Raw genomic sequence first — 57671 nt, forward strand, 5'->3', positions numbered from 1 at the left:
TAGGCCAGCTATTGACGCGTAAGTTCGCCTTGTTTTCACTGAAAATCTCTGGCTAGAGAAAAATAAATTTAAATATCATTATGATTCAATATATTAGTAAATATCTTAACCAGAGTTCAGGTTAAATAACCAGACGAAAATAACATAGGGCTGTTTCGGCAATTACTTTCTGCATCCTTACAGTCGATTACTAGGGCCTATATGGACTCTCCGTAAATGTCAAAAAGAAAAAGTTAAAATAAATTTAGATGCTAGCTTATATATGGGGTCTATTTAACGTTAAGAAGATTACGCTAGAACGAGGCAAAATTTTTGTATCTAGTGTTCTAAATAAAAAATTTTTAAGGACGTTATAGTGCAATTTAACTCGTTAAATTGCTCAAAGATTTATGCAGGTTGGTGTAAGTAACCTGAACGCTGGATAATAAATCTATCTCAAGTAGCTATTTTCAGCGCTAACTACGTTGAATTTAAATATCACCATTATTCAATACGTTCGTAAATCTCTTAACCAGAGTTCAGGTTAAGTAAGGTCACTCAAGGTTTAAGCACAAAAAAAGGAGCCATAGGCTCCTTTTTGATACTTATATGAAAAAGCTTAAGCCGCTAGGCCTTCTTTTGCTTTTTCTACAAGCGCTGCGAATGCAACTTGGTCATAAACAGCGATATCTGCAAGGATCTTACGATCGATTTCTACAGAAGTCTTTTTAAGACCGTTGATAAAACGGCTGTAAGACAGACCATTTTGACGTGAAGCAGCATTGATACGTGCAATCCATAATTGACGGAATGTACGTTTCTTCGCACGACGGTCACGGTAAGCGTATTGACCCGCTTTAGTAACAGCCTGGAAAGCTACGCGGTAAACACGTGAACGTGCTCCGTAGTAACCTTTTGCTTGTTTTAAAACTTTTTTGTGACGTGCACGTGCGACAACGCCGCGTTTAACTCTTGCCATTTCTAAAAACCCCTATTAAGCGAACGGTAACATACGTGAAACTAGACCATGGTCATTTTTATGAACCATCATCTTAGGACGTAGGTGTAACTTACGCTTAGAAGTTTTCTTAGTCAGAATATGACGAAGATGCGCTTGTTTACGCTTGAAACCGCCAGAAGCAGTCTTTTTGAAACGCTTAGCAGCGCCACTGTGACTTTTTAGCTTATAAGCCATTGCAATAACTCCAATTGTATTGCTTTTAAATTAATAAGCAGGCGTGAGATATATTTCTATAGCTCCACTTTTAGGCCTAACTTACTGCCATGTTCCGGTGAAGACCCAACATAAATGCTGCAATCTTGCTTTTAGACCGGTTAACCTAGGTGAATATTTGCATATTAACTTGCAGACCTAGGTTAATTTCGGTGCGTATTATCGCTTAAAAATTATTTTTTAGCAACAGGCGCCATCATCATAACCATTTGGCGGCCTTCAACACGATTTGGGAAAGACTCTACAACTGCAAGCTCTTCTAAATCGGTTTTGATACGGTTTAATAATTCTATACCAATTTCTTGGTGAGCCATTTCACGACCACGGAAGCGGATGGTTATTTTAGCTTTATCGCCACCTTCTAAGAACTTACGTAAGTTGCGAAGCTTAACCTGATAATCACCTTCATCCGTACCAGGACGGAATTTGATTTCTTTTATCTGGATCTGCTTTTGCTTCTTCTTCTGCTCTTTCAGTTCTTTACTTTTTTCAAAGATGAACTTACCGTAGTCCATGATTCTACAAACAGGCGGCTCAGCATTTGGGCTAATCTCAACAAGATCAACACCCGCTGCGTCAGCCATAGTTTGTGCGTCTTTTAATGACTGAATTCCAGCTTGTTCGCCTTCAAGGTCAATTAAACGAACTTCTTGAGCTGTAATTTCTTCGTTAATACGATTTTTTTGGGCTGTTTGTTGCCCTTTCTTGCCGCCTCTAATAGTACGTTCCTCCAAGAATATTAATAATATAAGCGTGTAATTGGCTGTTTGTTATGCCTTACACGCTCTGTTTTTACTGTCGACTTTTAATTTCTTCGCTAATTTTAGCTACAAAATCGTCAACATTAAATTTGCCAAGGTCTTCACCTGTGCGCGTACGCACTGCTACTTCTTGCTGCTCAACTTCTTTATCGCCAACAACAAGTAAGTATGGAATACGCTTAAGTGTATGTTCACGGATTTTAAAGCCAATCTTCTCATTTCTCAAGTCAGCAGCGGCTCTAATACCTAATTTATTTAATTTTTGCACAACTTCTTTAACATAAGGCGCTTGTTTATCGGTAATATTCATAATTACCACTTGCTTTGGTGCAAGCCACGTTGGGAATAAACCGGCATACTCTTCTGTTAAAATACCAATAAAGCGTTCTATAGAACCTAAAATGGCACGATGTATCATTACAGGTGTACGACGTTCATTATTTTCTGCTACATAAGTAGCGCCTAAACGACCCGGTAATGCAAAATCTAGTTGCACTGTACCACACTGCCACGCTCTGTCTAAACAATCGTACAAAGTAAATTCAATTTTAGGACCGTAAAACGCGCCTTCACCCGGTAGGTAATCAAATTCAATATCATTTAGCTTAAGTGCATCAGCTAATGCAAGCTCAGCTTTATCCCACATATGATCTTCACCAATGCGTTGTTCTGGGCGAGTTGAAAGCTTAACGACAATCTTCTCAAAACCGAATGTTTCATAGGTATCATAAACCATCTTAATACACGCTGACACTTCGTCCATTATCTGTTCTTCTGTACAGAAAATGTGAGCATCATCTTGTGTAAAGCCACGAACACGCATTAAGCCATGTAGTGCGCCTGATGGCTCGTTACGATGACAACAACCAAACTCAGCCATACGAAGTGGTAAATCACGGTACGACTTTAAACCTTGGTTAAAGATTTGCACGTGACCTGGGCAGTTCATTGGTTTAATTGCGTATTCACGCTTTTCAGACTCAGTGGTAAACATTGCGTCTGAATACTTTTCCCAGTGACCTGATTTTTCCCACAATGAACGGTCCATCATCATTGGACCTTTTACTTCTTCGTACTCATATTCACGTAACTTTTCGCGTACAAACTCTTCAAGCTCGCGGTAAATGCTCCAACCATCGTTGTGCCAAAATACCATGCCTGGCGCTTCTTCTTGCCAATGCCATAAATCAAGCGCTTTGCCAATGCGGCGGTGGTCGCGTTTTTCAGCTTCTTCAAGACGTTTTAAATATGCTTTAAGTTGCTTTTTATCGCCCCACGCTGTGCCGTAAATACGTTGTAGCATTTTGTTTTCTGAATCACCACGCCAATATGCACCTGCCACTTTCATTATTTTGAAGTTTTGGCAAAATTTCATGTTAGGAACGTGAGGTCCACGACACATATCTACATATTCTTCGTGATGATATAAACCTGGACGGTCATCTTTAGCAATGTTCTCATCCAAAATTTCTATTTTGTATGTTTCGCCACGCGCTTCAAAAGTATCGCGTGCTTCTTGCCAGCTTACTGTTTTTTTCACTACATCGTAGTTAGTTTTTGCAAGTTGCAACATACGCTTTTCAATTGCTTCAAGATCATCTTGTGATAATGAATGTTCCATATCGATATCGTAGTAAAAGCCGTTATCGATAGTAGGACCGATTGCCATTTTTGCATCTGGGAAAAGTTGCTTAACTGCATGACCAATTAAATGAGCACACGAGTGACGAATGATTTCCAGCCCGTCATCGTCTTTAGCGGTGATGATTTCAAGTCGAGAATCTTCACTTATTAAATCACATGCATCAACACGGTCGCCATTAACACGACCTGCAATGGTCGCTTTAGCTAAACCTGGGCCTATATCATTTGCTACATCAAGCGTACTTACGGGGTTTTCAAAACTACGTTGACTTCCGTCTGGAAGAGTAATAACTGGCATTATAAATCCTTGCTACAGTGGTGACACCTACAATGTATCACGTGTATTTTTAATTAATTAAATGAGAATGACTCGACAACACTTTTACGAATAAGCATTGACTATTTTTCGCCATATTGGGCTAATGTAGATGCTGAGTCTGCTCAACTACAAAAAGATATTGTCGCGTGCCACACGCTTAATTACAAGTCATACGCGCCGAAAATTCGAGCTGATTTACGATATAAATCAACTTTTGTTAGAAAAGCGACAAAATTAGCTAAAAATATTAGAGTTAACCTAGTGGGTCATGCTAGCACTCGCATTTTAATGAGTGTTGGGTATAATACTGCGTAATTAAGTTATAGTAGAGAATAGTAATGAGAACATGTGGTGTAGAAATTACCGGTAGCGATGTACTACTTTGTATTTTGAGTAAAGATAATGACGTATTTGACATTCGCGATGTGCGCCAAACACGCTTTACCTTAGGTAACGGTAACGACACCGAAGTAATGCGTAAATTTCAATTTGATTTTGCAAAACTAATGCAAGATTACCAAATTGATTCTGTTGCAATTCGTGAGCGCCAGCCAAAGGGTAAATTTGCCGGCAGCGCAAAAGGATTTAAAATGGAAACTGCCATTCAATTAATTGAAAATTTAGATGTGCGTTTATTTACCACAACTGAAATTAAAGAGCAGGTAAAGCGCAATCCTATTCCAATAGATTTTGAAGATACTGGCCTTAAAAAGTATCAAGAAAATGCTTTTGTAAATGCCTACGTTTACATAATGAAAAGAACATACCGCAGCGACGAAATGTAGACTCATTGCTCGTTTAAAAACGCGTACTTACAGTGTAAGACGCGTTTTTTTGTGCCTAAAAAACAGCTTTGGTTTTTATAAAACCACTAATACATTAGTCTAACCGCACTTCTCTTTGTCGACAATATGTGTTTATTTTAACTTTGTAGTTTAATAACTCACGCACATTTTCATGGAGAGAGCAATGCACACACACACTATTGCAGTAAAAGAAGTAGAAAAAATAAATAGTTTACCGTTATCACAAAGCTATTTTAAAGGTATACAAAGCACACCTTTAACAAATTCAACTATCGGCGAGTACTTTGACTTTATTGTCGACAAAAACCCAGAAACATTAGCTGTAGTAGTTCATCATCAGGGTATTCGCTTAACGTATAAAGAATTTCAACAAGAAGTTAATCAACTTGCTATGGGGTTACTGGCGCTTGGCATAAAATCTGGTGAGCGAGTGGGTATTTGGTCTCCTAATAATATTGAGTGGTGCTTAACCCAATTTGCAACGGCTAAAATTGGCGCAATAATGGTGTGTATTAATCCAGCATACCGCCCTAATGAATTACAATATGCGTTAAATAGTGTTGAGTGTTCAACCCTCATTACAGCATCAAACTTCAAAGGCAGTGACTATTTAGAGATGCTTAATAGTTTAGCGCCAGAGCTTGCAAGTAGCGACAAAGAAAAGCTTAATTTAAAAGCACTGCCCTCTCTTAAAAATATAATTCGCATTGGCAATGAAGCATCTCCAGGTATGTATTGTTTTAATGACGTTATTAACTTGCCAACAGCAGCACATGCGCTCGAATTAACAGCAATAGGTACACACTTAAATGCAGAGCAAGACATCAATATTCAATTTACATCAGGCACAACAGGCAGCCCAAAAGGCGCAACGCTTACCCATAAAAATATTTTAAATAACGCGCTATTTGTTGCCGAATCTATGCATTTTACAAGCGACGACAAATTATGTATTCCTGTCCCTTTATATCATTGTTTTGCGATGGTATTAGGCAGCTTATTGTGCGTAACTAAAGGCGCTGCGGCTATTTATCCTAGTGATTCGTTCGATGCAAAAACTACCCTTGATGTAGTGCAACAAGAAGGTTGTACAGCGCTGCACGGTGTACCTACTATGTTTATTAGTGAGCTTGAGCTGAGTAATTTTAATGATTATGATCTAAGTACTTTACGCACGGGTGTAATGGCAGGCTCTACATGCCCAGAGCAAGTAATGCGAAAAGTACAAACACAAATGAACATGCATCAAGTACTTATTGCTTACGGGCAAACAGAGTGCAGCCCCATAAACAACATTACCGAAACAGACTCCTCAATACAGCGCCAAGTAACGACAGTTGGCCGTGCCCTTGCACATACTGAGGTTAAAATTATTGACGAGCTGGGTAATATTCAAAAAATTGGCCAACCAGGCGAAGTATGTAGTAAAGGGGCTGGCATAATGCGCTGCTATTGGAATGACGAAGCTAAAACACAAGCCACTATAGATGAAGGCGGTTGGCTGCACTCTGGTGATTTAGGTGTTATGGATACTGAAGGATTTGTAAGTATCGTTGGCAGGATCAAAGATATGATTATTCGTGGCGGCGAAAACATTTCCCCTCGAGAAATAGAAGAAGTACTTTACACCTACCCGGGCATTCAAGATGCTGCCATATTTGGTATAACAGATGAAAGGTATGGCGAGGAAGTGTGCGCTTGGATCCAACCAAAAGAAGATGTTCTGCTTGATGAGCAGGCAATTCGTGACTTTTTGAAAGACAAACTAGCCTACTTTAAAATGCCACGACATATCCGCTTTGTAGAAAACTACCCAATGACAGTAACAGGTAAACTGCAAAAATTTAAAATGCGCGAGCAAATGCAAGAAGAGCTAAGCGATAAGGCTTTCTCTTAATTTCTCCTCTATGAAAAACCCGTATTGCGAATAATAAATATACCTCAAGCAACTATTAAAAAGCACAGCCAATTGGCTGTGCTTTTTGTGTTTTGAATTTATTATAAATCCAACATTCTCTTTTTTAAACGCTCTAAATCAATCGCACTTGAGCGTACTGTTAATTTAATATGACTGTATTCATATTCTTCTTTAACAACACTCATGCTTGACCGAATTTCGCCCACGATACCTTTGGCGGTATAGGGTATAACAACCTCTTCTTCAATCATGTCCTCTTGAGCTATATCAACAATGTATTTATGCAGTTTACTAATGTCATCAGGGTTACGCGTAGAGGTCATCATTGCATCAGGAAACTCATCCATTAGCGACTGCTGCTGTTCAGTACTTAATTGGTCTGATTTATTCAGTACCAGTAACTTTTTACTGCCTTCCACTCCAACTTCAGCCAAAACGTTATGTACTACTTCAAGCTGTGAGCGAAATGAAGGATCAGATGCATCAACTACATATAACAATAGTGATGCATCATGCGCTTCTGCTAATGTTGAATGAAATGAAGCAACCAAATCATGAGGTAATTTTTTAATAAAACCAACAGTATCTGACACCAATATACGAGGCTGTGTGATCGGGTACAGCGCCCGAACAGTGGTGTCTAGCGTTGCAAAGAGCTTGTTTTCTCCCTCTACATCACTGCCGGTAATTGCACGCATCATTGATGACTTGCCCGCATTGGTATAACCAATTAAAGCCACTGAGAATAGCTCTGAGCGCTGCGTACGCCTGTCCATCATTACATCTTGAACACTAACAAGTTCGCGCTTTAGTTCTGCTAATTGATCGCGTACTTTACGACGGTTTAGTTCAAGTGTGGTTTCACCCGCACCTTTACCCATTTGGCGTTCTTTATCACCTGTGGATGTTTCACGAAGCCGTGGCGCTACATAATTAAGGCGCGCAATCTCAACTTGTAATTTTGCAGTTTTAGTACGCGCATGACGGCTGAATATCTCTATGATAATCCCAGTGCGGTCAAATACTTCTACGCCTAACTGGTTCTCAACATTACGTAGTTGAGAAGGCGTTAAATCGCAGTCAAATACCACTACATCGGCACAGGCAAAATCAAGTTCGTCTGATGGAATTTCTGACGGCATGTCAGATAATGGATCGTCATCAAGAACATTTTCATCCTCTTGCTCATCTGCAGCGGAGCCTTTATTACCAGTAAGATGGGCTATTTCTGCTAGTTTACCTGAGCCAAGCACATTAACTTTTTGAGTAGAGCTTTGTTTTTGCGATTGCGTACCTACTACTTTAAACCCTAACGTAGTAACCAAACGCGCAAGCTCTGCAAGCGACTCTGTTGCTTCGTCACCTTTAAACTGTGGTGTACTAATAGAAATAAGTAACGCATTAGGAAGTGATGGTTTTGCAGTTAATTGCATAATTTTTGTGTGTTAATGCACCTGAAGTGCAAACCTATTTTTCATTCGAAAGTAACTTGATCCTACGCTGTTATAGCAAAGCTTTACAGCCTTTATAACTGACTATCAGTCATTATTATCAAAACACATCTTTACTGGCATTATAAATGACGTTATTTAGGTATCAGTAAAGGAGATATTAAGGGTACGTTGAAAATTCAACATACCCTGAGCACTTAACTTAATACCGCTCACTAAACTTGACGATAGTCTTTAAAAAAGCGTTTCATTTTTAGCATCGCATCCGACAAATCATCTTTGTTTGGCAAAAATACTAATCTAAAGTGATCTGGCTCAGGCCAATTAAACGCCCTACCATGTACTAATAATATTTTTTCAGCTTTGAGCAAGTCAAACATCATTTGCTCATCGTCTTTAACATTAAAATACGCTGTATCTACCTTAGCAAACGCATATAGAGCACCTTTTGGTTTTTTACAGCTAATACCTTCAATTGCATTTAAACCACGCCAAGCTATATCACGCTGCTCGTATAAACGACCACCGGGATTAATTAAATTATCAATTGATTGCACGCCACCTAACGCTTGTTGAATAGCATATTGAGCTGGTACGTTTGCACATAAACGCATAGAGGCAAGTATATCTAGGCCTTTGCGTAAGTCGTCCATTACCGAAGTACGGCCACTCAACACCATCCATCCCATTCTAAGCCCTGCAGCACGATATGTTTTTGCCAAACCGTTAAAAGTAATAATTGGCACATCATCGCAAAGCGAACCTATAGACGTGTGCGTTACACCGTCGTATAAAATCTTCTCGTAAATTTCATCGCTCAATAACAGTAATTTGTGGTCTCGTGCTATATCGATTAATTGCATTAACAAGTCGTCGCTATAAACCGCACCGGTTGGATTATTAGGGTTAATTAATACCAATGCTTTTGTTTTTGAAGTGATTTTACTTTTTATGTCAGCAATATCTGGAAACCAATCTTGGTCTTCGTCGCATAAATAATGAACGGGGTTGCCCCCTGATAGCTTAACCGATGCAGTCCAAAGCGGATAATCGGGTGCAGGAATAAGTACTTCATCACCATTATTGAGTAGCGCTTGGGTGACCATTTGGATCAGTTCACTTACACCGTTACCAATATAAATGTTATCAACGTCTAAATTATGTAACTTACGTTGCTGATAATGCTGATAAATAGCCACGCGAGCTGAATAGAGGCCTTTGGAGTCACAGTAACCTTGAGCTGAATATAAATTGCGGATAATATCGCGATGCATATCTTCAGGCATATCAAAGCCAAAAGCGGCTGGGTTGCCTATATTCAATTTCAATACTTTTTGACCTTCGTCTTCCATTTTTTTAGCTTGCGCTAAAACCGGCCCACGGATGTCATAGCATACACCTTCTAACTTATGACTCTTTTTAATATCAGACATTTTTACCTCTTTAGGGCGTATTGACTTTATGGATTAAATTTGTTCAACCTAGGGGCGATTTAATCGCGGCGCGAGATTTGTAACCTAGTGGGCTGAGTAAAAATTGAGTAACAAAGAGAAAATAGCCCCTAGGAAGAACCCTCTGGGCAATGCGTGTTTGGATTTTATATGTTGTTATCGCCTATTTATGTGGAAAAACCACACTGCATAGGCTCTGTCTAACCTAAAAACCAGACACTCGTTACAAATTCAATCCCGAAAGTTCAACACGCCCTAGTGAGTCTTTAGACTAACCTAGTAAAGGCATAAAATACCAGCCTATTTAAGCGCTTAATACTGAAATAAATTCAAGCAACACTTAATATTTAACGAGATGCTAACCATTCATTTAGCTTAGCCTGAGAGCCAGTTACTTGAGCCATTAAACTATTAGATGCGTCGATGGCTTCAGCTAAATTATCTAGGTTTAAATTTTGTTCAATAACACGAGATACTTCTGCGAGGCTTGAAGCACCAAACTGCGCCGCATTAGACTTTAAGCTGTGAGAGTGACGAATAGCCGCTTCTTTGTCCCTACCTATCGTTGCTAACACTTCAGATCCTAAACGCTCGAACTCTGTACAACAAAAATCAAGCGTGTCAGCAAATTGTTCACCCAATAACGATTCCATACTCTCTAATGCCGATGTATCAATATTTATTTCTGTCATATTTTAAGCCCTTAAAACAATCCATGTACATTACCGTTTAATATCACTACTTTATATTGATGCGTAAAAAAAACCAACTTAATTACCTTATAAATGTATAATTATGAAGTTCATACTGGCAACAAAAAGTTTATTTAATGGCACGCACACTTTGCACTCAGTGTAACTTTGCACTAAACACCTGCATTTGCAACGCAATTACAAATATAAACAACAAAGTCACGGTTATTATTCTACAGCACCCTAGCGAAGAAAAAATAGCAAAAAATACCGCTAAGCTACTCAATTTATGCCTAACTGATTGCCAAATAATCAAAGGTGAAAATAATGATGACTTTGCCATACTAAAAACGCTGCCAGTCAGCTCAACTGTTTTACTCTACCCTAACGAAAACGCTATAGATTTAGACGAGAGCGCTGAGCAACCCAGTGCAACAAACATCACCCATTTAATCGTGGTTGATGGCACATGGAAAAAAGCCTATAAAATTTTACAACTCACTCCCTTACTCAATCAGTTCAAAACGGTCAGCTTTAAACAACTACCTAAAAATCGTTATGCTATCCGTAAAGCCCCTCGGGCCGACAGCCTATCCACACTTGAAGCCGTAGCGCATAGTTTGTTTTTAATAGAGCAGCTAAATCCTGCACCACTTTATAATGTGCTTGATGAATTAATACAAAAACAAACCCAACACATGCCCGAGCACGTAAAAGCACGTTACTTAGATTAAATTTGGCGCCATAAACTTTAATGCGTAATTATCCCAACAGATTAAAACGAGGCTTTACTCGCCAAGGCCCCGACTATCGCTTTGACGACCAAGTCGACTTTAGCGATATAAGAGACACCTTTGGCTTTAGATCTATGGTCGTTGGAAAATGGGTAACCAAAGAAGAGCGCTATATTAGCGCCAATTTAATTTACGATGCACTGGCGGATCTTGCGCAAATACTACACTTACCTCCTAAAGCGATTGGCCTGCGAGGCAAGCTTAACTTTGCATTTGGTTATGGTGGTCAAAAAGGTGTACAGGCACATTATAATGCGGCCACTCAAACACTTGCTCTTGCAAAAAATGCAGGCGGTGGCGCATTAGCCCACGAATGGTTTCACGCGTTTGACCATCATATAAGCGAGCACTTATTTGCAGCAAAACCCCGCTTTGGTTTTGCCTCAAAATTATGGCTTTCAAACACGCCTAATTTATCGCACCCACTTAATAATGCTTTAAACAGTTTTTATAAATATGTATTTTTAGATGAGGATGGTGTGGATGCAAATAACTTTGTTCAAACGTGTATAGAGCACGATAAAACCCACAACATGAATTATATGAGCATGCCAGAGGAACTTGCAGCACGCTGTTTTGAAGCCTGTATTGAGCAGCATTCAAATATAAAAAATAGCTTTTTGGTGGGAGGCTTACAAAGTAGTAATTTAATATACCCAAATGTTGAGCATATTAATAAAACAAATGAAGCGCTTAACCAGTATTTTGAATTACTGGGTTATGCGCTTCATAAAATAGACGAGTAATGCCTATATTTGGTGATTATTTATCGTCACTAATGCGACTTGCTACCGCACTGCTTTGATCTTTATATTTAGCGTCTTTACGAATGTTGTATGGGTTTTCACACGGACCCGATAGCATTTCAAAGCTCATAGCACCAATTTTCATCAGTGGGCGAAGCGCCAGTGGTAATTTACCTGAGTTGTAAAACTCTAAAACAATATTACCGCTCCAGCCTGGGTCTATTCGGTGCGCTGTTACATGCACCATTAAACCTAAACGCGCAAGCGATGAGCGTCCATCTAACCAGCCTACTATATCTGCTGGCAGAGTTACTTTTTCATGGGTAATAGCTAGTGCAAGTTCACCTGGGTGTAAAAAGAATGCTTCACCTTCATCAAGCACTATTTCTTCACTCATGATTGATTCCATGGCTTTATTTAACTGATCTTTTGGGCCACTTAAATCGACGTATGCCGCGTTGTGTGCGTTAAATGTTCTAAATTTATTACCCAAGCGCAAATCGGCAGTCACGCCTGAAATCATCTCGCTCGTTGGCGCAGGCTCAATAACAATGCGACCGTCGCTTAGGTATTCATTAATATGTGTGTCTGAAAGTCTCATTATTTACTAATCTTCCGTAATCACAATTTCAATCGCATTGTGATGCTGTTGATAATAGAGCGTGCTGGCTATAAGCCTCGCTGCTGCGCTGTATGTTTTGCTTATTGCCGCCTCGTTATCGTTGGCAATAAGTTTCCCTTGCTCAGAATACTCGCGTATATCTATTGCAAGAGGAATATGGCTAAGTACGGGTACACCGTGCTTGTGTGCAAGCTTTTGTGCACCATCTTTACCAAATACGTGGTTAGCTTCACCACAGTGGCTGCAAATGTAGTGACTCATGTTTTCTATTAAGCCTAACACCGGTACGTTTACTTTATTAAACATAGCAATGCCTTTTTGCGCATCGGCTAGCGCTAAGTCTTGCGGTGTCGTTACAATAACAGTGCCGCTCGCGGGAACTTTTTGGCTCATTGTAAGCTGAATATCACCGGTACCTGGTGGCATATCCACAATTAAGTAATCAAGCTCGCCCCAATCAGTCTCGTTAAGTAACTGGCTAAGTGCGCCTGACGCCATTGGTCCGCGCCATACAGTGGCATCATCGCTTGGTACTAAAAATCCAATAGATTGCGCTTTAATGCCGTTTGCATCAAAAGGCTGTAGCTGTTTGTTATCTTTAGTAACGGGCTCTGCGCCCACCAAACCTAAAAGCATGGGAATAGACGGGCCATAAATATCAGCATCTAAAATACCCACCTTTGCGCCTTCGTTTTTAAGGGCGCCCGCCAAGTTAACGGCAGTAGTCGACTTACCTACTCCGCCTTTGCCTGAGGCAATAAGCACAATATGTTTAATCGCTTTAAACTTAGCTGCTTCTTTAATGATAACCTTAGCGCTAATTGTTACAGGCACATTTAAGCTTTCACTTACGTGTTGCTCAACTAAAGGCATTTCTGATTGCCCAGCAAATGGCAGGGTTAATTTAATGTGTAGTGATTTATCGTCATTTTGAGTAATAGTATCAATAAAGCTTTCGTCTATACCGACGGCAAAAGCCGCACTACGATATGCCGCTAAGGCAGTAATAATCGGTTGTTTTTGCACCGATTTAGAAGAGAATAGTTTCGACAGTCCAAACATAGCAATTAAATAGCGTTTCTTTGATGAAAAGTGCCACGGAATTATGTAACATTCAGGGCATTAACACCAGTCAATTAATAAAAATCCATAAGCTGTGCACACTCTAAGCAGATAGCTTGTAGATAAATTAATGATAATTGCCGTTTGTATAATAAAAACGGCGTTTTATCCTCAATTCGGAATGATTATGACGCAGCGAAAGATCCTGATTACCAGCGCATTACCTTATGCAAATGGCCCTACTCACTTAGGTCATTTATTGGAATATATTCAAACTGATATTTGGTCACGTTTTCAAAAACTACAGGGCCACGAAGCTTATTATGTTTGCGCAGACGATGCCCACGGCACGCCAATTATGCTTAATGCGCAAAAGCAAGGGATCACGCCTGAAGAAATGGTAAAACAAGTGAGCATAGAGCGCCAACGCGACTTTGCTGACTTTAATATCAAATTTGATAACTACCACAGCACGCACAGCCAAGAAAACAAAGAATTTAGCGAGCTTATTTATAACCGCCTAAACGATGCCGGTCATATTAAAAAGCACACTATTTCGCAATTATTCGATCCGGAAAAAGGTATTTTCTTACCCGATCGCTTTGTAACAGGTACTTGCCCAACGTGTAAGTCTGAAAACCAAAACGGCGACAGCTGTGATTCGTGCGGTGCTACATACAGCCCAACCGAACTCATTAATCCGCGCTCTGTCATGTCGGGCGCTGAGCCAGTGCTTAAAGATTCTGAGCATTACTTTTTTGACCTGCCAGCATTTGAAGGCATGTTAAAAGAATGGCTACACTCGGGCACTATTCAGCAAGAAATGGCTAACAAGCTAGACGAATGGTTTACCGATGGCTTGCAACAGTGGGATATTAGCCGTGATGCGCCTTACTTTGGTTTTGAAATTCCAAATGCACCGGGCAAATATTTTTACGTTTGGCTAGATGCACCTATTGGTTACATGGCAAGCTTTAAAAACCTATGTGACAAAAAAGGCATCAACTTTGATGAGTTTTGGGCTGAAGGTTCAAACGCTGAGCTTTATCACTTTATTGGTAAAGACATTATTTACTTCCACAGCTTATTTTGGCCAGCAATGCTAGAAGGCGCTAATTTTAGAAAGCCAACTAACGTATTCGCTCATGGTTTTGTCACTGTAAATGGCGAAAAAATGTCTAAATCGAAGGGTACGTTTATTAAAGCGCGTACTTATTTAGATAACTTAAACCCAGAGTACTTACGTTACTACTACGCCGCAAAATTAAGCAGCGGTATTGTTGATCTTGATTTAAACCTAGAAGACTTTGCACAACGTGTAAATTCAGACCTAGTAGGTAAAGTAGTCAACATAGCGAGCCGTTGTGCTGGCTTTATTACGAAAAAGTTTGATGGCAAATTAAGCAGTACTATTATGCTGCCAGCGCTGTTAGCAGAATTTCAAGCTGCTGCACCTAGCATTACATCACACTACGAGAACCGCGATTACAGCCGCGCAATTCGCGAAATAATGGCGCTTGCCGACAAAGCAAACCAATTTATTGATGGCGCAGCACCTTGGGTATTAATTAAAGACGACACTAAGCAACAAGAAGCACACGAAGTGTGTTCGCTTGGTCTTAACTTGTTCCGCGTTTTAATTACGTACTTAAAACCCGTGTTACCAGAAATGGCTGATAACGTACAAGCGTTTTTAAATGACGACCTTGCATGGGACGGCGTTCAAAATGCGCTAGTAAGCCACCCTATCAATAAATTTAAGCCGTTAATGCAACGTGTTGAAATGGATAAAGTGAACAAGATGGTTGAAGAATCTAAAGAAAGCTTAGCGCAAAAAGTAACGATTGACCCTAACAGCCCACTTGCAAAAGAGCCGATTAGCGACGAAATAGAATTTGATGACTTTGCAAAAGTAGATTTACGCGTAGCTAAAATTGCTAAAGCAGAGCACGTAGAAGGCGCAGATAAACTACTTAAGCTAACACTTGATTTAGGCGGCGAAACTCGCCAGGTGTTTGCGGGTATTAAATCGGCTTATGCACCTGAGGATCTTGAAGGCAAGCTAACCGTTATGGTTGCTAACCTTAAGCCTCGTAAAATGCGCTTTGGTATGTCTGAAGGCATGGTATTAGCAGCAGGCCCTGGCGGAAAAGAAATTTATATTCTTAACCCAGATGATGGCTCAGAGCCTGGTATGCGCGTAATGTAATTATAGTTTAATAAGCCGTTGTAACTTCAGCGGCTTATTGAGTTTCATCACCGCACATATCAAAGTTCGCATAATCATGAATTTGATAATCCTCAATCTATAAAAACCATCCGATCTAAATCAGTTACCTAAATCCGACAATTATAATCAACCCTAAAGTTTAAATCACAATAAAAATACCATCCTTTCAGGCTAGTGTTTTATTATTGCTATTAAAACATACTTGTTTGCTAGTTATGTATAGGTATTCTCTATGGCAGAAGAAAAAAACAACGTGGTAGAAAAAGAAAATTTACCCGATAAAAATAATAAATTTTTTCTAGATCTTTTACCAGGTAAGTTAATTGATATTCAGTTAAATAATCCTATCCAAATGCGCTTTAAACTCCCGCTTATAGGCTATGATATTGGAAAATATTTAGTATTAAAATACCCATCGCAAGCTGGAAAACATAGCTACACTGATGTTTTAAAAGAAGGCAACGGCGCCATTGTTAGGTATGTTGTTGAAGATGAACGAGGAGAATGCATTGCATTTTCTACTACGATTCTTGCAATTTCCTTTCGCCCAGAAAGGTTGATTTTTCTCGACTATCCAAAAAAGATAGAAAGTAGACAATTAAGAGAAACTAGTCGATTAAAAACACACATTCCGGCAAAAATAAGCCTACATGAAGAATATGAGCCTGACAGCAAAGGGTTATTACATGGCTTAATTATTGATATTTCGCCGACTGGGTGTCGATTTACGATTCACGTTAGTTCTGGCTTTTTAGCACTAAAGAGGCGACAGGTTTTTATGCACATCATTTCGCCAATAGATAGTAAACCTGTTGTTATTAGCTCCTACATTAGAAATAACCAAATGAAAGACAGTAATTTACACGTAGGTATAGAATTTGACGCCCAAGAACACGCAAAACTACAAGAATTACTTGAAGCTTTTTCTATTAGTGGTGATTGAATACACTTCAATCACCTCATTACCGGACCAATTGAACTTTATATTAAACATAGCAATAAAGTGATTAGCTTAAATTAACTGTTCAGATAACCCCCCTTTCTAGCCCTTTTTTATTCGAATTTAAAGGAATTACTAGAGCAGTTAACGTACTTAACTGCGCTTATTTTGTGCATTCATTACCATGACTTTAGGAAGGTGAATAACAATTGATTGAGAGATTATATAAAACACCCAATTAATATATCTTATCTGCGGATAAAATCCTTCTCCGCCATTACCATAAATCCAAAAAAGACCTATTAGGGCATCTGCTAATGCGGCAAAAATTAAACCTAAACTCAATATCCACACACTCAGCGGCGCTTTTAAAGCCCCATATGACTTAACTAACAAAATACTAGCTAGACCCACAGCCGTTATTAGAAAGCTATAAGCCCACGTTAATACTAATGTGTAGCTCGCAGCTTCTGGGATATACATAGAGTAAAAAGAGGTCAGAGATACACATAAGGCTGTTAAAAAATAAAGACCTAAAATACGAGTGTTATTGCACGCTTTTGACTTAATCACAAAAAAGCAAGCTAGTAGCAATAGTGTATAACCAGGTGCAAAAAATAAAACTGAGTCAACTAAATAATCATGTTTAATCACATTGCCATGAATATAATATTGCTCTAGTAAATTAAAATTAACGACGTCACCGCATATACATAACAATAATGATCCCGTACAAAGCAACGCAACCCTTTTCACACGCTTACTCTCATTATTTTTATACACACAACGAGTGATACTGATACTGTTAAATAGCAAAAGAGCGAGTGAAGTAACCTCAAAAGTTAATAGTGTATGTTGCTCAGGTGCCCATAATAAACCGGCACTCGCTACAATTAATGCAATAACTGACGCTAAAGCTGATAACTTAATATGTTTATTCATAATATATGACCTGAACTCTGGATAATAAATCTATCTCAGCAGCTATTTTCAATACTAACTGTGTTGAATTTACTTACATGTAGCGCGCTATTGACACATGAAATTGCCTTGTTCTCACTGACAATTCTTAGCCCGAGTAAACCTCTTAACCAGAGTTCACGTTAAATAGTTTTTAGTTAACTCAAAAATTAGGCGTTAATTTAATACTTTTAAAATACGATCTTTTCTTGGTAAATAGTAGTCATCATAATCAAGCGATACAATCACTCGATTAGCTTTACCTAGGAGCTCTTGCCTGGGTATTAGACCAATTACGCGAGAGTCTGCACTATTATCTCGATTATCACCCATTGCAAGGTAGTAACCGTCAGGAATAATTACTTCAGCAAAGCCCGATAAACGCGAAGGACTATGAGCAACACGTATAGAATGTTTATGACCGTTTAAATCTTCAATTTTATCAAACGAGTCTGTATTACTTTGCTGATATGCATAAGTAAGCTTTTTGCCATTAATAATAAGTTCATTATTTTCAAGTGCTACGCTGTCTCCTGGAACGCCAATGACACGCTTAATTAAGCGGTTATCTGCAGCTTGTGAGTCAAATACAATAATATCACCTGTTTTCGGATCGTTTAATTTTAATAATGATATGTGCGTAAACGGAATACGTAAATCGTAGGCCATTTTGTTGGTAAGGATCCGATCACCTTCTTGAATCGTTGGTTTCATCGAGCCTGTAGGTACTTCGTACCAATCTGCAACCGCACTTCTAAAAACACTCATTAATGCAATGAATACGATGAGAGAACGGTTATTTTTCCAAAACTTAAAAAGTGACTTCATGCTTAGTCCTTGCTGTTGGTTGATATTATATGACTCTGTTAAGTAGCAGTCGTTCAATGAGGAGTGTAACAAAATATATTTAATTTAGAGAAAAGCAAATAGATAGGAAAAAACCAAGGCGAATTTACTTACTATCAACCTTGGCTAAACGTTTACTCGTTACTGATTTAGTTTTTCTTTTGCTTCTTTTACCTTTTCAAAATCTAAACCTAGTTCGTCGGTTGCTTCTTTAATTAAGTGTGGCTGTGTCATTACGACTGCCATTAGTTGCTGTAGCTTTTCTGGTGGAATACCAAGCTCTTGAACAAGTGCCATTGCCATCATTGGATTTTGAGTAAACGCTTCAAACAATGCTTTTACTTTTTCGTCGCTTACATTGTGCTCTTTAAGTATTGCTAGTATTGGATTCATTATTAAACCTTAAGTGTTTTTTATAGGACTTAGTATATGGGCTAAACCCTAAAATTAAAGAGTTACTCTACAAGTAAAACCACTTTACCCGCATTTTCGTTACGCTCTAAAATAGCATGAGCTTCGTTTGCATCGCCCCAAGGTAGAGTTTTATATACGTTAAAGTCGTATTTTTTATCGGCTAGTTCGCTGTAAAAACGCGCTACAAAATCATCACGTAAATTACGTTTAAACTCAATGCTACGATTACGAAGTGTTGAGGCATGGAACGAAATACGCTTTTGTAAAAGCGTTGCAAAATCGACTTCTGCAAAGCGTCCATCTAAAAATGCCAACATTACAATTTGACAATCCATCGCTGCAATAGTGGCGTTTTTATTTAAGTAACTCCCCGAAACAGGATCTACAATTGCATTTGCTGTGAGATTATTTGCTTGCATATATTCTACAAAGTCAGTGGTTTTGTAGTTAATTGCATGATCGGCACCGAGCTCTTTTGCGTGTTGACATTTATCATCCGTACCAGCGGTAATGACCACGGTAGCTCCAGCGCTTTTAGCCATTTGAATTGCTGCACCGCCCACACCACTCGCACCTGCATGAATAAGCGCTGTTTGCCCTTTTTGCAATTTACCAAGCTCAAATAACGCCCCAAATGCGGTCAAATATACTTCACTTATTGCAGCGCCCTCAGCCATTGTTACATCATCTGGCAATTCCATCAGTTGCTTTGCATCAACGGCTACATATTCACTGTAAGCACCACCAGCACATAACGTAAATATACGCTTATTTAGCCAAGTTTTTTCTACCTCTTTGCCAAGCTCGATAATTGTACCGGCACACTCAAGTCCTAAAATTAGACTGTCTCCTGCTGGTGCTGGGTATTTACCTTGTCGCTGCATACAGTCTGCACGGTTAACACCAATCGCTGCCACTTTAACTAGCACTTCGTGGCTTTTTAAAACCGGCTTGTTGGTTTGTGCAAATGCAAGATTGCTATCTTCATGAGAAATATATTTCATTGTTGCTCCACATGTAAAAACTGTAATAGCTTATAGATGGGGGTGAACACAGATCCAAACAACCTCAAAAGCGCCAGCTTTGTTTATAAGGATAAACATCAGGTAAATAGCCTTGGTGTATTTGTTGCTGACAGCTTTGCCAAAACCCAGCTGAAAACAGATTATTATGATGGCTATTAAAGTACTTAAATGCGCTGTCGTTTGCACTAAAAAACACCTTGAACTGACTCGGGAAAATATCGTTTTCGTCTATATCAAAATACGAACTAGTGCTTAGCTCTTCAAGGCTATTTTGTGTTTGCGGTACTTCTCTAAAGTTACACTCAGTCAGTGGGCAAATCTCGTCAAAATCATAAAATACAATCCGGCCCCAACGTGTTACACCAAAATTTTTCATTAACATATCGCCTGGGAATATATTAGCGCCGGCTAACTCTTTAATTGCTTTACCGTAATCAATCATTACCTGCTCTAGAGCTTTGTTATCACAGTGATTAACGTATAAATTAAGCGGGGTCATTTTACGTTCAACATACACGTGTTTTAAAATAAGTGCCTTGCCCGATATAATCATGCTGGTACCAATTTGGCTTCTCATCTGCTCAAGCAGTTCATCGCTAAAACGGCTTAAATCAAACGCTAAATACCTAAATTCGTGCGTGTCTACCAAGCGCCCAACGCGGTCAGCTTGCTTTACAAAGTTATATTTTCCTTTTACTTGCGCCTTGGTAGCTGTTTTTGGTGCGCTAAATTTATCTTTAATGACTTTGTAAACATAGTCTGAGCCTGCAATTGTAAAAACCAGCATCACCATACCTGGCGTACCAGGTGCTGTTGTGTATTTAAGGTTTACTGGGCTGTTTTTAGTCGTATCAACTTTATAACGATAAAATTCCGTTTTAGCGTGTTTAATAAAACCGATAGCGTTAAATAACTCAAAGCGTTGTTTGTGCGGCATTAATACACTTAAGTAATCTACGTAGCGGGCGGGCTGGTCGGTATCAACCATAAAATAGGCGCGTGCAAAGCCAAATAATAGACTTAATTGATCGGCGCCCATCATTACAGCATCTATTTTTAATCCGTTATCGGTATTCAAAATAGCGATGGCAAAAGGCATATTATCGCCATTTTTAGCTATGCAACGCCCAATTAAATAACAGGCTTTATTTCTGAAAAATAATGAATTAGCGTATTCAATATAGCCATCATTTAAATTTATAAGTTCGTACACCTGTTTGCATTGCTGCTGCGCGCCTTGCATTAACGCACTGTGTAATGTGGCTACATCACGCTCTAAATGATTAAACGGCACTCTAAATACTTGATTAGTAATAAGCGTTTTAACGGCGCTATTGAACCCTTTTTGTAGTGATACTCTACTCACTAAGCTCTCAAAGGAACGTGGCTCGCTGCGATACTTTGCTTTCAATACAAATAAATGTACGGTGCGAATTTTTTTATCGTCCCAAATTGCACCAAAAGTAGAATTAAAAAAGGTATGTGCAATGGGTTTGTTTTCATGATTTTGCACCATATCACCGTAAATATTTTTAGCTAACTGCCACGTTTGCGAACAAGTAAGTTCAGCGTAAGCAATAACCCGCACCGCTTCACTTACGTTTTTCACTTCGAGCTCGTATACCTGTAAACGCTCACGCATAGCGCTTTGTGCATCGTGATATTTTTGTTGTTCAAAACGGCTTTGTGCACCCAGTGTAATATTTAAAAATTGCGAAAACATCGCTTCAAACCCAGCAAAAACAGACCGAGCAAGCTTACTGGCTATAACGTGTTGTAGCGCATTATTAGATTGATTTGTTAGCCTATTTTGCATAAATACACTACTTATATTGATGCCAGTTATGGCGGTTATTTTTTATTAATTGTTTACACCTTAGCAAGCAGGCTTTAATTTAGATAATTAATAAAGCATATAACTTAAATTGATCATATGAATATAAGAAACGTCGACCTCAACTTGTTAGTATACTTAAATGTACTCATTGATGAAAAAAGTGTTTCGAAAGCGGCTAACAAGCTCGCGCTTACGCAACCTGCTATGAGTAACGCATTAAAGCGTTTACGCGATTTATTTGACGATCCACTACTGGTGCGTGCTGCAGGTTCAATGACACCAACGACAAAAGCACTTGCGTTAAAACCTGAAGTAGAGGCCCTATTAAAAATGGCTGAGGCTATTACTCAACCTAGCGAGCAATTTAACCCTGCAACCGCTAACATTACGTTTAGAATAATGGCAAACGACTATATAGAGTCGACCTTAATAGCCCCTTTTATAACCGCGCAACTTAGTAAAAACCCAGGTATCAATTTTGATGTATTAAGCCCAAGTGACGTAAATCTGCAAGATATGGAAAAAGGCACTATCGATTTAGCCATAAATCGCTTTAATGGGCTGCCTCGCTCGTTTCATCAAGCCAGCGTATGGCGCGATAATTACTGTTGCTTATCCCATCCTAAAAATACCTTTTTACAACAGTCAGGTTTAGACGATTACTTAGAGAAAGAACATATTTGGGTAAACCGTGCAGGTTGGGGGCCTGAAGCCGCTGTTACTAATAAATCGGGAAAACAAAAACTCGGTTGGGTAGACGAAGCTCTTTGGCAACTCGAGCAAACCCGTAAAATACGCGTTTTTACACGCCACTACATGATTGCAGGCCTCCTTTGCCAATCAGAGCAGCTTATTGCTACCCTTCCACGCCGCCAAGCTAAATTACTCACTACACATACAAACCTAGTAATAAGCCAAGTTCCTTTTCAAATAGTGCCTATTGAGGTGAAAATGATATGGAGCCCACTGCTTCACCACGCACCAGCACATCAATGGTTAAGACGTGAGTTATTAGCGTTTGCTAAAACAATTGCAGATAGATGATAAAAATAAACTAATTCGCATGTTATAAGCAATATTTAGAATAATAAACCCTTTGCGTTATTCCGTAAAAATTATAAAATAGTAACAGTATTACCCAACATAAAGCCTAGGGCCTGTTGACCTTTCAGGATTGAAATTTGTTCAATCGAGGGACGATTTAATCGCGGCGCGAGGTTTGTAACCTAGTGGGCTAAGTAAAAATAGAGCAAAGCTTCCGCGTCCTGCTCACGCCCCTTATCTATATTCATGTAAGCAACAAAGAGTTAATCGTCCCTAGAAAGAACCCTATGGGCAGCGCATGTTTGGCATTTATGCTGCGTTATCGCCTATTTATGGGGAATAACCAAACTACATAGGCTCTGCCTTACCTAAATACCAAACAGTCTGCTGCAAATTTAACCTCGAAAGATAAACAGGCACTAGTAATGAGCGAAATTCATTTCTTAAATATAGATCTAGATATTGAATCAAAGGAGGATATTCGTCCAATTGTCCATTTTTGGGGCGAAGAAGTTATGATATTTCGACTCGAAGAGATTGAAGGCACTTGGCGTGGTTCTTTCGAAACGTCTGAAGATACAGAAAACGATATCGTTGATAAATATCACCAATTGATTATGTCTCTACCACCTAACCTGAGAGCTATTTGGGATGGGTGTATAAAACGGATATTCGACTTTGGGTTTGAAGCAGACTCTTTGCCAAGAGCATTTCAATCATCGTTGAGTCAAAGCTCGATCTCAAAGTTAGCTGAAATTGGTGGAGCCATAACGGTGACAATCTATGCATCAGCTGACTAAAGTAAAAATGACCGACTATATAAGCGCTCTTTAATCTTTGTCACCCCATTGAAGTATGGACGTTTGGATTTTTGTGAATTGAAATTTTCCCAATCTAGGATCGCTTGAATCCCTACGCGTGGTTTGTAACCTAGTAGTCTCGGTAACTGCTCCTGCGTTACTCTAATGGCTTACATCCGAGTACGAATAAGTAAAAACCGAGCAAAGTTTAGTTATACCTAAAAAGAATCCAAAGGGCAGCCCATGTTTGCCATTTATGCTGCGTTATCGCCTATTTATGGAGAGTGAACACTATTTAAGCGCTGCATTAACTTAGAACCAATAAATAATAAAGGTGTTAAATTGGAAAAGTTATTTTCATACGGTACATTGCAAATGGAATCTGTTCAAAAAGAAACTTTTGGTCATGTGTTAAACGGAGTAAAAGATTCGTTGATTGGTTATACGCTTGGCGAAATTAAAATCTCTGATCCAGCAGTAATACAAGTTAGTGGTACAGATATTCATCCTATTCTTAACTATACGGGGAAAGATACAGATATAGTAGAAGGCACCGTTTTTGAGCTTACACCATTAGAATTAAAGCAAGCTGACGAATACGAAGTAGAAGAATACGTACGAGTAGCGGGAAGTTACTCTTCAGGAAATAAAGCTTGGGCCTACGTATGTGCTAAATCTCAAATAAATAACATATAGCTATAAAGAATTAATTAGCATTACTTTTAGGCTAATTGCTATTTTCAAACTCACTAAACATTGAAGAACATAAAAATGAATGAACTCGCACCTATATCTAATATATTTTCTACTCTTATTGCGTCGAGAGAATTCGAACTATTCAATTGCACAGGCACAGAAAAGGTGACAGTTGAAATTGGAACACCTGTTAACGACGTTGAAACTGTTAGCGGTTACGATTGGAGGTGTCCAATCAAAATCATTATTGGTAGTAAAATTATCAATGATCGAGCTTGTGGCGTTGATTCATTTCAAGCTTTAAGTATAGCAATGAATCAATTGATAAAGTTACGATTAGAAACTATTGCTCAAGAGAAAGAAGCAACAATACGCCTCTATAGTGAAGAGTATGATTTCGAATTGTAAATTTCAATAATCATGTTATGTAATATAAATTAGCACTTACAACATAACTTAAAAATCGTAAATGGTCATTTTATCAAAGATATAAGCGGTTGAAGCGATATCTTGACGTGCGATGAATAATTGAATCAAAATAAATACTTCACTATGTTTATTGTTTTAATGAAATAAGTAATTTCTAAACCTCATTGTATTTAAATTGGATGATTAAATGGACATAATCGTACAGAAAAAATTTAGTACTTACCCCGTTAACGTGAGTATTTTACTTAATGCGCTACGTGATCTTATTTTTGAAGTTGCCAGGCATGACGGAATTTCTGATATAACAGAAACATTAAAATGGGGGGAGCCTAGTTACATTTCTAAAATTGGCAGTACCATTAGGATTGATTGGAAAAATAAATACCCTGAGCAGTATTTTATTTATTTCAACTGTAAAACATCACTCGTAGATACGTTTAAAGAGATCTACGGCGACACTTTTATATACGAGGGTAATCGTGCCATTGTATTTAAAATTAACCAAGCTGTACCTTATAAAGAACTAGCGCACTGTATCTCGATGTCATTACGCTATAAAAAAATCAAGCACTTAAGATTACTTGGTGCATAATCACTCAATGCTGCACATCAATCTCCATAGTTCAACAGCACTTAAAAGGTCTCCGTTAATGATAAATAAACTTGATAATACCAATGACCGTATTGCGAAAGCGATTTTTATAATATTTCAACGCGCTTATACTATTGAAGCTCAACTTATTGATGTGCTTAATTTCCCTCCATTATCACGTACCGTCAACGATATAAAAAATTCAGAAACGCTCTTTTATAGCTATCACGAGAACGAATGTTTAGCTGCCGTTATTGAAGTAGATATAAAAAATTACTGTTTAGATATTTGTAGTTTAACCGTTGATCCTGATTATTTTAGAAAAGGTATCGCACATAAATTATTAGAAAGTGTGTTAGCAATAACACCGGTTTCACTGGCAATAGTCGAGACGGCAGTTGCTAATACACCAGCAATCAATTTATATAAAAAACATGGTTTCGTGGAATATAAAAGATGGACTCCTTCACATGGTATTGAAAAAATTGCGATGTCTATTAGCGCGTGTTGACCTTTGTGGTAATTAAAAGTAAGCCTTTATTTTTATTCAATGTTTAGCCTTATTTTTATACGCCACTGAGCAGCAATTACGGAAAGTTAAGACCACTTTAGCTTAATATTGATCAAATCAATATCAGTTATTGAAAACAACAATTTCATTAATAATACACTTAGCGCTAGAGTGAAGTTAAGCCAACAAACTAAGAGTAATTATTATGCCAACGACAGCAACTTTCACACGACAAGACGGATTATTCATTGATGCTAACTTACATCAGTTCATTGAAGAGCTGCTGTGCACAACAGCAACTTTAAAAACTACTGAGGTTTATCAAGCATTAGCAACACTTGTAGATGAGTTTGGGTGTACGTGCCGTAAAAATAAGCATCAAGCAAATGACACACTTGAAGTCAGTACACTGTTAAATGCATATCAGCAACAAAATCATCCGCACTGTCATGTAGATGCACAAACAACAGAAGCCGTTCTTGATGAATACTGCTGCCAAGTACCTGCCATTATTGTTGTTGCATTAATGGATACACTTAGCGGTACACATTGTGATGAGCCAAGTGCACATGCCTTATACCACCGCGCTGCACAATTAACTAACCGCCCTTGCATGCACAGTTTACAACTTGCTAATGCATCAGCAGCTTAATAATGGTTGTGTTTAAAAATGCTCGATAACCTTTTGCGCAAACTCTGTACACGTTAAGGTTGTCGAGTTATGAAGACTTGAGTTATCGGTGTGCTCTTTTATTAAATCAAAGGTTACTTCACCGCTTTTAAATGTTTGCTCTAACGCATTTTCTATTAGTAATGCGGCCTCTTTCCAGCCCATAAACTTAAGCATTAATACTGCACTTAAAATACTACTGCTCGGGTTCGCTTTATTTTGCCCAGCAATTCGCTCGAACGTACCATGAGTGGGTTCAAAAAAAGCCACTTCATTATTTAAATTAGCTGCCGGCATTATGCCAACACCGCCAACTTGGGCGCTTAGCATATCTGCTAAAAAGTCGCCGTTTTGATTGGTCGTTGCTATTACATCAAACTGCTCTGGGTGCATTAAACATTGCTGCAGCATGTTATCTGCTATTACTTCTTTAATAACTAGAGGCGCGTACCCTGCTCGCTCTATTTGTAACCAACGACCATTTTGATGATTTGTCGCATTAAACTCTTTTTTAGCCAGCGCAAACCCCCAACGTTTAAATGCACCATCAGTAAATTTAAGTACATTCCCCTTGTGCACAATGGTCAATGAGTCGCTGTTATTGTTAAGAGCATAGTTTATAGCATAACGAATTAAACGTTCAGAGCCTTCTTTTGATATGTTTTTAATACCAATGCCGCATTCTTGTGTAAATCGTAAGCGCGTTACCCCCATTTCTTCACATAAAAAATCGAGCATCTTTTCACTTTCAACACTGCCGGCTTGCCATTCAATGCCTGAATACACATCTTCGCTGCTATCTCGCAGTACAGTTATATTAGTTAAAAAAGGATTTTTTAGAGGGGACGGAAGCGCGCTAAAGCCTTTAATTGCTCGCATATTTACAAACAAATCCATTTCTTGCCGGAGCGCTACATTGAGTGAACGAAAGCCACCACCCAGCGGGGTTGTTAATGGTCCTTTTATAGCGATTTTACAAGCACGTACCGCATTAATTGTTTCTTGTGGAAACCAATCACCATCATATAATTTAGCTGCTTGTTCACCATTGTAAACCTGCATCCAATGAATTTTCCTATCTTTTTTATAACAGTGAGTAATGGCGCTATCCACAACATAGCGCATTACAGGCATAACATCTAAGCCCACCCCATCACCATCTATATAAGCAATAATAGGTTCAGCCGGGATATGCCATTGCCCATGGCCGTCTATTATTATATTTTGACCTTGCTCTGGCACATTTATATGTTGGTACTGCATTGCTAACACCTACAAATTTTTATAAACACAATTAAAGCATGTTAACTAAGGTGTGTCTGTATATGTACTTTTATAGTTACTATCACTTTAAAAAATAACAAATTAACTGTGACTATTTACGTCATGGGTTGGTCTTGTTTAGTTAGCCTTATCGTATTAGCCATTAAATTAAGCGGAGCACGTTAATGAAACTCTTTTTAGTATTACTGTTATCAACAATCGCTTTTAACTCGCTGGCCATTGAAGTAGTAATACATAACCTCAGCTCGCTCTCAAATAACGGCCAAAAAACGGTATCGACTTGGGTTAATCAAAGTGTTGAAAAAACAAAAAACACCTTGGGCCCTTTACAACAAAGTATCTTGCCTATTTATTTAAAACCGCAATACTTTGCTTCTGAGCCAGTGCCTTGGGCCACTGTTAAACGTAATAATCCTGATGGGCTTGAGCTACATATAGATCGCTACGCCAGTTTAAAGGCATTTACTAAAGATTGGACGCTGTATCATGAGCTTGCACACTTATATTTACCATTATTGCCTTATTCAGGGTTTTGGTTAAGTGAAGGTTTTGCCAGTTATATGCAAAACGTGGTAATGCGTGATAGCGGTATAATTACCCAGCCACAGTTTGTACAGCGATTAAATGCAGGATTTGACCGCGCACGCTTGCAAACCAGGACTAAAAATCAACCGCTTGATAAGCTTTCTGCCGATATGTGGAGGCAGCGTGCCCAGCAACGTGTTTACTGGACAGGCGCTGCTTTTTTTGTAGAAGCTGATTTAGCACTGCAAAAGCAAGGAAAAACAGTTGCACATGTAATCAAAGCGTATCAAGTATGCTGTAGAGCCTCACGTTCTGATGCTAAAACGTTTATAAAAAATCTCGATAAACTATCTAAAAGTAGTGTATTTTCAAACCTATACGTAAAGTACAATAGCCGTACTGACTTTCCCACAATTACAAAATCACAGCTTAATCAGTTGTAGCACTACTTTTTAAGTAACTACAGAAATCGCTGTATCCTAGTTCATCAAAATTGGGCGAGTGCCGATTCATAAAACCATGTAAATAGTCTACTTTGTTACACTCTACGCTAGCTTTAGCGCTTAATTTTGAAATAATTTCATCAACATTAAAATGTGCTTCGCGTTTAGGGAAAATAAACTCACACGGCACGTTTGAACCTAACGCTAAATAATTACGGATTTGCGATGGATAAAATCCAATTAGCTTTTTAAGGTGTGTATTGCCTGTTAATAACTGCGCCCGCCATGCAGCACTTGCTCCAGCGCTAAATGCAATACAGGTTGTAGGAACTTTGAGCTCATTAAAGCATTTATGAAGTTTGGCTGTATATTTATCATGCCCACATTGTTCAATAAAGTTATTGTAATTATCTTGTTCACTTTCAATGGCTTGAACTTTACTGTTGTAAGGGTCCACAATCGATACATTAGCACTAACTTCTTTTGATAACTGCACTAAAGCAGTGCTTAAACCAAAAATATCACTCACAATCAGGTAATTCATACTTATCCTTTATTAACTAAAAATTGGCTTTGTAAGCAGTTGATAAGATTTATTATAAATAATACCGCATAAATAGCTTGCGCTAAATATATATTTAAGTTACTTTCCCTCTCTGGTTTAAATAAACCACCGCGGTTAACCATTTACCCTGATCCAGTAAGCCCCGCAAAACGTATATTTGAAAGCTAAGTTATTGTACGGCGAGAACCCCTTAAATAATACCGAGATGAATTTTACTATCATCGCAAAAGTGTCATAAAGATCGTCAACACTGTAATGAAGCTAAACACAACATCGTTTATTTATTAACTGCATTTTGCTATAAAAATATAGCGCAGAATAAATAACAAGAATAAAGTGAGTTTTATTATGTCTTATAAATATAATGGGTCTATGATCCAAATTGCACATCCAGTGCAATCTATTTCAGTAAACAAACATCGTGTGATCTTTAGTGATACACAAGGTTTAAAAAATGCATTATTTCAAAAAGCGAGTGATGCGCGCCAATTTGTTAAGTGGCTAAAAGCCAGTTAAACAAAAACATTAATTGCCTTTTATCCGCAATTACTAAAAAATATTTTGCCAGCCTCGTTGCTGGCATTTTACTTTTTAACACTTTAGTGGTTACAATGGTCTTAGGATAATAACTATTGGTTGCCGCGTTAATGCCTCGTATATTTTTAACCTTTATATTATTTAGTTATTTAAGCCCCGTAGCTAATGCTAAAATCATTAATTGGTTAACGCACGACTTTGCACCTTATTATATTTTAAACGGCCAGTACCAACACCAAGGCCGTGACGAAAGCATAATCTCCCTTCTTCAAAAGCAATTACCCACAATTACTTTTAACCGAGTCATCATACCTTCTGGTAAAGTAATTCAAGAGCTATCAAATGTCTCTCAAAACGTCTGTGCATTATCGCTTTATAAAAATGATTACAGAAAACGGCATATTTACTTCACTGATGAAAGCTCAACAACAGGCTTATCACCTTCAATTGCTATGCATAACAAACTGGCTGATGCACTTGAACTACCTAATGCCACTGAGGTGTCGTTGTTAAACTTAATACGTGATAAAAAGCTGACGCTGGGTGTTTCAATGAGTCGCTCATACGGTAAAGAAATTGATACCATTATAAATACAACCCCTGATATAGACTTAGTAATAAGACCTACTCGCGACAGCCTAGCAAGCCTCACTTACATGCTGAATTTAAAACGAATCGATATTTTATTGGGTTACCCAAGTGAGCATTACTATTTAGCTAAGTCGATGCATTTTGATAAAAATTTAACGCAGCGTGCACTCATAGAATCACCTGCTTTAAGTTATGGTTTTATTGGCTGCACTAAGAATGAACAAGGTGCGAAGGATATAACGATCCTTAATGAGCAACTTAAAGTGATTAAAAAAACACAAGCTTATAATGACGTGCTTATGCGTTGGTTACCTGAGCATTTAAGGCCGCTATTGCAATCACGTATAAATGGCACAAAATAAGTGGAGTTAAAGCCGCTTAATTTGAGTTTCTGTTATGCAAAAAACGCCACACAAGTGGCGTTTTTTTTATTTAATAACGATATTACTGACGAATTCCTTCTATAAATAAACCTATATCAACATGCGTAGATGCTGGTCCTAAGTTGTAATCAATACCGTAATCGGCAAGCTTTAAACTCGTTTCACCTTCAAAACCTACACGATAACCACCCCATGGATCGTTACCTTCACCAATTTTTTCGATTTCGAAAGTAATCGTTTTAGTGATCCCATGTAACGTAAAGTCACCCGTCACTTCGCCAGAATCACTTTCAAATTTAATACTTGTGCTTTTAAAGGTTGCTGTTGGGTACTTATCAACATTTAAAAAGTCTTTACCGCGTAAATGCTTATCACGCTCAGCATGATTCGAATCTAGGCTTGCAGTATCAATGTTAACCATAATTTGCGACGCATTAGGATTTTTAGCATCGTAATTAAATTTACCATCAAATGTATTAAAGCGACCATGCAACCAGCTGTAGCCTAAATGTTTAATTTTAAAGTTTACAAACGCGTGAGCACCCTTTGTATCAACAACATAATCAGCTGCATTGGCGGCTGTTGCCGAAAGTATCATTGCCGCAGAGACTGCCGTGCTTAATAGTAATTTTTTCATTTTAATCATCCTTTATGGTTTGATCATTCTTAGTAAGGTTTTATCTTTGTCGATAAAGTGATGTTTTAACGCCCCAAGTGCATGCAATACTACAAAACCGATTAAAACACATGCACTGTAATAATGTACTTTTCCTGCAATATCGGCTTGGCTGTCAAAAGCAAAATCAAACGCCGGAATATTAAACAAGGTAAAAACTTCAATTGGTCGCCCGTCTGCGGTCGATATTAAGTACCCAGCAACAACAATAACAGCCACTATAATATACATGACAATATGCGCCGTATGCGCTAATTGGTTGATGCCTTTACTTTCACCTAATGGTTTAGGCTGTGTAGATAAAGCACGCCATACAATTCTAAATAAAAATACGGCCACAAGTGTAATACCAATACTCTTATGTAAATCGAGAGAGCCTTTATACCAACTATCGTAATAAGTCAGCTCAACCATATATAAACCTAAGCCAAACAGTCCAAAAATAGTCAGCGCCATGAGCCAATGTAAAATAATGGCGACAAGTCCGTAAGATGAAAGTGTATTTTTAAACATGTGTAACTTCCTATAATGCTATGGCGATACAATATAATGCATAGCCATAAATGAAAATAACATTTACAAACACTTTACGTGCGTATACGCACAGAACTTTGATATTTAAAGTCAGTTTTGCAAATAATACCAATCTGTTTGTATATGGGGTCTATTTAACGTTAAGAAAATTACGCTAGGACGAGGCAGAAATTTTTGTATCTAGTTGTTCTAAATAAAAAATTTTAACGACGTAATAGTGCAATTTAATTCGTTAAATTGCTCAAATATTCATGCAGGTTGGTATGAGAGGATTAAACTGATAAGTTTATAGGGTGGATTGCTCGCTCAAGCTGACATAAATTAAGCTCTCAGGGCTTACTTGCAAACAGGTAACAAGTCCTTCTTTAATAAGCTCAAGCATAGCTATAAAACTAACCACTACACCACTTCGCCCTTCATTTGGCGTAAAAAGCGCATTAAATACCACCGCTGAGTTTGCTTGCGATAGTTGCTGTAGTATTTGACTCATCCGCTCTCGGGTTGAAAGTACTTCGGCAGTAATTTGATGATGTTCAAAGGTTTTTGCACGCGCCATTACATCACTCAGCGCCAGCATTAAGTCTTTAAGTTCAATATCGGGGAGATTTTGGCTTGTGTCTTCACTTATTGGCATCGCGGCATGTGCTATAAAAATGTCACGGCCAACACGGGGGATGTCATCGAGATTTTCGGCAGCTTTTTTAAACAGCTCATATTCTTGCAGGCGTTTAATAAGCTCAGCGCGAGGGTCCTCCTCTTCTTCAAGCTCTTCGTGCACAGGGAGTAATAAGCGTGATTTAATTTGTGCAAGTAACGCAGCCATAACTAAATATTCACCGGCAAGTTCGAGCTGAAACTCGGTCATCATTTCAACGTAACTTACATACTGCTCTGTAATACTAAATATAGAAAGTTCGAGCACATCAAGCTTATGCTTTTTAATTAAATAAAGCAGTAAATCGAGTGGGCCTTCAAAGGTTTCTAATATAATTTCAAGCGCATCGGGTGGAATGTATAAATCTTCAGGTTTATCTACAACCGCTTTACCATGCAAAAAAGCCAGTGGCAGCTTTTGTTGTACTGGCTTTTCACTATTTTTTGTATCAGCTGTACTTTCGCTCACTACTTACAACTCAAACGGGCTTGTATCACCACAACCAACACGTAATATTTTAACTTCATCTTCTGATAAATCTATTACTGTAGTCGCTTGCTCTGCTAAGTAACCACCGTGAATAATTAAATCAACGTGTTTATCTAATCGCTCTAGAATTTCATCAGGATCTGATTCGGTAAACTGTTGCCCTGGTAAAATTAATGAACACGACATTAGCGGCTCTCCAAGCTCGGCAAGCAACGCACACGCAATTGGGTGTTCAATGACACGCATGCCAATAGTTTTTTTCTTGTCGTTTAATAAACGTTTAGGGACTTCTTTTGTACCTTTAAAAATAAAGGTATATGGCCCTGGCGTATTATTTTTTATTAATCTAAATAGCTGATTATCTACACGTGCGTAAGTAGATAGCTCCGACAAATCTCGGCAAACTAGCGTAAAATTATCGTTTTTATCTATATCACGAATACGCTCTATGCGCTCTTTGGCTTGCTTATTACCAATGTTACAACCGATGGCGTAGCCCGAATCTGTTGGGTAAACAACAACGCCGCCTTGTTTAATAATATCAACGGCTTGACTAATCAGTCTTGGTTGCGGGTTATCAGGATGAATATGAAATAATTGACTCATGTTAATGCCCCTTCTTGTCCTTCCCAAACTTGCCAAACACCTTGGCAATCTTTTGGTAGGTATAAATTTTTACCAAGCTCTAAATAGCTTGTCGGAAAATGAAAATCAGATCCTTGCGAGCAAAGTAGTTCGTACTCACGGCTGAGTTCACCTAAAAACTGACGCTCGCTTGGCGCTTGTTGAGGTTGCGCAACTTCCATTGCGTCCCCCCCTGCACTTTTAAATTCTACTAATAATTTGCGTAGCCACTTGTTTGACATTTGATAGCTACTTGGGTGCGCAAGTACAGCAACACCACCAGCGGCATGTATTGCTTCAATAGCGGTTTGCATAGTGCACCAGCAACTTGGCACGTAGCCTGTTTTACCACGCCCTAAGTACTTTTTAAAAACACCTGGAAAATTTTTGGCTACACCGCGCTCAATGAGGGCGCGTGCAAAATGTGCTCGCGTAATTTGTGCGTCTTTTGCCAGCTCTTTAGCTTGTTCGTAAATGCCATCAAAGCCATTTTTTGCAAGGCGAACACCAATATCTAGTGCACGCTCTTCTCGCTTTTGCTGCTGAGCCGATAATAAAGAGGTAAGGTCAATATTATTAATATCAATATTTAAACCTACAATATGAATTTCGAAGCTTTCCCATTTGGTAGACACTTCGGTACCCGTTATTAATGAAAGCGGTAAGTTTTCTGCTTCAATAAATTGCTGCGCAGGCTTAATAGCCGCCACAGTGTCGTGATCGGTAATAGCAAACACATCAATATTTTTATCAACAGCGCGATGCAATAATTCTTCAACCGTTAAACGCCCGTCTGAATGTGTGGTATGACTATGTAAATCGTATTTTATCAAAAGAAAACTGCTTAAAATTAAGGGTTACTGGTGTTTATGTAAGTATAACAACTTTTTTGACTAAATTGTTTTAAATAAACACTTGACACAAAAGCATAAGATACGTTTTACTGTAGCCACTTTAAGACACATTAAGAATTAACAATAATGATCAATTCAAACTTAAACACTATTTGGTGGTGGCACTCGTAATTATCGGGTGATGAATTGTCGTGTCTAACAAAAATTCAAAACCCGCAACTATGCGGGTTTTTTTATAACTAAATTTTACGAAACGTTTACGTTAAAAATATTTAATAAATTTTGAGGCAGAAAAACATGAATAACGGTCTTACTCTTACACATCGTTGGTGGTGGCGCCTGATATAGCGGGACGGTAATGATCTGTTTGTAATTTAGATATCGTTATTCAAACCCCGCATTGCTAAAGCATTGCGGGGTTTAATTTTTTGAGGGAATGAGGTTTGATTTTTAGTCATATAACTACCACACCAGGCGAAGTAACAAGCATTACGCAAGTACGCGACTATATTAGTAGTCCTCTTGCATTATACGCTGCACTTAATAAGCCTAACTCACTACTGCTTGAATCGGCTGAGATTGATTCTAAAGACAGTGTAAAAAGTTTAATTTTAGTCGACTGTGCCCTGCGCATTGTATGCCAAGGTAAAACAGTCACTATTACTGCTCAATCTAATAATGGGCAACAACTACTGAGCTACTTGCAGGCAAATGTTAAAAGCTGTGATGCAACTTTAGACGGCGCAACACTGACCCTTTGTTATTTAGATACAAGCGGCGATACAGATGAAGCAAGCAAGCTCGTTGCCGATAACGCATTTAGTGCTTTACGTACGTGTATTAACAGTATTAAAAGCACAACTAACAATCCATTTTCGTTATTTTTAGGCGGTGTATTTGCCTACGATATGGTAGCAAATTTTGAGCAGTTGAGTGATGTACCTGATGGCGAAAATACGTGCCCAGATTACGTGTTTTATTTAGCCGAAACCTTAGTTGTTATTGATCATCAAAAACAAACAACCGAACTCATTGGTAATGTATTTAACGGCCCAGACGTACACGCTAACTGCTTTGAAGTAGGTAAAGAATTAGAGCGATTAAATACGCTGTGCGATAACGCTTCAGAATTTAGTGCGGATATGCAAAGTGGCGAGTGTGAGGTAAGCGTCGATATAGACGATGACACTTACTGCGAGCAAGTGGTTAAGCTTAAAAAGAACATTGTAGATGGTGATATTTTTCAGGTAGTGCCGTCGCGTACATTTTCACTACCTTGCCCTGATTCTTTACATGCGTATAGCCAGCTTAAAAAGCAAAACCCAAGCCCTTACATGTTTTATATGCGCGATGAAGACTTTGCATTATTTGGCGCATCGCCTGAATCAGCACTTAAATACACAGTGCAATCTCAGCAAGTTGAAGTATACCCAATTGCGGGCACTCGCCCACGTGGCAAATTTGCTAATGGGCAAATAAATCCAGACCTAGACAGCCGCATTGAGCTTGAACTTAGAAACGATCAAAAAGAACGCGCCGAGCATTTAATGCTCGTTGATTTAGCACGTAACGACGTAGCCCGCATTAGTGTTGCAGGTACGCGTTTTGCCAAAGAGTTATTAAAAGTAGACCGCTATTCACAGGTAATGCATTTAGTATCACGCGTTGTTGGCACATTAAAACCAGAACTTGATGCACTACACGCTTACCAAGCGTGTATGAACATGGGCACCCTTGTTGGTGCACCAAAAGTACGTGCTGCTGAGCTTGTACGTCAAACAGAAGGGAAACGCCGTGGCAGTTATGGCGGCGCTGTTGGTTACTTAACCGGTGATGGCGCAATGGATAGCTGTATTGTTATTCGCTCTGCTTTTGTTAAAAATAATATAGCTTATGTACAGGCTGGTGCCGGTGTGGTGTTTGACTCAGACCCTATTTCAGAAGCAAACGAAACTCGCGCTAAAGCACAAGCGGTTATCACCGCCATAAAATCTACGTATAAGGCGGTATAAAATGAGTAAAGCGAATCCTATTAAAATCTATTTTTTAGATAACTTTGACTCATTTACATATAACTTAGTTGATGAGCTTACGATGCTTGGCTGCGAACTCGTTGTTTACAGAAACAACATTAGCGCTGAGGTTATTTTTAATAAAATGCGCCAAGAGCAAGGACCAGTGCTATTAGTACTTTCCCCAGGCCCTGGCACACCAAGCGATGCAGGCTGTTTAATGGAGCTTATTGAGCTCTCTAAAGGCCACTTCCCAATTTTAGGCATTTGTTTAGGCCAACAAGCGTTAACACAAAGCTACGGTGGAGTAATCGGTCACGCGGGTGAAACCGTACATGGTAAGTCTTCAATTATTAAATTAGGCGAACATCCTGTATTTGATGGTATGGGTAATACAATGCCTGTAGCACGTTACCATTCATTAATGGCAACAAAAGTGCCTGATAATATAAATGTTATTGCCCAGTACGAAGATATCCCAATGGCTATTTATCATCATGATGACAACACATTGGGTTACCAGTTTCATCCAGAATCAATACTGACGCCAAACGGCGCAATGCTACTTCAGCAAAGTGTCGCTTACTTAACACGTGCCAAATAAAAGAGGACATTATGAGTACACAACCAGAACAACCCATAAATGTTCAACACGCTATTGAACAACTAATTGCAGGGCAATCATTAAGCTACGCAGACGCCAAAGCACTGTTTGATGAAATAATGCAAGGTAACATGAGCGAGATTGAGCTAACTGCCCTACTAATAAGCCTTAAAATTAAAGGCGAAGTAAGCGATGAAATAGCAGGTGCTGCAGCCTCAATGCGCGAAAACGCTGTTGCTTTTACTACCAGCAGTACACAACTTGCCGATAGCTGTGGCACTGGCGGCGATGGTTCAAACACAATTAATATAAGCACAACAGCTGCCATAGTTGCCGCTGCTGCCGGCATTAACATGGTAAAACATGGTAATCGCAGTGTATCGAGTAATTCAGGCTCTGCCGACTTACTAAAAGCGCTGGGCATTAATATAGATATGAGCCCAGAGCAGGCAGCAAAATGCCTTGAGCAAACCAATTTTACCTTTTTATTTGCACCGCACTATCACAGTGGCGTACGCCATGCGATGGGCGTGCGTACAGCGCTTAAAACACGCACTATTTTTAATATTTTAGGCCCGCTTGCTAACCCAGCAGCACCTGATGTGCAATTGTTAGGTGTGTATAACGAAGCGTTATGTATGCCAATGGCACAAACACTTAAAACCCTTGGCACAAAGCGCGCTATGATTGTTCACGGCTCGGGCACTGACGAAATAGCTCTACACGGCCCAACAACGGTAGTTGAGCTAAATAATGGCGAGATTACGCAGTACACACTAAACCCAAGCGACTTCGACCTTGCAAACTATTCACTTGAACAACTCGCTGGTGAAGGCCCACAATACAACGCAAATGCTAGCCTTGCCATTTTACAAGGCAAAGGCACAGATGCACATAATGCTGCTATTGTGGTTAACGTAGCTGCCCTTTTATACCTAACAGGTAAAGCAGAAACGTTAAAAGAAGGGGCAAAACAAGTACAAACATTATTAAGTTCAGGGCAAGCCATGAACACACTAAATGCAATTGTTGAGGTAAGTAATGGCTAATGTATTAGACAAAATTGTTACTGATAAAAAATTAGAACTCATTGAGCGTAAAGCTGCACGTCCGCTTGAAAGCTTTAAACACCTGGCAGTGCCTACAAGCCGTAGCTTTTATAAAGCACTTGCAGCACCTGGCACTCAGTTTATTTTAGAGTGTAAAAAAGCATCGCCTTCAAAAGGGTTAATTAGAGAGCCTTTTGATTTAACCGAAATCACATCAGTTTATAAAAAATACGCTACCTGCATGAGCGTGTTAACTGATGCTAAATATTTTCAAGGCAGCTTTGATTACCTCGAATTTGTGCGCAGCCAAGTAGAGCAACCGCTTATCTGTAAAGACTTTTTTATAGATGAGTACCAAGTGTATATGGCGCGTATTTATGGCGGTGACGCTATATTGCTGATGCTTTCGGTACTTGATGACGAAAGCTATAAAGCACTGCATGCTGTTGCCGATTCACTAAATATGTCGGTATTAACCGAAGTAAGTAATGAAGAAGAAGTACACCGTGCACTTGCGCTTGATGCACAAATTATTGGTATTAATAACCGCGATTTACGCGATTTAAGCACCGATTTAGCCACTACTGAAAAACTACGTAAGCTTATTCCGGCTGATAAAGTGGTTATTTCGGAATCGGGGATTTATACCCATCAAGACGTAAAACGTTTAGCCCCATTATGCGATGGCTTTTTAATTGGCAGCTCACTTATGGGCGAGCGTGATTTAGAGCAAGCATGTCGCCGTGTTATTCTAGGTGACAATAAAGTATGTGGTTTAACACGTACCAAAGATGCACAAGCGGCATATCAAAACGGTGCTGTTTATGGCGGTTTAATTTTTCATCCTAAATCGCCACGCTATGTTGATTTAGATTGCGCAAAAGAGCTGAGCCAAAGTGCCCCGCTTAATTTTGTGGGTGTGTTTGTAGATGCCCCAATTGATCAAGTTGCTCAATACGCAAGTGTGCTAAAATTGGCGGCAGTTCAATTACATGGTCAAGAAAGTGACGATTACATCGCTCAGCTGCGTACACAGTTACCTACCGGCTGCGAGATTTGGAAAGCCCAAGCAATAAAAGATGCATTGCCAACGCCTGTAAATGGCGTTGACCGACACCTTTACGATACACACAGCGATACACAAGCTGGCGGTACAGGTAAAGCATTTGATTGGTCGGTGCTTCATGATGCAACCACACCGTTTATGCTCGCTGGAGGCTTAAATCCAGACAATATTAAAGATGCGCTTTTTAAAGGTGCCTTAGGCCTTGATTTAAACTCAGGCGTTGAAGAATCTGCGGGTAAAAAGTGCCCTAACAAATTACATAATGCTTTTACAAGCATCAGAAATTATTGAGGTTAAAATGCAAAATCCAGCTTATTTTGGCGAGTTTGGCGGTATGTTTGTACCTGAGTTACTTGTCCCTGCGCTTAAGCAGTTAGAAAACGAATTTAACAAAGCACAAAAAGATCCTGAGTTTCAGGCTGAGCTAAGTAAATTATTAAACGAGTATGCGGGTCGTCCTACCCCACTTACTTTAACGCGCAATTTAGTTAAAAACCCAAAAGTAAAACTGTATCTAAAGCGTGAAGACTTACTACACGGCGGCGCACATAAAACCAACCAAGTACTTGGCCAAGCGTTACTTACTAAGCGCATGGGTAAAAAACAAGTGATTGCTGAAACAGGCGCAGGTCAACACGGTGTTGCAACCGCGCTTGCATGTGCATTATTGGGTTTAAAATGTCGTATTTATATGGGCGCAAAAGACGTTGAACGTCAGCAACCAAACGTATTTAGAATGAAGTTAATGGGCGCAGAAGTTATTCCTGTTACAGCGGGTTCTGGCACATTAAAAGATGCAGTAAATGAAGCACTGCGTGACTGGTCAGCAAATTATCAAGACGCGCATTACCTACTAGGTACAGCCGCAGGTCCTCACCCATTCCCAACAATTGTACGTGAGTATCAAAAAGTTATTGGTGAAGAAGCTAAACAACAAGTACTTAAAGCCGAAGGTCGTTTACCTGACGCTGTTATTGCCTGTGTTGGTGGTGGTTCAAACGCAATTGGTATGTTCACCGACTTTATTGACGAGCCAGGCGTTAAATTAATTGGTGTTGAGCCTGCAGGTAAGGGGCTTGATACAAATGAGCACGGTGCAACAATTTGTAAAGGCACTAAAGGTATATTACACGGTACTTATACGTACATTATGCAAAATGACGATGGCCAAATTGAAGAGTCTTACTCTGTATCAGCAGGCCTTGATTACCCAGCTGTTGGTCCTCAGCATGCATTTTTACACGAAACTGGTCGCGCTCAATATGTGGGTATTACCGATACAGAAGCGCTTGATGCGTTTCAATCGCTTGCTAAAAATGAAGGGATTATTCCGGCACTTGAATCAAGCCATGCGCTAGCTTATGCGCTTAAGTACGCAGAGGAGCTAACCGAGGAAAGTGTTATAGTGATTAATTTAAGTGGTCGTGGCGATAAAGATTTAGCACACGTTCACAATGTACTAACTGAAAGAGGTCAGCTATGAGCCAAGTAAAAACGGATCGTTACGGCAAAATGTTTGCAGCGCTTAACGAGCAAAAACAAGGTGCATTTGTACCATTTGTAACGATTGGCGACCCAGGTAAAGAGCAAAGTATTGCGATTATTAAAAGTCTAATTGACGGCGGCGCTGATGCGCTTGAGCTTGGTATTCCGTTTTCAGATCCAATTGCAGATGGTCCAGTAATTCAAAAAGCTAATATTCGCGCACTTGATGTGCACATTAACACGCAAGATTGCTTTGATATTATTAAAGAAATACGCGAGTATAACGCCGATATTCCAATTGGATTATTGCTTTACTCAAACCTTGTTTTTAAGCGCGGCATAGAAGCATTTTACAAAGATGCAAAAGCGGTAGGTGTAGACTCTATTTTAGTGGCTGACGTGCCTCTGCATGAATCTAAAATATTTAGAAAATCGGCAATGGATAACGGTGTAGACCCAATTTTTATTGCCACACCTAATGCAGATGATGACACACTTCGCCAATGCGCCTCTTACGGTCGTGGTTATACGTATTTACTATCGCGCGCTGGTGTTACCGGTACCGATACTAAAGCACAAATGCCAGCGGGTAATATTGTCACTAAATTAAAAGAATACCATGCAGCTCCTGCTCTTTTAGGGTTTGGTATTTCAACACCAGATGATGTAAAAGCCGCACTTAACGCAGGCGCAGCAGGTGCTATTTCAGGCTCTGCTGTAGTTAAAATTATTGAAGCTAACCTTAACGATTTAGACGCAATGACAACGCAGTTAAAAGCATTTGTTAGTGAAATGAAAGCCGCAACCGCATTATAAAAAGTGTAAATTTACACATTAAAAAAGGGCAATTAAATGCCCTTTTTTGTTTTTGAAAAGCAAATTAGTGAGCTTGGTGTTTACCCTCTAAAATCTCTTCAATAAATTTAGCATTAAATGCTTCTAAATCTGCTGGGCTTCGGCTTGTTACTAAACCTTTATCTACACATACTTCTTGGTCAACCCAATTAGCGCCTGCATTAATTAAATCGCTTTTAATACTTGGAAAAGAGGTAATGGTGCGGTCGCGCAATTTATTAATTTCAGCTAATAACCAAGGCGCATGGCAAATTGCAGCAACGGGTTTATTTTTTTCTGCGCCAAAAAAGCCATCAATAAAGGCTTTAGCATCTTTATCTTGGCGTAAACTGTCTGGATTAAATAAGCCACCAGGGAGCATAAGCGCATCGTAATCAGCAGGGTCCGCGTTTGTAACTAGTTTATCTACTGTTACTTTATCGCCCCACTTGTCTTCATCCCAGCCAGTAATTTGGCCTTCTTTAATTGATACTATTTCGATGTTTGCACCAGCATCGAGTAATGCGCTGCGTGGAGATAAAAGCTCACTTTGCTCAAATCCATCAGTGGCTAAAATTGCAATTTTTTTGCCTTGTAAACGTGTGCTTGTTTGTAATGTACTCATTGAGATCTCCTTATTTTCTTAAAAGGTATATTTAAAATACACAGTTAAAAAGCACGATGCGTGCCGAAAACAAGCAATTGAAAATAAAGGAGAAAATTAGAATATAGTTTATGATGCCATGTAAATCATTTAGAAGGGATGAAAAAACTACATAGATCAAACATAGCTTTGGTACTTGGTGATTTAAATAGAGAAGCTTCGCTTCTCGCGTGAGCAAGCTCGACGCCTACAACTAACGCTCAGCATTATGTTTATTTTTGTAGACGCACAACTTGTTGGCGTGATGGGCAAAGCCCACAATTTTTATGTTTAATAACTTCAAGGAAAGCTCAATCAACGACCAAGCTAAATAATGCTATTTAAAGTAGATCCTTTAACGCTTTAGCCGGTTTAAAAACCGCTTTATTTGCGCCTTCTATTTCAATTGCTGCGCCTGTTTGCGGGTTACGCCCAGTACGTGCTGGATAGTAACTTAGTGCAAACGTACCAAAGCCATTAATTTGAACCTGATCACCTTCAGAAAGCGATTTAGTAATTACTTTTTGCAAGCTTGAAAGTGCCGCTTGAGCATCTTTTTTTGTTAATTCACTTTTGTGCGCGATGGCAGCAACAAGTTCTGCTTTGTTCATTTTAGGCTCCTAAATACACGCAAAATCAGTGTTCGTTAAGCGTGGGAATATGATGATATAAAAAATACCAAACCAAATTGGCAATAAAGCCACGCAGGCTAAGGCTTACAGGGCAACAAGTCAACCTTGTAGTTGCTAAGCTTTATGTGGTAAAAAGCCTTTGACTCTTTTTTGTATAATTTAGGTAGACTATGCACGCATTAATTGAATACATTCCACTCATACTGTTTTTTGCCGTTTTTAAGCTAGTCGATATTTACTGGGCGACTGGTTTACTAATAGCCACTACGCTCATTCAAGTTGCTTACAGCTACTTTAAACATGGAACTGTGCCTACTCGTCAGTGGATATTTTTTGGCATTGCTGCCGTGTTTGGTACGTTAACGCTGGTACTTCATGATGAGCAATACATTAAATGGAAAGCAACACTCATATACGCAGGTTTAAGTTTAACGTTACTTGTTAGCCGTTATGTACTTAATAAAAATCTCGTTAAAAAAGCGCTTAGCTCAATCCTCGAAAACGCTAATGATACAAAACAAGCCATTGTTGTCCCAGAACCATTATGGGATAAGCTTAACCTAATGTGGGTTGCTATAACTGCTGGTATAGCGGCACTAAACATTTATATTGCGTATAATTTTTCGCTCGACTTTTGGGTTAACTTTAAAGTGTTTGGTTTAATGGGTATTACTTTTGTAAGCATTTTTGCCACTATTATCGCCTTATATAAATACTTCCCTGATGAAGAAGAGCCTGCAAAGTAAGCCCCCTCGTCATAAAAGTGTCGTCTTAGCTTGATAGCTTATTAAAAAAACAACCTGAGACGACCTTGAACGCCAATCAATACCGCTGGTTTGAATTTACCCTCATTTTTATTTTACTGCCCTTGCTGGGCTTTAGCTTACGTGACTATTTAGCTAACTGGCTTATTCCTGCGCTTATTATTTTGATGAGTGTATGTTGTATGTTGCTACTGGGCGATCCCCATTTTAAACGGTTTAGACTCACAAGCCTTGGGCAATTTTCTGCTGTTAAAAGACGCCTATTTAGCTTCTTTTTTTTAGGTGCGCTGTTCTCGGGTATGTTTTACGGGATTATTCATCAGGGCAACTGGTTTACCCTTCCCCGTAATTCTTTCAATGATTGGCTTTTATTGTTATTACTCTATCCTGTGCTTTCGGTTATTCCCCAAGAATTAATATTCAGAACGTACTTTTTTCATCGCTATAAACGCATCATGCCAAAAAAAGCAGTGCGTATTGTAGTTAGTGCGAGTGCATTTGCGTTGGCGCATATTGTGTATGCCAATTGGATTGCCGTAGCTTTAGCCTTTTTAGGCGGGTTACTGTTTGCATTTACTTATGCACAAAGCCGATCAACCTTTGTGTGCGTTATTGAGCATAGCTTATGGGGGCTGTGGATGTTTACGCTCGGGATTGGCAGCTACCTCGACTCAGGCGCATTTAATTAAAATTACACACAAAAAAGCCGCAGCAAGTGCGGCTTTTTTAATTGGGGCTGTATTTAAAAGCCAAATATTTTTAAGTCAAAAAACTTAGTCGCGACTGTATTTATAAATATCACAGCCAATATGACTGGAATAAATGTTGAAAGCGAAAAGTTAACGTATTTTTCCATTAAGCTTCCAGCATAATTAGGCGAACCTAAGCTTAATTCTTGTGTCAAACGTGCTTTTTTCCAGCGGTACATTACAAACAAACACACCATTAAGCCATTAAGCGGTAAAATTGTGTCGTAAAATACATCAACAATAATATCGAAAAAGCTCTTATTTACACCGCCATAACTGGTAAATGAGGTAAGGCTGTCAATCATACCAAACGACATAGTACATAAAATAGTGAGCACGCCAGTTGTAAGTGTTAAAATACCTAGTGCTTTTTTACGACTAATCCCTTTGCGATCGCTTAATGTAGCTGTGGGTACTTCAACAATAGATACCAATGATGTAATTGCAGCAAAAAATACCAACAAGAAGAACGAAAACGCGACAACCGATGCACCTACGTACCCGATATCATTTTGCAGTGCTAATAATATTTTCGGCAAATACACAAAAATCATCGACACTGACGAGTCAGAAAGTGCTGTTGGATCTGTGTTTGGATCAAAACTAAATATAGCCGGTAACACCATAAGACCTGCGACAAATGCGACTAACGAGTCAGTAATTGCTACCATTTTTGCACTACTTACAATGTCATCCTTTTTAGAGATGTACGACGCGTAAGTCATTAATATACCCATACCTAACGACAGCGAGAAAAATGCCTGGCTTAACGCCCCATTAAGAACGCTTGCACTCATTTTAGAAAAATCAGGGATAATATAATATTTAACACCCGCCATTGCATTATCAAGTGTTAATACATAGATAACCAAAGCAAGCAGCATGACTAGAAGCGCTGGCATCAGAAATTTAGCGGCTTTTTCTATGCCTTGCTTAACACCCCCTAATAAAATTAAGTTAACAATAACAACCACCACCGCCATATAACCAAAAACAGTGTAGCTATTAATAAAAACACCAAAATGACTAGGTTCAGCGAGTAAATCTAAATTCCCCAGACCTGTTTGCATTAAGTAGCCAAAAATCCACACTGTAATTACCATGTAAAATACAGCAATCATAAATGGCGTAAGTACAGCTAAAAAGCCTGCAAACTTCCATTTTTTATCGTTATTTGCTAACAACTTGTACGATCCAAGAGGATCTTTTTGAGCATTTCGACCCATTGCCATTTCAGCCATCATGACAGGTAAGCAAATGAATACGACAAATAAAGCATAAATTAATAAAAATGCGCCACCACCATTTTTGGTAGCAGAGACAGGAAAACCTACTAAATTACCAATACCAACAGCAGAACCTGCCGCCGCTAAAATAAATCCGAGACGGGAGCTAAATCGCTCTCTATTATCGCTCATACATGAAACCTTTTTATTATTTTGTATATTCCAGCGACTCTACCAGTGTTACACAGCGATTTTCAAGCAATTACAGCGTAAAAATAAAATCCAAGTGTAAACCTACGTAAATACGCTTTTAATTCACCAATTTTCAACGCTGTGGTAGTATTCGATTAATCAAATTTAACAAATTTAATGAGACTCCTTATGTTGTACATGATTCACTCAACTGACGTTGAAAACAGCTTAGAGTTAAGAAAAGCTGCACGCCCAGCACATTTAGAACGCCTAAGTAAGCTTGACGCGCAAAATCGTTTATTTACTGCAGGTCCACTTCCAGCAGTGGACAGTGACGATCCTCAAGAGGCAGGTTTTACCGGCTCTTTAGTCGTTGCCGAGTTTGATTCGCTTGAAGCGGCGCGCGAGTGGGCAGCAGCTGATCCGTATATTGCTGCCGGCGTATATGAAAACACGGTTGTTAAACCATTTAAAAAAGTGTTTCCTGCTTAAGGTGTATTTGGCCCTGTAAGCGAGTATTGCAGGCTAATTCAGGGTTTGTTCACAGGATTGTAATTAAAATTACTATGATAAAAACGAATTTAACGTTTTTACTTGAATTTTAGTAACTTACTTAATTAAACTAAGTGGGTCTGGTCTAGGAGTTTTCTATTATGCGCGTATTATTAAGCCTTTGTTTTATTGCTAGTGCGAGTGTTTCCAACTTTGCCCAAGCAACAACGGCCGAGAAAACATCTCATGCTGAGGTGGACAAAAAGAAAGCCGTAATACTTGCAAAGCAAACTATAGATGGTAAGACCTTAAAAATCACCGAAAAAACAGATTTTTATACCGTACGAATACTCAAATCTGACGGCCACGTCGTTGATTTACATATTAATAAAAAAACCGGCGAAGTGAAAAAGGATTAACAAATGCGAATTTTAGTTATAGAAGATGATTTACATTTAGCAGATAACCTACGTAATGCATTAGAAAAAGAGCGTTACAGCGTGGATTTATGCCACGATGGCGAAGCGGGTCTTTTCCATATTACAGAATACCCGCTGGATATGGCTGTGGTTGATTTAGGCTTACCAAAAATAGATGGTATTGAACTCATTAACAAGGCGCGTGCACAGGGGATCACTATCCCTATCTTAATCTTAACCGCGCGTGATCGCTGGCAAGATAAAGTTGAAGGTTTAGATGCAGGTGCAGATGATTACCTCACAAAGCCGTTTCATGTAGAAGAATTAATCGCACGCTGTAACGCACTTATTCGTCGAAGTGCTGGCAAAGCAAACCCAGAAATGACTGCTGGCCCAATTAAAATACACACCCGCTCTCAGCAGGTTTGGGTTGATGATAAAGAGCTTAGTCTTACAGCATACGAATACAAAGTACTTGAGTACTTGATGGTAAATCCACAAAAAGTAATTTCTAAATCAGAGCTTACTGAGCATATTTATGATCAAGATTTTGACCTTGATTCAAACGTAATCGAAGTATTTGTATTACGCTTACGTAAAAAACTTGACCCTGAAGGCACATTAAACCCTGTAGAAACTCTGCGTGGGCGCGGCTACAGGCTTAAAAGTCAGTGGTAATACCGCAAATATCGTTAAAAATAAGGCAAGGATTTATCCTTGTCTTTGTTTTATTAGTCGCACTCCCAATCCTGTTTTATTCAATTGGCAAAGCGTATTATGCTTCACTTGTTGATGCGACAGAAAAAACCCTCGAAGCACAGCTCTACTCGCTTATATCTGAAGTCGACTTTACTGAACACGGCATTATTATGCCAAGTACGATTTTAGCGCCTGAATTGAACCGATTAAACTCTGATACTTACGCAATGATCTACCGTGACGATGAGCCTATTTGGTATTCTGAGTCAGCCGTAAATGTTAGTTTTTCTCCTCAAACAATCGAAACCAAAGCGGGAGCTGCTGACTTTAGACTGGTGAAACACAAAAATACAGCGTACTGGCAACTTAGCCTAACTGTTATTTTGAACAACATAGATCAATCAGAGCAAGCTCGCTTTATACTACTAAAGCGTAACGATGCCCTGCTACGTTTAATGGACGGCTTTAAGCAAACACTTGTAGAGTGGATGTTTATTATGGGGATTGCTATTGCAGGACTCATGGCTGTTGGTTTTATCTGGAGCGCTCGCCCATTGCAACGTCTGGATAAAGAAATAAAAGCGATTGAATCTGGCGATATTCAGGAAATTAAAGGCCTTTATCCAGTAGAGTTACAAACAATCAAAGCTGACCTAAATTTACTCCTTGAGTCGCAGCAACGCCAAAAAGAACGTTATAGAGCGTCACTGAGCGATCTTGCTCATGCGCTGAAAACTCCCCTTGCGGTTTTAAAATCAAGCCCACTTGCAAACGACGCCGATGCTCAAGAGCAACTTGACCGTATTAATGTGATGATCGAACATCAGTTAAAGCGAGCAGCCACTGGGGCCTCCGATACATGGAAAAAACAAACACCGGTTAAGCCCATACTTGATTCAATTTTAAGTGCAATGGCGAAAGTGTATCGCGATAAAGATATTATTTTTAATTGTACAGTCACTGAAAAGGATTACTTTTTAGGCGATCAAACAGACTTAATGGAATTACTTGGCAATTTAATCGATAACGCCTGTAAAGCGTGTCGTTCACAAGTAGAAATACAAGTTGTTCAAAGTAAAACATTACGTATTGCAATTAGCGATGACGGCCCTGGTGTGCCAGAGGATAAACGCGAGGCTTTACTCACTCGTGGTACACGTCTCGATACATACGAAAGCGGGCATGGTGTTGGTATGGCAATCGTGTCTGATTTAGTTAAGTCGTACCATGGTACACTTACTATTACCGAAGCTGATAACCTTGGCGGCGCTCAATTTATTTTAGAGTTTAATTATAATGACAAAAAATAAGTATTTATTTAATTCACTTTGGCTACTTCTGTTGGGTATGAGTCCATTAAGCTTTGCTGGTGATGAGTGTGATTTACCCGCTAAAGCAAACCTTGAAACAACCAAACGCTATATTCAATGCCTTGATACCGTGATTGTAAAGGCAAAACAAGTGCAAAATACCTGGATAATGAAGCGACAATATGAGCTATCTAAAATAGAAGAAGAAACAGGTAATACGCAAGTATCTCTTTTATTTAACCGCAGCATAACTGATCATGAAAAGTACACTGATAGCAGTTGTCAGTTGCGTTACATGCTACAATCACCTAATGCAACGCAAGCTGCAATTAACTATAAACTCTGCGAAATTACATTAATCAATCAATTTACCAACGTATTAAAAGCAGCACTGTAAAAATAACAATTATAGAGCGCTCAAATGTAGACTAATACCAACCAAGTCAGGTATCGCGTCAATTTAATCGTTTGTTGAGCAACTTTTATATCTAAACATCAATAACTTAACATTTAACTACCTTGCGCTAGTATTTACATCGCTTGGTAGTTAAAGCCATCAATTAGTTTTTGGCAACATCATCTTCGCCGCTGCCAAGTAAAGTGGCAACCCACCTACCTTCTGCGCTGGCTTCTAGGCCTATTTTTACTATCATAGTTAGTGGCACTGATAAAAGCATACCCACAGTGCCAAGTAACCACCCCCAAAATATCAAGGATAAAAATACGACGAGTGTAGAAAGGCCAAGCCCCTTACCTAAAAACTTAGGCTCTACAATATTACCCATCACCGTATTAATAGTTAAGTAACCTGCAGCCACAAGCCCCGCAACCAAGGGACCTTGAGTCACAAGCGCTAATAAGATAGCGGGCACAGCCGCAATAATTGAACCAATATTAGGAATGTAATTGAGCATAAAAGCCAATACGCCCCATAACACAAAGTAATCCACATCCAATATCCATAAGTAGAATGCGGCAATAATACCGGTGGCTAAACTCACTAACGTTTTAATCGCTAAATATGAATTTATAGATTCTAAAAAACGATCTATTTGCTTCATTTTACGATCGGGATCATCCAGTGCCATATGTATTTTTCGGCTTAACATTGGCCCTTCAAATAGCATAAAAACAACCGTTAAAATGATTAAAAACATATTAGCCATAACCCCACCTAATCCGGTGAGCATATTAGTGGCAACATCAACCATTTTTCCAGGATCAAACATATTGATCAGCTGCTCTTTATTGATAAGTATGTTGTACTTGGATGCTAAGTCAACCAACCAAACAAATTCTTCTTTAAGCTGTGCTTTATATTCTGGGAGCTGCTGCGAAAAATCGTTTATAGACTGGCCAACAAGCCCACCAAGGCTTACACCTAAGCCAACAATAATGAGCACAACCAAAACAACAGCAATCCCTTTAGGGATTTTATAGCGAGCAAAAAACTTGATAAATGGATTACAAACGATGGCAATAAACGCCGCTAAAATAAAGGGAATAATAATTACACTCGCTGCTTTTATACCCGCGAGCACAACCACTAATGCAGCAAAAACGATTAGACTTTTATTTACTCCAGTTAAACCTGCCAACTCATTAATCCTTTTTATAAAATATTTTGCCCCAGTGTAAGGCAAATGCCAATAAAATGAAATAATTACCAAGTGATCATAAAAGCTTGCTGAACGTATAAATTTGCAAAACGGCTTACTAGCGAGTATATGTTTTAACCACTTGCTATCACCTTAATTATAAGGATCAATAATGCATATATTTATCACTGGCGCGACGGGGCTAATTGGGCAGCATTTATGCCCTTTGTTACTTGATGACAATACTGTTACAGTACTTAGTCGTAACCCTGCTAAAGCAAGCGCACTATTGGGCAATAGTGTTAAGACCGTAAAGAATATCAGCTCTGTGGATTTTAATAACGTCGATATTGTTATTAATCTAGCTGGCGAACCCATAGTTAATAAACGTTGGAGCGACAAACAAAAGCAAATAATACGCGACAGCCGTATTGTTATCACACAACAAATTAGTGCTGCTATTCAAGTCTGTAGTACTCCCCCACATACGTTTATATCAGGCAGTGCTGTGGGCTTTTATGGTCGACAAAGTAGTACCCTTATCGATGAAAATTTTGACAATCCACACCCAGAATTCAGTCATCAACTTTGTAAAGATTGGGAAGAATCCGCACTGCTGGCACAATCAGAACTCACCAGGGTCTGTTTATTGCGAACTGGTATCGTGCTTGCTAAAAATGGCGGTGCATTAAGTAAAATGTTACCCGCTTTTAAGCTATGTTTAGGTGGTCCAATTGGAAGCGGCGATCAAGGTATGTCTTGGATACATATTGATGATATGACTCAGCTGATACTTTTTATTATCAGCCATCCTGAACTATCAGGTCCGATAAACGCCACTGCTCCTAATCCAGTCAGTAATTCTGAATTTAGTAAAAGCTTAGGTGATGCGTTATCGCGACCCGCGTTCATCCCTATGCCAAGCATTGCGTTGAAGTTACTAATGGGTGAAATGTCAGACTTGCTAACAACAGGACAATTTGTTGCCCCTCATAAGGCCCTCGCGAATGACTATCGTTTTCACTATCCCGATATCAAATCAGCTTTAGAGAGTTTGGTTTAGCTGGCATAAAACACTTCAAAACTGATGATATGGGTGAATAATTATTTGCCCATATGAGCGTTTAACCCGTGGCTTTAATTCGGTAAACCTTAAATTTTTATCGGGAGTATCAAAGTAAATTTAGATCCTCCGTACTCACTATCCGTCACAGTCACTTGTCCGCTGTGTAAAATCATAATTTCGTTAACAATAGCCAGTCCTAGGCCAAAACCTAAGCTATTGTCTTTATTAGTAAGCTGATGAAAAGGCTGAAAAATACTAGCTCGATATTCAATATCAATGCCTTCACCATTATCTTCAACACAAAATAAAAGTGTATTTTTAGCTACACTCGCCGAGAGGTAGATTTCAGTCCCCCCATATTTATCTGCATTTTTCACAAGATTCGTGATGCAGCGTTCAATCAAAGTCTTATCTATCAATGCATTAAATGTTGGAGCAGTTTTATGCGTCAACTTCAAGTGATGTTTACATTCAATTAAAAGTTTCTCATGCAGTCCCTGCAAATACGCTTCAATCGGAGTTTCTTCTAATTGTAATTTAAGCTCCGCACGCTCCATTTTCGCGTAACTTAATAGCTCATTAACTAAATCCTCTAAAGCAAATATTTCATCTTCTAATGCCTTTATATGTACCGTATTATTTTCGCTTTTAGCGGTTAACAGCATCTCTAAAATCATTTGCATACGAAAAAGTGGTGAACGGAACTCGTGTGCTATAACATGAGTTAACTGCTTATGGCTGCCTAGAATTTTTTGCATTTGATCGGCCATTTCATTTAAACAAGTATTAACACGCCCAACCAGAAAGCGCTTTTTGGTTGGCGCCCTTGCTGACAAATCGCCCTGACTAATATTAACTAATGTAGACTCTATTTTTTTTAGCTTTTGGTGTAAGCCAAACAGCCAAGTAAAACAGCTTAAAGCAATTAAACTGACTAAGATCAATAAAGTAATATCATTAACCTTTTCATCAATTTGCAATAACGTGTGATCAATGTTTTCTTTTATTTGAAAGTAGCGCGCAGGTGTAAACGCCTTAAAGTAATCAAACTCTTCATCATCAAACCAAGTTTGCTGACTTTGAAGCGCCAATTGAATATGTTCTGGGATAGTATCTAACTCAACGGCAGTGATAATACTTTGATTATGTTCTGCAATCTTATCTAATAAGATTTGACGCCTTTGCGGTGTTATATGCGTATCTAACTCTTCAAGTAGCGCAACTTCCGAGGTGAAATTTTCGGCTCTAATAATGTTTTCAACATCAACATAAAGATACGTATTAATTAAATGCGCGACAATAAAAAATACAAAAATTGCGCTTAAAAGCCCTAAATATAAAGAAACAAATAATCGTGTCATGTAATCTAATTTCCTGAAATATAAATGAGAGCGTAACCTAAATCAGGAATGTGTAATGTACGCGATTTTATAGATACAACTTACCAAAAATCAGGAACAAACATATAACCTTTACCTCGCACGGTAATTAAACCTTGTGGTCGGTTAGCATCGTCTTTTAGCTTTTTTCGTATTTGAGCTATTTTATTATCTATGGATCTATCTAAACCATCGTATTCAACACTTCTAAGCGATTTCAACAACTCTTCTCTGCTTAATACTTGCTCTGCATGCTGCGCAAGTTGCCAAAGCAGCGAAAACTCAGAAGGCGTTAAAGGCACCAGCTCATCCGCTAACTTACAACGTTGCAACGAATTATTTAGCCATAACGCACCAAAAACTTTCTCTTTGCTTGTGCTTTGAGTAGTTTCAATCTGTTTAGGGTTCTCAATGCTTTGACTCCTTCGTAACAGATTCTTAATTCTAGCGAGTAACACTCTAGGTTGAATCGGTTTTTGAACAAAGTCATCTGCTCCTATTTCCAATGCTGCCACTTGGTCCATATCGTCACCACTGGCAGTTAACATTAAAATCTGTCCTGAATATTGGCTTCTTACCTCACGACACACAGCTAAACCGTCAATACCAGGTAACATTAAATCAAGAATAACCAAGGTTGGTGATGTGTGTAATATTTTGTCAACAGCACTTAATCCCGAATTAACGACGTAAACATCAAAATTAAAATTTGAAAGGTAATCTTGTAATAAAGATGCGAGCTTTTCGTCATCTTCGACCAACAGAATACTCTGATTATTTAACATTTTATAAAGATAGGTTATTCAAGTAAAACATAAGCATCAATATAACAGACAAATAAAAAAGAGACATTATTAGGGCATGTTTATCTTTGTGGGTTGAAATTTGTAGCCGTATCGTTCTTTCCTATACATAGTCGATACCATACAAAAAGCTAAATATACGCTGCTAAGTAAGTTTTAGGGGCGCTGAGTCCAATTAGATAAAGCCGCCCCAAAACAATACTGAAAAATTAATACATTCAGATACCTCTTTGCTTACTCACTTGAGTTTATGGTTGTAGCAAGTACTTATCTAACTCCGCTTTTGTCATTTCGTGTGCGCCATCAAACGGTGCAGCTTCAATAGTAAAAAAGTAGAACTCAGGTCCTAACTCAGCGCCCAGCATTTCGCGAAAATACGTCAATTGCGCTCCGTGACCAGCATGGTCTCGACCTAACTTATCAGCCGTTACACCATTAACACAACACCACGAATGAACGCCTACTTTAGCACCTTGGGTGTATACGCGTTTTGCACCTGATGCGAATAAATCAACTCCACCTGAATATATTGCAGAGTCACTTTCAACCATAGTGGTTAATTGCGCATTACGGACTAATCGGCCTGTATGCATATTAATTTCATCATTAACCGAACCGCTGATCTGCTGCAGTATTAATGTATCAACCGCTGGATTGTTATTAATTAAATCACTCATTTGTATATAGGTGTTAGTCCCTAAATCACCATTAACGGTGGCCTTTGTTCCTGCAACTTCAATAGTGCTGCTACCGCCACTAACAAGAGATTCATTAAACACTAAGCGAACATTAAATATTCCTTTGGTTTTACGATCAGTCACTGTTCCACTGTAAATGACGTTATCGCCGTCCTCTTGAATATCAATAGAAGTACTATCTAATGCACGAGCGGGGTTTGCGATTGCTTGCTCAAAAGATAAATCACTCTCCAGTACAGTTAGTGAGTTGACAGGCTCTTCTTTATCAAAGTTAAACCCTATCATCAAATAGCCATCTTTATACTTAGCCGCAATTATGTTGTCGTCGGTATAGATATCTACAAGGCTGATGTCAAACTTAACACCTTCAATTTGTAGCTCTAACTCAGCTTGATTTTGCTTAAATGTTTCGACATATTTAGACACATTTTCTGGCTGGATCGCGTGTACAGCAACAGGTGAAGTCGGATTGGTAGGAGTCGTTGTTTTTACTGGTATCACAGGCGTTGTCACTTTTTTTGAGTTACTTCCGCACCCTTGCAATAAAAGTGTCGTCGCGACGGTTAATGCCATAATAGTTAATTTGTTCATAATACTGCCCGTTTATCTTTAAGTGGGGCCAGTATAAATATAAGGTTACACATACAATAGTGAGAGTTTGTCGTGCGAATGTATGTAAAATCATTACAAACAGAGTTAGAACGATTAATTTAAGGATTGTTGATCTTTATAGGTTTAATTTTCAGCTGTGTACTTGGTTTTTATATTAGGCCTGTTGACCTTTTAGGATTAAAATTTGTTCTATCTAGGGCCGCTTTAATCGCGACGCGAGGTTTGTAACCTAGTGGGCTCGGTAACTGCTCCTGCGTTACTCTAATGACTTACATCCTTGTAAGAATAAATCAAAACCGAGCAAAGCTTCCATGTTTTGCTCACTTTCACTTATGTAAATCAGGCTATTTTACAATCCATGGTGTTACTTTTAAAACCTGCGATATATCACCAAGCACTGCGTTATCATCTTCCCAACTATTTTCAACGGCAAAGTAGCACACTGACTTTTCACACGTAATGTTCTTATCATCAAATTGGACTGGGCTTTTAAATGTAACAGCAACGCCCTTTTGCTCTGGGAGTAAAAACCACATTAACTTACTTACAAAAAATCCTGACAAATCGGTTAACAGCTCATCAAGTTCTTCGTTAACGATGTACAGCGATTGCTTTGAAAACGCTAAACCTTCTAGTTCGTTTGCTTCTATTTGTAGCTTTAATTGGCAATCATGAGCAGGGTTTTGTGGCTCCACTACAATCACGGCTTTATCGCTATCAAGTTGCTTATCAAACGGTAATAATAGCTGGGCTTTATCGGTAAAGTTAAGCGGATACTCGTTTTTTTCGGTTAAAATAGTGCCGCTTTTTATTGCACACGACTCGTTTGTGCCAATGTCACTAATATAAAAATTTACTCGCGCATATTGAAAATCGCCTTTATTAACGACCTTTAATCTGTCGTAAAAACCGTCGTACGACATTACAAACTCTCTCGCATTGGCGTTAAATACCGTCGCACTAAGCAACAACAACGAGATAACATTCGCGCAAGTTAGAATACGTTTATTCATCAAAGTAAGCTCTATTTTGGTTGATCATGGTGTTCAATTCTTCAATGTACGCTTCACCACGCTCTGAATACGACATTAAACCCTGCGTTAGTTTTGTAGCCTTGATCTTTTTTTGCTCAAGGCGTAGGTTCTCGCGAATAACGCGTAAATCTTTATAGGCCGAATGCGTGTTTATATTTTTAAAATAAGAATTTATAGCCGCTCTTACCGATTTAAACGCAGCCACTTCATGCGCTGCACCGCTATTACGGCGTCTTGGCACCATGCCACAGCCTTTTGAATAGCACCACTGGCCAAAAAAGTTAAGCCCTATGCGTGCAAAACGCGATGTGCCCCATGCAGATTCGTTAGCCGCTTGCATCAACGCTAATTCTTTAGGAATAACATCAACACGACGTAAAGCATGCGTTAGCGTTAATGTATCAAGTGTTGTTGGCAGACCGTACGTTTTTAAAATTTTAACAATATCTTTGCTTTGCTTTTGTTCTAATGACAAATCATTTTGCAGCATCATTCTAGCTATTTCGAGCTTAGCTCGCTGCTGCAGTATTTTTTTATTTTCGGCTTCTACATGTGGGCGAATAAAATCAAAGAAGGCTCGTTTTTTTTCTTTTATATCACTAAACTCAGAAAACTTTGGTAATTTTACATTGTGCAGTGGTTTTTCTTTTTTCTTAATTTTTTTAGGTTGTTCAGTCGTTTTTTGATCCGATACAACACCGTCACTTTGTATAAATGGATACGCAAGCGCCCATATAAAAAAGACGGTTAACAAAAACTGAAAAATAATTTTTAGCATGTACTCTCTCTTTCAAACAACTAATTATGCATGGTTAATACACACGCATACGAATCGTCATTATACCTAAGCCACTTTATAAACGCGAATAACTAATGTTGTGTGTTAATTCGCAATTTATAAGTGCATGGGTATACTGCTAGCGTTACTAATTATTTTTGAGCGAGCAGTATGGATAAACAATGGCAAAGCCGAATAATAGATCAATACAAACACCGTCCTAACGATAATCGTTCACCGTGGCAGGTTGACCGTTCTCGTATTATTCACGCAGCAGCATTTCGGCGTCTACAAGCCAAAACCCAGATTATGGGCATTGGTTTAAACGACTTTTACCGTACACGCCTTACCCACTCTTTAGAAGTATCTCAAATTGGTACCGGCATACTGCGTCATTTAAAAGCGCAACATACCGACTTTACGCACTTTCCATCAAGCGGACTACTAGAAACACTCTGTTTAGCGCACGATATTGGCCATCCGCCTTTTGGGCATGGTGGCGAAATAGCGCTAAATTATATGATGCGCGATCACGGTGGTTTTGAAGGTAACGCACAAACATTACGAATTGTAGCCAAACTTGAGCCCTACAGTAATGGCCATGGAATGAATCTGACTCGTCGTACGTTATTGGGCTTTATAAAATACCCTGCCTTTATTAATACGCTTTGGCACACAATTCCTGATTCAACAATGCCTCGAGCGTTTATAAAAGCCGATGACTGGCGACCAGCAAAAGGAGTGTATAACGACGACAGTGCCATATTCAATTGGATAGTAGAGCCGCTAAGTGAAAACGATAAAGCACTGCTGGGTAACCACGCTACAATTGATAAGTATCGCGCTAAAACAACGTATAAATCACTCGACAGCGCTATCATGGAACATGCCGAC

61 protein-coding genes (1 of these 61 running past the window's edge) are annotated in these 57671 nt (G+C 38.9%); 31 read left to right on the top strand and 30 right to left on the bottom strand.

Annotation, left to right across the window (positions count from 1 at the left end; genetic code table 11):
• Positions 1 to 598: 598 nt before the first annotated feature.
• From rplT to thrS, 4 genes are all read right to left on the bottom strand, one after another.
• Positions 599 to 958 carry a 50S ribosomal protein L20 gene (rplT, locus tag H5119_RS08890; protein ID WP_002960711.1) on the bottom strand — a complete coding sequence of 120 codons (360 nt, stop codon included), beginning with the start codon at positions 956 to 958 and terminating at the stop codon, positions 599 to 601.
• Positions 959 to 973: 15 nt separating this feature from the next.
• Entirely contained in the window at positions 974 to 1174 is a 201-nt protein-coding gene (gene rpmI, locus H5119_RS08895; RefSeq protein ID WP_002960713.1) for a 50S ribosomal protein L35, read from the bottom strand.
• A 212-nt stretch (positions 1175 to 1386) separates the two neighbouring features.
• Positions 1387 to 1947 carry a translation initiation factor IF-3 gene (gene infC, locus H5119_RS08900; RefSeq protein WP_077538071.1) on the bottom strand — a complete coding sequence of 187 codons (561 nt, stop codon included), beginning with the start codon at positions 1945 to 1947 and terminating at the stop codon, positions 1387 to 1389.
• 58 nt (positions 1948 to 2005) lie between these two features.
• On the bottom strand, positions 2006 to 3916 hold the full coding sequence (gene thrS, locus H5119_RS08905; RefSeq protein WP_182701963.1) for a threonine--tRNA ligase: 1911 nt from the start codon (positions 3914 to 3916) through the stop codon (positions 2006 to 2008).
• Between the two features lie 359 nt (positions 3917 to 4275).
• On the opposite strand from thrS, the gene H5119_RS08910 reads away from it, so the two are divergent.
• The gene (locus H5119_RS08910) at positions 4276 to 4722 is read left to right on the top strand and encodes a DUF3010 family protein (protein ID WP_033039270.1); all 447 of its coding nucleotides are present in this window, start codon (positions 4276 to 4278) and stop codon (positions 4720 to 4722) included.
• A 184-nt stretch (positions 4723 to 4906) separates the two neighbouring features.
• A complete protein-coding gene (locus tag H5119_RS08915) occupies positions 4907 to 6640 on the top strand; it encodes an AMP-binding protein (protein WP_182701964.1) in 1734 nt (577 codons plus the stop codon).
• A gap of 101 nt (positions 6641 to 6741) precedes the next feature.
• Here the strand turns inward: H5119_RS08915 and hflX are convergent, their stop codons facing one another.
• The 3 genes from hflX to H5119_RS08930 all read right to left on the bottom strand — a co-directional run bounded on the left by hflX (position 6742) and on the right by H5119_RS08930 (position 10255).
• Positions 6742 to 8094 (bottom strand): GTPase HflX, encoded by a 1353-nt coding sequence (gene hflX, locus H5119_RS08920; RefSeq protein ID WP_182701965.1) that lies wholly within the window; start codon positions 8092 to 8094, stop codon positions 6742 to 6744.
• A gap of 233 nt (positions 8095 to 8327) precedes the next feature.
• Entirely contained in the window at positions 8328 to 9545 is a 1218-nt protein-coding gene (locus tag H5119_RS08925) for a pyridoxal phosphate-dependent aminotransferase (RefSeq protein WP_182701966.1), read from the bottom strand.
• 365 nt (positions 9546 to 9910) lie between these two features.
• Positions 9911 to 10255 carry an Hpt domain-containing protein gene (locus tag H5119_RS08930; protein WP_182701967.1) on the bottom strand — a complete coding sequence of 115 codons (345 nt, stop codon included), beginning with the start codon at positions 10253 to 10255 and terminating at the stop codon, positions 9911 to 9913.
• Between the two features lie 137 nt (positions 10256 to 10392).
• Between H5119_RS08930 and H5119_RS08935 the strand changes: the two genes are divergently transcribed.
• Both H5119_RS08935 and H5119_RS08940 read left to right on the top strand, forming a co-directional pair.
• Positions 10393 to 10989 (top strand): tRNA-uridine aminocarboxypropyltransferase, encoded by a 597-nt coding sequence (locus tag H5119_RS08935; RefSeq protein ID WP_182701968.1) that lies wholly within the window; start codon positions 10393 to 10395, stop codon positions 10987 to 10989.
• Positions 10990 to 11009: 20 nt separating this feature from the next.
• Positions 11010 to 11795: a CLCA_X family protein gene (locus H5119_RS08940; RefSeq protein WP_182701969.1), complete on the top strand. Its 786-nt coding sequence runs from the start codon at positions 11010 to 11012 to the stop codon at positions 11793 to 11795.
• A 16-nt stretch (positions 11796 to 11811) separates the two neighbouring features.
• Here the strand turns inward: H5119_RS08940 and dcd are convergent, their stop codons facing one another.
• Together dcd and apbC are read right to left on the bottom strand one after the other, a co-directional pair.
• Positions 11812 to 12396 (bottom strand): dCTP deaminase, encoded by a 585-nt coding sequence (gene dcd / locus H5119_RS08945; RefSeq protein WP_076923901.1) that lies wholly within the window; start codon positions 12394 to 12396, stop codon positions 11812 to 11814.
• A gap of 6 nt (positions 12397 to 12402) precedes the next feature.
• Positions 12403 to 13479: an iron-sulfur cluster carrier protein ApbC gene (gene apbC, locus H5119_RS08950; protein ID WP_182701970.1), complete on the bottom strand. Its 1077-nt coding sequence runs from the start codon at positions 13477 to 13479 to the stop codon at positions 12403 to 12405.
• Positions 13480 to 13666: 187 nt separating this feature from the next.
• On the opposite strand from apbC, the gene metG reads away from it, so the two are divergent.
• Together metG and H5119_RS08960 are read left to right on the top strand one after the other, a co-directional pair.
• Entirely contained in the window at positions 13667 to 15688 is a 2022-nt protein-coding gene (gene metG, locus H5119_RS08955) for a methionine--tRNA ligase (protein WP_182701971.1), read from the top strand.
• A 253-nt stretch (positions 15689 to 15941) separates the two neighbouring features.
• Entirely contained in the window at positions 15942 to 16652 is a 711-nt protein-coding gene (locus tag H5119_RS08960) for a flagellar brake protein (RefSeq protein ID WP_138585078.1), read from the top strand.
• Positions 16653 to 16802: 150 nt separating this feature from the next.
• On the opposite strand, the gene H5119_RS08965 is transcribed toward H5119_RS08960, so the two are convergent.
• From H5119_RS08965 to aceK, 5 genes are all read right to left on the bottom strand, one after another.
• The gene (locus H5119_RS08965; protein ID WP_182701972.1) at positions 16803 to 17591 is read right to left on the bottom strand and encodes a hypothetical protein; all 789 of its coding nucleotides are present in this window, start codon (positions 17589 to 17591) and stop codon (positions 16803 to 16805) included.
• Positions 17592 to 17786: 195 nt separating this feature from the next.
• Positions 17787 to 18437 carry a signal peptidase I gene (lepB, locus tag H5119_RS08970; RefSeq protein WP_182701973.1) on the bottom strand — a complete coding sequence of 217 codons (651 nt, stop codon included), beginning with the start codon at positions 18435 to 18437 and terminating at the stop codon, positions 17787 to 17789.
• Positions 18438 to 18596: 159 nt separating this feature from the next.
• Positions 18597 to 18848 carry a DUF2999 family protein gene (locus H5119_RS08975; RefSeq protein ID WP_007582532.1) on the bottom strand — a complete coding sequence of 84 codons (252 nt, stop codon included), beginning with the start codon at positions 18846 to 18848 and terminating at the stop codon, positions 18597 to 18599.
• 62 nt (positions 18849 to 18910) lie between these two features.
• Positions 18911 to 19873, bottom strand: a complete 963-nt coding sequence (locus H5119_RS08980; protein ID WP_138585080.1) for a zinc-binding dehydrogenase — start codon at positions 19871 to 19873, stop codon at positions 18911 to 18913.
• Positions 19874 to 19937: 64 nt separating this feature from the next.
• Complete coding sequence (aceK, locus tag H5119_RS08985; RefSeq protein ID WP_182701974.1) at positions 19938 to 21710, bottom strand: bifunctional isocitrate dehydrogenase kinase/phosphatase; 1773 nt, start codon at positions 21708 to 21710, stop codon at positions 19938 to 19940.
• 117 nt (positions 21711 to 21827) lie between these two features.
• Here aceK and H5119_RS08990 point away from each other — a divergent pair, with 117 nt between their 5' ends.
• The 7 genes from H5119_RS08990 (at position 21828) to H5119_RS09020 (ending at position 26455) form a co-directional block, all read left to right on the top strand.
• Entirely contained in the window at positions 21828 to 22775 is a 948-nt protein-coding gene (locus tag H5119_RS08990) for a LysR family transcriptional regulator (protein WP_182701975.1), read from the top strand.
• A 425-nt stretch (positions 22776 to 23200) separates the two neighbouring features.
• The gene (locus H5119_RS08995) at positions 23201 to 23575 is read left to right on the top strand and encodes a hypothetical protein (RefSeq protein ID WP_182701976.1); all 375 of its coding nucleotides are present in this window, start codon (positions 23201 to 23203) and stop codon (positions 23573 to 23575) included.
• A 342-nt stretch (positions 23576 to 23917) separates the two neighbouring features.
• Entirely contained in the window at positions 23918 to 24271 is a 354-nt protein-coding gene (locus H5119_RS09000; RefSeq protein ID WP_182701977.1) for a gamma-glutamylcyclotransferase family protein, read from the top strand.
• A gap of 75 nt (positions 24272 to 24346) precedes the next feature.
• Positions 24347 to 24679: a DUF6968 family protein gene (locus H5119_RS09005; protein WP_182701978.1), complete on the top strand. Its 333-nt coding sequence runs from the start codon at positions 24347 to 24349 to the stop codon at positions 24677 to 24679.
• A gap of 208 nt (positions 24680 to 24887) precedes the next feature.
• Positions 24888 to 25292, top strand: a complete 405-nt coding sequence (locus H5119_RS09010; RefSeq protein WP_182701979.1) for a DUF1801 domain-containing protein — start codon at positions 24888 to 24890, stop codon at positions 25290 to 25292.
• A gap of 58 nt (positions 25293 to 25350) precedes the next feature.
• On the top strand, positions 25351 to 25803 hold the full coding sequence (locus H5119_RS09015) for a GNAT family N-acetyltransferase (RefSeq protein ID WP_182701980.1): 453 nt from the start codon (positions 25351 to 25353) through the stop codon (positions 25801 to 25803).
• A 205-nt stretch (positions 25804 to 26008) separates the two neighbouring features.
• Positions 26009 to 26455, top strand: a complete 447-nt coding sequence (locus H5119_RS09020; RefSeq protein WP_182701981.1) for a hypothetical protein — start codon at positions 26009 to 26011, stop codon at positions 26453 to 26455.
• Positions 26456 to 26467: 12 nt separating this feature from the next.
• On the opposite strand, the gene icd is transcribed toward H5119_RS09020, so the two are convergent.
• Positions 26468 to 27736, bottom strand: coding sequence for an NADP-dependent isocitrate dehydrogenase (gene icd / locus H5119_RS09025; RefSeq protein WP_182701982.1), 1269 nt, complete (start codon positions 27734 to 27736; stop codon positions 26468 to 26470).
• Between the two features lie 185 nt (positions 27737 to 27921).
• On the opposite strand from icd, the gene H5119_RS09030 reads away from it, so the two are divergent.
• Positions 27922 to 28725, top strand: coding sequence for a hypothetical protein (locus tag H5119_RS09030; RefSeq protein WP_182701983.1), 804 nt, complete (start codon positions 27922 to 27924; stop codon positions 28723 to 28725).
• Here the strand turns inward: H5119_RS09030 and H5119_RS09035 are convergent.
• Positions 28712 to 29269, bottom strand: a complete 558-nt coding sequence (locus H5119_RS09035; RefSeq protein WP_182701984.1) for a hypothetical protein — start codon at positions 29267 to 29269, stop codon at positions 28712 to 28714. The genes H5119_RS09030 and H5119_RS09035 overlap by 14 nt on opposite strands.
• A 369-nt stretch (positions 29270 to 29638) precedes the next feature.
• Between H5119_RS09035 and H5119_RS09040 the strand changes: the two genes are divergently transcribed.
• Together H5119_RS09040 and H5119_RS09045 are read left to right on the top strand one after the other, a co-directional pair.
• Positions 29639 to 29806: a hypothetical protein gene (locus H5119_RS09040; RefSeq protein ID WP_007375427.1), complete on the top strand. Its 168-nt coding sequence runs from the start codon at positions 29639 to 29641 to the stop codon at positions 29804 to 29806.
• Between the two features lie 131 nt (positions 29807 to 29937).
• Complete coding sequence (locus H5119_RS09045; protein ID WP_182701985.1) at positions 29938 to 30780, top strand: transporter substrate-binding domain-containing protein; 843 nt, start codon at positions 29938 to 29940, stop codon at positions 30778 to 30780.
• Positions 30781 to 30862: 82 nt separating this feature from the next.
• Here H5119_RS09045 and H5119_RS09050 read toward each other — a convergent pair whose 3' ends face one another.
• From H5119_RS09050 to H5119_RS09070, 5 genes are all read right to left on the bottom strand, one after another.
• Positions 30863 to 31438: a YceI family protein gene (locus tag H5119_RS09050; protein ID WP_182701986.1), complete on the bottom strand. Its 576-nt coding sequence runs from the start codon at positions 31436 to 31438 to the stop codon at positions 30863 to 30865.
• 12 nt (positions 31439 to 31450) lie between these two features.
• On the bottom strand, positions 31451 to 31990 hold the full coding sequence (locus H5119_RS09055; protein WP_077538096.1) for a cytochrome b: 540 nt from the start codon (positions 31988 to 31990) through the stop codon (positions 31451 to 31453).
• A 307-nt stretch (positions 31991 to 32297) separates the two neighbouring features.
• Positions 32298 to 33134, bottom strand: a complete 837-nt coding sequence (locus tag H5119_RS09060; protein ID WP_182701987.1) for a ScpA family protein — start codon at positions 33132 to 33134, stop codon at positions 32298 to 32300.
• 3 nt (positions 33135 to 33137) lie between these two features.
• Positions 33138 to 33761 (bottom strand): L-threonylcarbamoyladenylate synthase, encoded by a 624-nt coding sequence (locus tag H5119_RS09065; RefSeq protein WP_077538098.1) that lies wholly within the window; start codon positions 33759 to 33761, stop codon positions 33138 to 33140.
• Entirely contained in the window at positions 33758 to 34612 is an 855-nt protein-coding gene (locus H5119_RS09070) for an RNase RNM (RefSeq protein ID WP_182701988.1), read from the bottom strand. Before H5119_RS09070 ends, H5119_RS09065 begins: the two co-directional genes overlap by 4 nt.
• A 464-nt stretch (positions 34613 to 35076) precedes the next feature.
• On the opposite strand from H5119_RS09070, the gene H5119_RS09075 reads away from it, so the two are divergent.
• The 6 genes from H5119_RS09075 to trpA are packed head-to-tail and all read left to right on the top strand — an operon-like array spanning position 35077 to position 41665.
• Complete coding sequence (locus H5119_RS09075; protein ID WP_182701989.1) at positions 35077 to 36645, top strand: anthranilate synthase component 1; 1569 nt, start codon at positions 35077 to 35079, stop codon at positions 36643 to 36645.
• A 1-nt stretch (position 36646) separates the two neighbouring features.
• Complete coding sequence (locus H5119_RS09080) at positions 36647 to 37249, top strand: aminodeoxychorismate/anthranilate synthase component II (protein WP_182701990.1); 603 nt, start codon at positions 36647 to 36649, stop codon at positions 37247 to 37249.
• Between the two features lie 11 nt (positions 37250 to 37260).
• Positions 37261 to 38298, top strand: coding sequence for an anthranilate phosphoribosyltransferase (gene trpD, locus H5119_RS09085; protein ID WP_182701991.1), 1038 nt, complete (start codon positions 37261 to 37263; stop codon positions 38296 to 38298).
• Positions 38291 to 39655, top strand: a complete 1365-nt coding sequence (gene trpCF / locus H5119_RS09090; protein ID WP_182701992.1) for a bifunctional indole-3-glycerol-phosphate synthase TrpC/phosphoribosylanthranilate isomerase TrpF — start codon at positions 38291 to 38293, stop codon at positions 39653 to 39655. Before trpD ends, trpCF begins: the two co-directional genes overlap by 8 nt.
• Positions 39656 to 39662: 7 nt before the next feature.
• Complete coding sequence (gene trpB / locus H5119_RS09095; protein ID WP_182701993.1) at positions 39663 to 40847, top strand: tryptophan synthase subunit beta; 1185 nt, start codon at positions 39663 to 39665, stop codon at positions 40845 to 40847.
• Complete coding sequence (gene trpA / locus H5119_RS09100) at positions 40844 to 41665, top strand: tryptophan synthase subunit alpha (protein ID WP_182701994.1); 822 nt, start codon at positions 40844 to 40846, stop codon at positions 41663 to 41665. Before trpB ends, trpA begins: the two co-directional genes overlap by 4 nt.
• 64 nt (positions 41666 to 41729) lie before the next feature.
• Here the strand turns inward: trpA and H5119_RS09105 are convergent, their stop codons facing one another.
• Positions 41730 to 42308, bottom strand: coding sequence for a type 1 glutamine amidotransferase domain-containing protein (locus H5119_RS09105; RefSeq protein WP_007582489.1), 579 nt, complete (start codon positions 42306 to 42308; stop codon positions 41730 to 41732).
• Positions 42309 to 42667: 359 nt separating this feature from the next.
• Positions 42668 to 42937 carry an HU family DNA-binding protein gene (locus H5119_RS09110; RefSeq protein ID WP_077538106.1) on the bottom strand — a complete coding sequence of 90 codons (270 nt, stop codon included), beginning with the start codon at positions 42935 to 42937 and terminating at the stop codon, positions 42668 to 42670.
• Positions 42938 to 43128: 191 nt separating this feature from the next.
• Here H5119_RS09110 and H5119_RS09115 point away from each other — a divergent pair, with 191 nt between their 5' ends.
• Together H5119_RS09115 and H5119_RS09120 are read left to right on the top strand one after the other, a co-directional pair.
• Positions 43129 to 43704 (top strand): inner membrane-spanning protein YciB, encoded by a 576-nt coding sequence (locus tag H5119_RS09115; protein WP_182701995.1) that lies wholly within the window; start codon positions 43129 to 43131, stop codon positions 43702 to 43704.
• A gap of 65 nt (positions 43705 to 43769) precedes the next feature.
• The gene (locus H5119_RS09120) at positions 43770 to 44411 is read left to right on the top strand and encodes a CPBP family intramembrane glutamic endopeptidase (protein WP_182701996.1); all 642 of its coding nucleotides are present in this window, start codon (positions 43770 to 43772) and stop codon (positions 44409 to 44411) included.
• A gap of 53 nt (positions 44412 to 44464) precedes the next feature.
• On the opposite strand, the gene H5119_RS09125 is transcribed toward H5119_RS09120, so the two are convergent.
• Positions 44465 to 45889, bottom strand: coding sequence for a sodium-dependent transporter (locus H5119_RS09125; RefSeq protein ID WP_182701997.1), 1425 nt, complete (start codon positions 45887 to 45889; stop codon positions 44465 to 44467).
• Between the two features lie 189 nt (positions 45890 to 46078).
• On the opposite strand from H5119_RS09125, the gene H5119_RS09130 reads away from it, so the two are divergent.
• From H5119_RS09130 to H5119_RS09150, 5 genes are all read left to right on the top strand, one after another.
• Positions 46079 to 46381, top strand: a complete 303-nt coding sequence (locus tag H5119_RS09130; protein ID WP_182701998.1) for a YciI family protein — start codon at positions 46079 to 46081, stop codon at positions 46379 to 46381.
• Between the two features lie 161 nt (positions 46382 to 46542).
• Complete coding sequence (locus H5119_RS09135; RefSeq protein WP_182701999.1) at positions 46543 to 46800, top strand: hypothetical protein; 258 nt, start codon at positions 46543 to 46545, stop codon at positions 46798 to 46800.
• A 3-nt stretch (positions 46801 to 46803) separates the two neighbouring features.
• Positions 46804 to 47478: a response regulator transcription factor gene (locus tag H5119_RS09140; RefSeq protein WP_058548980.1), complete on the top strand. Its 675-nt coding sequence runs from the start codon at positions 46804 to 46806 to the stop codon at positions 47476 to 47478.
• Positions 47472 to 48809, top strand: a complete 1338-nt coding sequence (locus tag H5119_RS09145; RefSeq protein WP_182702000.1) for an ATP-binding protein — start codon at positions 47472 to 47474, stop codon at positions 48807 to 48809. Before H5119_RS09140 ends, H5119_RS09145 begins: the two co-directional genes overlap by 7 nt.
• A complete protein-coding gene (locus H5119_RS09150) occupies positions 48796 to 49206 on the top strand; it encodes a hypothetical protein (RefSeq protein ID WP_182702001.1) in 411 nt (136 codons plus the stop codon). The genes H5119_RS09145 and H5119_RS09150 overlap by 14 nt, the downstream gene beginning before the upstream one ends.
• A gap of 163 nt (positions 49207 to 49369) precedes the next feature.
• Here the strand turns inward: H5119_RS09150 and H5119_RS09155 are convergent, their stop codons facing one another.
• Positions 49370 to 50407 carry an AI-2E family transporter gene (locus H5119_RS09155; RefSeq protein ID WP_182702002.1) on the bottom strand — a complete coding sequence of 346 codons (1038 nt, stop codon included), beginning with the start codon at positions 50405 to 50407 and terminating at the stop codon, positions 49370 to 49372.
• Between the two features lie 172 nt (positions 50408 to 50579).
• On the opposite strand from H5119_RS09155, the gene H5119_RS09160 reads away from it, so the two are divergent.
• Positions 50580 to 51470, top strand: coding sequence for a TIGR01777 family oxidoreductase (locus H5119_RS09160; RefSeq protein ID WP_182702003.1), 891 nt, complete (start codon positions 50580 to 50582; stop codon positions 51468 to 51470).
• Between the two features lie 89 nt (positions 51471 to 51559).
• Here the strand turns inward: H5119_RS09160 and H5119_RS09165 are convergent, their stop codons facing one another.
• The 5 genes from H5119_RS09165 to H5119_RS09185 form a co-directional block, all read right to left on the bottom strand.
• Positions 51560 to 52834 (bottom strand): ATP-binding protein, encoded by a 1275-nt coding sequence (locus tag H5119_RS09165; protein ID WP_182702004.1) that lies wholly within the window; start codon positions 52832 to 52834, stop codon positions 51560 to 51562.
• Between the two features lie 80 nt (positions 52835 to 52914).
• Complete coding sequence (locus H5119_RS09170; protein WP_182702005.1) at positions 52915 to 53637, bottom strand: response regulator; 723 nt, start codon at positions 53635 to 53637, stop codon at positions 52915 to 52917.
• A gap of 266 nt (positions 53638 to 53903) precedes the next feature.
• Positions 53904 to 54944 (bottom strand): hypothetical protein, encoded by a 1041-nt coding sequence (locus H5119_RS09175; RefSeq protein WP_182702006.1) that lies wholly within the window; start codon positions 54942 to 54944, stop codon positions 53904 to 53906.
• 365 nt (positions 54945 to 55309) lie between these two features.
• Positions 55310 to 55978 (bottom strand): DUF2987 domain-containing protein, encoded by a 669-nt coding sequence (locus H5119_RS09180; RefSeq protein WP_182702007.1) that lies wholly within the window; start codon positions 55976 to 55978, stop codon positions 55310 to 55312.
• Positions 55971 to 56777 (bottom strand): glucosaminidase domain-containing protein, encoded by an 807-nt coding sequence (locus H5119_RS09185; protein ID WP_182702008.1) that lies wholly within the window; start codon positions 56775 to 56777, stop codon positions 55971 to 55973. The genes H5119_RS09180 and H5119_RS09185 overlap by 8 nt, the downstream gene beginning before the upstream one ends.
• A 171-nt stretch (positions 56778 to 56948) precedes the next feature.
• On the opposite strand from H5119_RS09185, the gene H5119_RS09190 reads away from it, so the two are divergent.
• A protein-coding gene (locus H5119_RS09190) for an anti-phage deoxyguanosine triphosphatase (protein WP_182702009.1) crosses the window boundary here: on the top strand, positions 56949 to 57671 show its 5' portion. Its footprint extends 567 nt past the window's final position; the window shows 723 of its 1290 coding nt (coding positions 1-723); its start codon is at positions 56949 to 56951; its stop codon lies beyond the right edge, outside the window.

The organism is Pseudoalteromonas sp. SG45-5 (genome assembly GCF_014164085.1).
Lineage (GTDB): Bacteria > Pseudomonadota > Gammaproteobacteria > Enterobacterales > Alteromonadaceae > Pseudoalteromonas > Pseudoalteromonas aliena.

Excerpts from the sequence above, each read along its gene's own strand:
- rplT (WP_002960711.1), bottom strand. The coding sequence starts at position 958 with ATGGCAAGAGTTAAACGCGGCGTTGTCGCACGTGCACGTCACAAAAAA.
- rpmI (WP_002960713.1), bottom strand. The coding sequence starts at position 1,174 with ATGGCTTATAAGCTAAAAAGTCACAGTGGCGCTGCTAAGCGTTTCAAA.
- thrS (WP_182701963.1), bottom strand. The coding sequence starts at position 3,916 with ATGCCAGTTATTACTCTTCCAGACGGAAGTCAACGTAGTTTTGAAAAC.
- H5119_RS08910 (WP_033039270.1), top strand. The coding sequence starts at position 4,276 with ATGAGAACATGTGGTGTAGAAATTACCGGTAGCGATGTACTACTTTGT.
- H5119_RS08915 (WP_182701964.1), top strand. The coding sequence starts at position 4,907 with ATGCACACACACACTATTGCAGTAAAAGAAGTAGAAAAAATAAATAGT.
- hflX (WP_182701965.1), bottom strand. The coding sequence starts at position 8,094 with ATGCAATTAACTGCAAAACCATCACTTCCTAATGCGTTACTTATTTCT.
- H5119_RS08925 (WP_182701966.1), bottom strand. The coding sequence starts at position 9,545 with ATGTCTGATATTAAAAAGAGTCATAAGTTAGAAGGTGTATGCTATGAC.
- H5119_RS08930 (WP_182701967.1), bottom strand. The coding sequence starts at position 10,255 with ATGACAGAAATAAATATTGATACATCGGCATTAGAGAGTATGGAATCG.
- H5119_RS08935 (WP_182701968.1), top strand. The coding sequence starts at position 10,393 with ATGGCACGCACACTTTGCACTCAGTGTAACTTTGCACTAAACACCTGC.
- H5119_RS08940 (WP_182701969.1), top strand. The coding sequence starts at position 11,010 with ATGCGTAATTATCCCAACAGATTAAAACGAGGCTTTACTCGCCAAGGC.
- dcd (WP_076923901.1), bottom strand. The coding sequence starts at position 12,396 with ATGAGACTTTCAGACACACATATTAATGAATACCTAAGCGACGGTCGC.
- apbC (WP_182701970.1), bottom strand. The coding sequence starts at position 13,479 with ATGTTTGGACTGTCGAAACTATTCTCTTCTAAATCGGTGCAAAAACAA.
- metG (WP_182701971.1), top strand. The coding sequence starts at position 13,667 with ATGACGCAGCGAAAGATCCTGATTACCAGCGCATTACCTTATGCAAAT.
- H5119_RS08960 (WP_138585078.1), top strand. The coding sequence starts at position 15,942 with ATGGCAGAAGAAAAAAACAACGTGGTAGAAAAAGAAAATTTACCCGAT.
- H5119_RS08965 (WP_182701972.1), bottom strand. The coding sequence starts at position 17,591 with ATGAATAAACATATTAAGTTATCAGCTTTAGCGTCAGTTATTGCATTA.
- lepB (WP_182701973.1), bottom strand. The coding sequence starts at position 18,437 with ATGAAGTCACTTTTTAAGTTTTGGAAAAATAACCGTTCTCTCATCGTA.
- H5119_RS08975 (WP_007582532.1), bottom strand. The coding sequence starts at position 18,848 with ATGAATCCAATACTAGCAATACTTAAAGAGCACAATGTAAGCGACGAA.
- H5119_RS08980 (WP_138585080.1), bottom strand. The coding sequence starts at position 19,873 with ATGAAATATATTTCTCATGAAGATAGCAATCTTGCATTTGCACAAACC.
- aceK (WP_182701974.1), bottom strand. The coding sequence starts at position 21,710 with ATGCAAAATAGGCTAACAAATCAATCTAATAATGCGCTACAACACGTT.
- H5119_RS08990 (WP_182701975.1), top strand. The coding sequence starts at position 21,828 with ATGAATATAAGAAACGTCGACCTCAACTTGTTAGTATACTTAAATGTA.
- H5119_RS08995 (WP_182701976.1), top strand. The coding sequence starts at position 23,201 with ATGAGCGAAATTCATTTCTTAAATATAGATCTAGATATTGAATCAAAG.
- H5119_RS09005 (WP_182701978.1), top strand. The coding sequence starts at position 24,347 with ATGAATGAACTCGCACCTATATCTAATATATTTTCTACTCTTATTGCG.
- H5119_RS09010 (WP_182701979.1), top strand. The coding sequence starts at position 24,888 with ATGGACATAATCGTACAGAAAAAATTTAGTACTTACCCCGTTAACGTG.
- H5119_RS09015 (WP_182701980.1), top strand. The coding sequence starts at position 25,351 with ATGATAAATAAACTTGATAATACCAATGACCGTATTGCGAAAGCGATT.
- H5119_RS09020 (WP_182701981.1), top strand. The coding sequence starts at position 26,009 with ATGCCAACGACAGCAACTTTCACACGACAAGACGGATTATTCATTGAT.
- icd (WP_182701982.1), bottom strand. The coding sequence starts at position 27,736 with ATGCAGTACCAACATATAAATGTGCCAGAGCAAGGTCAAAATATAATA.
- H5119_RS09030 (WP_182701983.1), top strand. The coding sequence starts at position 27,922 with ATGAAACTCTTTTTAGTATTACTGTTATCAACAATCGCTTTTAACTCG.
- H5119_RS09035 (WP_182701984.1), bottom strand. The coding sequence starts at position 29,269 with ATGAATTACCTGATTGTGAGTGATATTTTTGGTTTAAGCACTGCTTTA.
- H5119_RS09040 (WP_007375427.1), top strand. The coding sequence starts at position 29,639 with ATGTCTTATAAATATAATGGGTCTATGATCCAAATTGCACATCCAGTG.
- H5119_RS09045 (WP_182701985.1), top strand. The coding sequence starts at position 29,938 with ATGCCTCGTATATTTTTAACCTTTATATTATTTAGTTATTTAAGCCCC.
- H5119_RS09050 (WP_182701986.1), bottom strand. The coding sequence starts at position 31,438 with ATGAAAAAATTACTATTAAGCACGGCAGTCTCTGCGGCAATGATACTT.
- H5119_RS09055 (WP_077538096.1), bottom strand. The coding sequence starts at position 31,990 with ATGTTTAAAAATACACTTTCATCTTACGGACTTGTCGCCATTATTTTA.
- H5119_RS09065 (WP_077538098.1), bottom strand. The coding sequence starts at position 33,761 with ATGAGTCAATTATTTCATATTCATCCTGATAACCCGCAACCAAGACTG.
- H5119_RS09080 (WP_182701990.1), top strand. The coding sequence starts at position 36,647 with ATGAGTAAAGCGAATCCTATTAAAATCTATTTTTTAGATAACTTTGAC.
- trpD (WP_182701991.1), top strand. The coding sequence starts at position 37,261 with ATGAGTACACAACCAGAACAACCCATAAATGTTCAACACGCTATTGAA.
- trpCF (WP_182701992.1), top strand. The coding sequence starts at position 38,291 with ATGGCTAATGTATTAGACAAAATTGTTACTGATAAAAAATTAGAACTC.
- trpB (WP_182701993.1), top strand. The coding sequence starts at position 39,663 with ATGCAAAATCCAGCTTATTTTGGCGAGTTTGGCGGTATGTTTGTACCT.
- trpA (WP_182701994.1), top strand. The coding sequence starts at position 40,844 with ATGAGCCAAGTAAAAACGGATCGTTACGGCAAAATGTTTGCAGCGCTT.
- H5119_RS09105 (WP_007582489.1), bottom strand. The coding sequence starts at position 42,308 with ATGAGTACATTACAAACAAGCACACGTTTACAAGGCAAAAAAATTGCA.
- H5119_RS09110 (WP_077538106.1), bottom strand. The coding sequence starts at position 42,937 with ATGAACAAAGCAGAACTTGTTGCTGCCATCGCGCACAAAAGTGAATTA.
- H5119_RS09115 (WP_182701995.1), top strand. The coding sequence starts at position 43,129 with ATGCACGCATTAATTGAATACATTCCACTCATACTGTTTTTTGCCGTT.
- H5119_RS09125 (WP_182701997.1), bottom strand. The coding sequence starts at position 45,889 with ATGAGCGATAATAGAGAGCGATTTAGCTCCCGTCTCGGATTTATTTTA.
- H5119_RS09130 (WP_182701998.1), top strand. The coding sequence starts at position 46,079 with ATGTTGTACATGATTCACTCAACTGACGTTGAAAACAGCTTAGAGTTA.
- H5119_RS09135 (WP_182701999.1), top strand. The coding sequence starts at position 46,543 with ATGCGCGTATTATTAAGCCTTTGTTTTATTGCTAGTGCGAGTGTTTCC.
- H5119_RS09140 (WP_058548980.1), top strand. The coding sequence starts at position 46,804 with ATGCGAATTTTAGTTATAGAAGATGATTTACATTTAGCAGATAACCTA.
- H5119_RS09150 (WP_182702001.1), top strand. The coding sequence starts at position 48,796 with ATGACAAAAAATAAGTATTTATTTAATTCACTTTGGCTACTTCTGTTG.
- H5119_RS09160 (WP_182702003.1), top strand. The coding sequence starts at position 50,580 with ATGCATATATTTATCACTGGCGCGACGGGGCTAATTGGGCAGCATTTA.
- H5119_RS09165 (WP_182702004.1), bottom strand. The coding sequence starts at position 52,834 with ATGACACGATTATTTGTTTCTTTATATTTAGGGCTTTTAAGCGCAATT.
- H5119_RS09170 (WP_182702005.1), bottom strand. The coding sequence starts at position 53,637 with ATGTTAAATAATCAGAGTATTCTGTTGGTCGAAGATGACGAAAAGCTC.
- H5119_RS09175 (WP_182702006.1), bottom strand. The coding sequence starts at position 54,944 with ATGAACAAATTAACTATTATGGCATTAACCGTCGCGACGACACTTTTA.
- H5119_RS09180 (WP_182702007.1), bottom strand. The coding sequence starts at position 55,978 with ATGAATAAACGTATTCTAACTTGCGCGAATGTTATCTCGTTGTTGTTG.
- H5119_RS09185 (WP_182702008.1), bottom strand. The coding sequence starts at position 56,777 with ATGCTAAAAATTATTTTTCAGTTTTTGTTAACCGTCTTTTTTATATGG.